Here is a 50,994-nt window from a genome sequence, read left to right on the forward strand (position 1 = left end):
CGCCCTTCGATCTGGTCTTTCTGGACCCGCCCTTTCGCCTGGGCCTCGCCGAGCAGAGCTGTCGCCGGCTTGCCGATGGCGGCCTGCTGGCCGCCGGCGCCTGGGTTTATCTGGAAGTCGAGACAGAGCTCACCCCCTGCGTACCCGAGGACTGGATGCTGCATCGGGAAGTGCGTGCCGGCGACAGCAGCGGGCGGCTCTACCGTCTGCCCTAGACGACGCTTGCCGAGCCGCGCCACCCGTCGTACGCTGCGCCCTGACCACCACCCGTCTGCCAGTGAAGGCAGACTGTCATCAGGAGAAACAGGATGAGCATCGAACTCTTCAATCAGCTCGAGCAGCAAGTCAACAATGCCGTCGAAGCGATCGAAATGCTGAAGATGGAAGCCGAGGAGCTGCGCGAGGAGAATGCCCGCCTCAAGCAGGAACACGATGAGTGGGAGCAGCGCCTGAGCGGGCTGGTAACCAAGTTCCAGGCCCTGGAGACCGGTGACAGCAGCGATACCGACGCGTCCTGATCGCACGCGATTTCAAGCCAGGCGTCACATTAGTGGCGCCTGGGCTTGAGATATCGGCAGTGCCACGAGGCGCCTTGCCACGGTTCAGCATTGTTTAGAGACATAGATTCAGCAACATCTCGTAAGCGGCACGTACCGAGATAACGCCTGCACGCTACCTAGAGCGTTAGCGCCATCAGTAACGCATCCTCACGTGGCGCCGATACCGCTAGCGCAGGGTAATAGCCGCGCCGCCGCCCTTCTGCTACGAAACCAAGCCCCCGATAGAGCGCCAGTGCCGGCGCGTTGCTTTCGCGCACCTCAAGCAACAGCCGCTCGCTCCCCCAATGGCTCGCCGTCGCGATCAGCCGCTCGAGTAGTGCCCGCGCCACGCCCTGGCGTCTTGCCGAGGCAGCCACGGTAATCGCCTGCAGCTCGGCCTCGAACGGCAAGCGAGCAAGCACGGCGAAGCCGACAAGCGAGCCAGCTTCACCGTCAGGGCGTTGCATGCCTACGACCTCATGGTCGTCGGCCTCGAGCGCTTTGGCGAGTTGATCCACCGACCAGGGGTGAGGCTGACCGGCCTCTTCCACCGATACAACGGCGTCATGCCAGTCGGGCGTCAGCACGACCACCTGTGACATAGCGCTCATGGCACACTCACGCCGTCATCACCGGGCACATCATCGCGTGCCCCGTCCTTAAGCGCCCCACTCTGCCAAGCCTCACCCCAGTGGCGCAGCGACGGCCAAAGGTCGCGCTTGGCCGCGGCATCGGCTGCCAGGACCTCCAATGACGGCCCTTGCCAGGCGGGAATATCCAGCAGGGGGCAGATCCCATCTTCGATAGCCAGCACCCGGGAAAGCGTCGTATCTTCGCCGAACACCAGCAGCCGCTCGGGCTGCCAGCCCTGACGACGGCGGCCATCGATAAAGGCACGCAGGCCATCGCGCGCCTCCTCCAGGGGAGCCGAGACCGGCAGTTCGTCCATCATCGGCCAGCGGAAGTGCTGAAACGCCGGCATCTCGGCCGGCCGGATGCCGGCGGCGCGCAGCAGGTTAGCCAGCAGACGCCGTGGCATCTCGCCCGGGGGCGACGCGGAAGGCAGCACCAATAACCAACGACCCTCGAGGGCAGCGACCTGCAGCGAGAAACGCAGCGCCTCGCCGGGGGGCGATGCATGCCCCTCGCCGTAGATGGCCTTCGTCGCTGTGGCGGATGCATCGGCCTGGGGTTCTTGTGGCAAGCGCTCTTGCGTCTGCCCTTCATGAGGCTTGGCGTCCTGGAACGTACGTTCGTGAGACTTCCCTTCTTGGGGCTTAGCGTTCTGCCCCTGAGCCTCGTGAGGCGACCGCTCTTGAGCGGACGAGGCTTGCGCCTCTGGATCCTCTCCCCTCAGCAGCGCCCGCACCCGGCCAACGCCCTTTCCAGAAGGCTTGTCTGCCTGTCTATCAGCCCCTCTAGCAGGCCCTCTGTCAGCCCCTCTATCGGCGGCGTCTTGAGAAGCGCCTGAATCGGCAGGCCGCGCGTCCTGTCGCCCGTTGACCCCGGTCGAGGGCGAAGGGCGAGATTCAGCCACGTCTTCCATCAGGGCCTGTAATCGCGCGGCCGGAGCCTTGGCCGCAGGCGCCGCCGGCTCTTCCCAGGCACAGACCTCGGTAGCCGCGGCATTGGGCAGGCGATAGCGCCCGACCCAGGCGGTCAGGCCCATCGCCTCAAGATACTGCAGGCGCTGCGGTTCGTTCACGAGCGGCCGCCACCCCGGCAGTTAGGCGAGTCCGGACGCGCCTCTCCACGGACCTGCCACTCATCGGGCGTATAGAGGTGCAACGCCAGGGCATGCACCGGACCTGCCAGCTCGTCGGCCAGCAGCGCATACACCTTCTGGTGGCGCTTGACCGGCATCAGGCCGGCAAAATGCTCGGACACCAGCGTGACCTTGAAGTGAGTCTCGGAATTGGCTGGCACATTGTGCATATGACTCTCGTTCTCGACCGTCACATGGGACGGCTCAAGAGTTTCCAGCGTGTCTTCGATGCGCGCCTGAACGCTCATGACGGGGCCTCGCACTGATGGGTGGGAAAATGAAAACACCATTGTACTCGCCTAATCGGGCCGCGGCGATGCGGCCTGTAACGGTTCGGCCGCCAACGGAATACGGCGCTGGCTGACCGCAAGCGACAGCGCACAGGCCAGGCAGGCGAGGCCAACGAGCAGGATGGCAAGCCCCAGTGTCGACAAGACGGCAGGGCGATATTGATCATGGTGGCATCGATGACCGCCATGCTGGTGCCGGTAATCAGCGCCAGCACCGCCAGTCGTCGCTCGCGACCAGGAAGGCCGTCGTCCTCGGGGCGGGTTTCGAACAATCGACTCATAAACTACTGGCCGGGCAGGCGAGATGAGGCTGGCCAGGACACGCTGCGCCGCCGCATGGGGCCAACATGAAAAAACCGGCCGCAGCCGGTCTTTTCCGAGACGAGAAGCTAGAGATCAGGCCTCGCCGGACGTACCCGCTATCGCGGCCTGGTCATCGCCGGCTAGTCCTGCTCGTGCTCGAGCAGCAGTTCGTCATCGATCTCGGCGACTTCAAGCGGAGCCTCGTCATCAAGGTCGACCGCCAGGTAGCTGTGCTCGACGCGCACGAAGCGCTGGAACAGCGCCCAGTCGAGGGACTCGGGCCACTGGCGTCGATCCTCTTCCCAGGCCTGTAGCTCGGACTCAAGGATTTCCAGATAGCGTTCACGCACGAAGCCTTCGAGGGCCTCCGGTGAGTCCATCTCGGGAATCAGGTAGACGGTATTCTCGCGATCGACGTCCTCAAGGGTCAGGTCATCGTCGCCCACCGTGGGTTCCAGCGAGTTGATCCAGTCCACGAACAGCTGGGTCGGCTTGACGCTCAGAGCGGAGCGGTTGAGCAGTTTCATTGGACTCTCCTCGACTTGCATGCCACGACGGCGAAACGACGACTATTATGGGTGCTGTGACCGCGCGTTACCAACAGTTCCCCGCCCTCTCGGCGAAATACACGCCGGAAAGCCGCCTCATCGGCAACGACAAAGGCGGCGAGCAAGGGTCAGCTCCCTTTAATCGACTTCCGGGCGCATCGCCGGGAACAGCAATACATCGCGGATCGACGGGCTATCGGTGAACAGCATCACCAGCCGGTCGATGCCGATGCCTTCGCCGGCGGTCGGCGGCAGGCCGTACTCGAGCGCGCGCACATAGTCGGCGTCGTAGTACATGGCCTCGAGGTCGCCGGCTTCCTTCTCGGCCACCTGGGCCTTGAAGCGCTCGGCCTGATCCTCGGCGTCGTTGAGCTCCGAGAAGCCGTTGGCGATCTCGCGACCGCCGATGAAGAACTCGAAGCGGTCGGTGACGAAGGGATCTTCGTCATTGCGACGCGCCAGCGGGCTGACCTCGGCCGGGTAGGCGGTGATGAAGGTCGGCTGCTCGAGTTTTTCCTCGGCGACTTCCTCGAATATCTCGGTGTGCAGCTTGCCGAGCCCCCAGCCTTCCTTGACCTCGATGCCGAGCCGCTTGGAAAGCGCACGGGCGGCCTCGAGGCTATCAAGCTCGGCATCCTGGATGCCCTCGCCGTGCTCGAGAATCGCCTGGCGCATGGTCAGGCGCTTGAACGGCTTGTCCAGCTCGAAGGTGGTGCCCTGGTACTCGACCGTGGTGGTGCCGAGCACTTCCTTGGCGGCATTGCGAATCATCTCCTCGGTCAGGTCGAGCAGATCGAGATAGTCCGCGTAGGCCCAATAGAACTCGAGCATGGTGAACTCGGGGTTGTGCCGGGTGGACAGCCCCTCGTTACGGAAGTTGCGATTGATCTCGAAGACCCGCTCGAAGCCACCGACCACCAAACGCTTGAGGTACAGCTCCGGGGCGATGCGCAGGAACATGTCGATGTCCAGCGCATTGTGGTGGGTCTTGAAGGGCCGTGCCGTGGCGCCGCCGGGGATCGCCTGCAGCATCGGCGTCTCGACTTCCATGAAGCCGCGAGTCTCGAAGAAACGCCGGATCGAGGAGATCACGCCGGCCCGCACCTCGAAGGTACGCCGCGAGTCCTGATTCATGATCAGGTCGACATAACGCTGACGGTAGCGCGCTTCCTGATCGGTAAGGCCGTGGAACTTGTCAGGCAGCGGGCGCAGGCTCTTGGTCAGGAGCCTGGCCTCGTCCATCTTGACGTACAGATCGCCCTTGCCGGACTTATGCACCGGGCCGCGACCGGCGACGATATCGCCGATGTCCCAGCCCTTGATGTCGTCGAGCACCTCTGCGGGCAGCCCTTTCTTGTCGACGTAGAGCTGGATCTGGGCAGATGAATCCTGGATGACGATAAAGGGACCGCGCTTGCGCATGATGCGCCCGGCCACGGCCGCCTGACGGTCCAGGGCCTCGAGCTCGGCCTTGTCCTTGTCGCCAAGCTCGGCGTCGAGCTCAAGGGCCAGGCTGTCGCGGCGGAAATCGTTGGGGAAGGCGCTTGAGCCAGTGCGCTGCGCAAGCTCGCGACGCTCGGCCAGCTTGGCACGGCGCTCGGCGATCAGATGATTTTCATCGGGCGAAGTGGGATCTTGATGGGCCATTACGCTACCTGAAATGTGATGGGGCGACGGGTGTGTGAAACGGGCAGCGTGGCGCTGCCCGTGTCGCTCACAGCCCTTGCTTGAGACTGGCTTCGATGAACTGATCCAGGTCCCCGTCGAGGACCTTCTCGCAGTTGCTGGACTGTACGCCGGTGCGCAGGTCCTTGATCCGCTGGTCATCGAGGACATAGGAACGGATCTGACTGCCCCAGCCGATGTCGGCCTTGGCTTCCTCGGCCTGCTGCTTGGCCGCGTTGCGTTCCTGCATCTCCCGTTCGTAGATCCGGGCCTTGAGCATCTTCATGGCCTGGTCACGGTTGGCATGCTGGCTGCGCTGGTTCTGGCAGGCCACCACGATGCCGGTCGGTTCGTGGGTGATACGCACGGCCGAATCGGTGGTGTTGACGTGCTGGCCACCGGCGCCGCTGGAGCGATAGGTATCGGTGCGCAGGTCCGAGGGGTTGATGTCGACCTCGAAGCTGTCATCGATCTCGGGGGACACGAACACCGAGGCGAAGGACGTATGACGGCGGCCGCCGGAGTCGAAGGGACTCTTGCGCACCAGGCGATGCACGCCGGTCTCGGTGCGCAACCAGCCGAAGGCATGGTCGCCCTGAACGTGGATGGTCGCCGACTTGATGCCAGCCACGTCTCCCGCCGAAATTTCGATGATATCGGCCTTGAAGCCGTGATGCTCGACCCAGCGCAGATACATCCGCAGCAGGATGTTGCCCCAGTCCTGGGCCTCGGTGCCACCGGAGCCGGCCTGGATATCGAGATAGGCATTATTCTCGTCAAGATCACCGGAAAACATGCGCCGGAACTCGAGCTTGGCGAGGCTCGCCTGGAGTCCATCGAGCTCACGACTGACCTCATCGACGGTGTCCTGATCCTCTTCCATCTCGGCCAGTTCGAGCAGATCACCATTATCGGCCAGGCCCTGTTCGAGGGTCTCGATCGTCTCGACAACGGCTTCCAGCGACGCCCGCTCCTTGCCGAGCTTCTGGGCATAGTCCGGATCGCTCCAGACGCTGGGGTCCTCGAGTTCGCGGGTCACTTCCTCTAGCCGGTCTTTCTTCTCGGCATAGTCAAAGATACCCCCTCAGGACGTCTGTCCGTTCGGACAGGTCCTTGATCTGGGTATGAATCGGGTTGGTCTCTAGCATGAATTCGCTGCCTGAGTTCTCTAGCAAGTAAAGATCCCGAGACGTCAAAACGTCTCGGGTGAAAAAGCGCCCCATTGTAGCGAACCCCGCGGCACCCGGCCATCCCGCTCGCAAGGAGCGCAACGCAACGACCCCGGCCCATGGGCCGGGGTCGCTGGGGTGAGGATCAGGCATTATCTCGTGTAATCAGAAGCGGTAGTCCATCGACAGGGCAAAGACATTCGCCGACACATCGTATTCGCCGGACAGATTGCCCTTGCTTGCGTTTTCGTTGGTGGCCGTCGCCTCCTGGTCGATCTTGCCACCATCACCGAAGACGCGCATGTAGCCGGCGGTCACGCCGAGGTTCTCGGTTGCCTGGTAGGTCGCGCCCAGCGTTGCCCAGGTACGATCGGCGTCCGGTACCCGCGGTGTGCGGAACTCGGCACTCGGCACCGGTGTCTCGTCGTAGCCAAGACCGGTGCGCAGCAGCCACTTGTCGGTCAGCGCGTAGTTGGCGCCCACCGAGTAGGCCCAGGAATCCTCCCAATTCTCGGTAGTGGTGCTGTCGCCCCCACTATCAAATTCTACCTTCAGTTCCTCGAAGGAGCTCCAGTCGGTCCAGCTGGCATTGGCCATCAGGGCAAGCCTTGGGGTCAGCTGATGGAAGACACCGATATTGGCATTGGCGGGCGTCGAGATATCGGCCGTGCCGCCGCCGTCAACAATACGAGGATCGGACTCAGCCGCGACGGCTCCATCTGAATAAGGGGTAGTGCCTTCATAAGACACGCCGCCCTCGAGCTTAAGATCAATTTCAGAGCGGTAGCTAAGGCCCAGGCGCGTCTTGTCGGTGACCTGGAAGAGTGTGCCCAGGGTAAAGCCGTAGCCCCAATCATCCCCCGTGACGGTGCCAATAACATCATCCCCCCCTGGAGTTGCTCTAGGGTCACCCTTCAAGCGAGCAGCTGAGCCAAAGTCGACTGCATTGGAGATAGTCGCATCGCCATATTCGGCGATCAGGCCTGTCGCCACCGACCAGCGGTCATTGACGCGGAAGTTGATGGTGGGCTGGATATCGATGGTGGTGAGCTCGGTCTCGATGGCGTGATAGCGCCCGATCCAGTCCTCGTCATACTTGGTCGCGAGCCCGTAGGGCGAGTAGATCGCCAGGCCCAGGTCGATACGCTCGCTGGCACGGGTCTTGACGGCGAAACTCGGCACCACCGCGCTCTCGCCGCCCTGACGGGAACCACCCCGATCATAGTTGGTTCCGGTGAGGCTAGTGGCTTCGGCATCCTTGAGTTCGAAGTTGGCATCGATATAGGCGACCCCTACAGCCACCTGGTCGCCATCGATATTGCCGATGGCGGCCGGGTTATAGGCCATGAAGCTTACATCTTCCGCGCCGGCGGCGGCGTTCGACAGGGCGTTGGCCAGGGTCTTGGCGCTCTGTTCGCGCACCTGGAAGCCGGCGGCAAAGGCCTGGCTGGCCATCAGGCCGGCAGAGGCAAGGGCAACGGCGATGGCGAGCTTGTTGGTCTTGTAATGCATCGTTTGGTGTCCTGTTTCAGGAAGGGCTGGCGTTCCTCACCCGCACCAGGCGAGCGGATACCTTCCTTTTGGCGGAAAACGTCGCCCGGATCAAGAACAAACGATCGTTTTAATGCCAAATTTGCTCATACTTTAGCATCAGGCATCCATTCTCTCTGAACTTTCATAGACTTACTCAACCCACCTGCCGACGCTGGCGGCGGCGCCAAGCAGCGCTTGACCTTTGTGTAACCCAAAGGTTTTACACTTGAAGCATCAAAGGCCGCGAGCGTCAGGAGAGACCCATGAAAGTCAGCGATCTGGCCAAAGCCGCCGGGGTAACGTCCGAGACGGTGCGCCACTATACCCGCGAGGGGTTGCTGGCCCCCGCCAAGGATCCCCATAACGGCTATCACCGCTTCGATAGCCAGGATCTCGAACGACTGGCTTTCATCCAGCGTGCGCGCACCCTGGGGTTCAGCATCAAGGAGATTCACGAGATTCTTGACCATGCCGACCACGGCGATTCGCCTTGCCCCCTGGTCCGCGACCTGCTGGCGAGCCGCCTGCCACAAATCCGCGAGCGCATCCAGGAATTAGAGGCGCTGGCGACGCGTATGGAGCAAGCGCTGGACGCCTGGGCCGACATGCCCGACGGCACGCCAGATGGCCACAGCCTGTGCAGGCTGATCGAGAGCCTGCCCGCCCCATCGACCGACAAGGCGGCCTCCAACACCGCCAAGGAGGAGGCATGAAGCCACCTAATGACGAGACAAGGCAGCCCTTGTCGACGCTTGAACGCCATATCCCCGGCATGAGCTGCCAGGGCTGCGTGTCACGCATGCGCAAGGCCATCCAGGCCGAAGACCCGGACGCTGACGTAACCGGCAAGCCAGGTGAGAAGCGTCTCGACGTCACCACTAGCCTCGATGGCGAGCGAGTCGATGCCCTGCTCAAGGACGCAGGCTATCCGGCCGACGAGGCAGCCACATCTGGCGCTGTGGCGACCGACAGCGCAGCGGGCGCCCCGGCGCCAGGCTCAGAACAGGCATCGGCCCCAGAGCCGCAAGCTGCCGCATCGAATGAACAGCCGGCGCACGACCGGGCGAAGAGCGTGCGTCTATCGCTCTCCGGCATGACCTGTGCAAGTTGCGTGAAGAGCATTAAGCAGGCCCTTGAGCGCACCTCGGGTGTCACTGAGGCCGAGGTCAATTTCGCCAGTCAAACGGCTCAGGTACGGGGTAGCGCCAGCACTCAGACTCTCATTGAGGCCGTCGAAAGCGCCGGTTATGGCGCCTCCCCCATCGAGGACCTGCGCCAGGCCGAGGCGCGGCGCGCCGAAAACGATCAGCTGGCCTACCGTCAGCGCCGGCGCGGCAGCCTGATGGCGCTGGCGCTGGCCGTGCCACTGATGATCGCCATGTTCTTTCATCATCCCGACCCGACCGGAGCAGAACGGGGTGTCTGGGGGGTGATCGGTCTGCTGACACTGGGGGTGCTGGCAGGTCCGGGCAGACATTTCTTCGTCAACGCCGCCAAGGCGCTGCGCCACCACGAGGCCAACATGGACACCCTGGTGGCCATGGGCACCGGCACCGCCTGGCTGTATTCCATGGCCGTGGTCATCTTCGCGCCCTGGCTACCCGAGGCAGCCCACAGCCTGTACTTCGAGGCATCAACCATGATCATCGGGCTGATCCTTGCCGGCAACGCCCTGGAGCTCAAGGCCCGAGGTCGCACCAGCGAGGCCCTTGGCCGTCTGCTCGACCTGCAGTCAAGCACCGCGCGGGTGATCCGCGACGGCAAGGAGCAGGATATCGAGATCGATGCCGTACGCACGGGTGATCGCATTCGGGTGCGCCCCGGCGAGCGCCTGCCGGTGGATGGTGAGGTCGAGGACGGCGAGAGTCATGTCGATGAATCCATGCTCACCGGCGAGCCGCAGGCGGTCGCCAAGGGCACGGGCGACGAGGTCAGCGCCGGCACGGTCAACGGCCGGGGTAGCCTGATCTATCGCGCGACCCGCGTCGGCGCCGATACACGACTTGGCCGCATCACCGACCAGGTCGCCCAGGCTCAAGGCTCGCGCCCACCGATCGGCGCCCTGGCCGACCGGGTCGCCGGCGTTTTCGTGCCCACGGTGATGATCATCGCCGTTGCCACGGCGCTGGTCTGGTTCAACGTCGGCCCCGAGCCCCGGGTGCTGCACATGCTGATCACCGCCACGGCGGTACTGATCATTGCCTGCCCCTGCGCCCTGGGGCTCGCCACGCCACTCTCGACCATGATCGGAGTCGGCAAGGCCGCCGAGCATGGCGTGCTGATCCGAAACGGTGAGGCCCTGCAGATGGCAAGCAGCCTGACCACGCTGGTGGTGGACAAGACCGGCACTCTCACCGAGGGCAAGCCGCGTGTCACCGAAACGCAGTTCCTCGATGAGCAGGCCGATGCAACGCAGACGCTTGGCTTTATTGCAGGGCTCGAGCAGGGATCGGAACACCCGCTGGCCGCGGCTTTGCTGTCGCATGCCGAGCAGGAGGGAGCAACGCCAGCCACCGTCAGGGACTTCACCAGCGTGACCGGTGGCGGCGTCAAGGCCACCACCGAGCAAGGACAGTCGCTGCTGCTCGGCAACGCCAGACTGCTCAAGGACCAGGGCGTGGACCTGACCCCGGGCGAGGCCATCGTCGAGCGGCTCGAGGGCAAGGCGCGCACCGTGGTGCAGCTGGCCGTCGATGGCCGACTCGCGGCCGTCTTCGGCATCAGTGACCCGCTACGCGAGGACAGCCGCGCAGCCGTGCAACGCCTGCAGAAAGATGGCCTCAAGGTGGTGATGCTGACCGGCGACAACGCCCATACCGCCGCTGCCATCGGCCAGGAGGTGGGCATCGACGAGGTGCGCGCCGGGCTGCTGCCCGAGGACAAGCACGCCGAGATCGAACGTCTTCAGGCCAATGGCGAGGTCGTGGGGATGGTCGGCGATGGCATCAACGACGCCCCGGCACTGGCTCAAGCCAACGTCGGTTTCGCGATCGGTCAAGGCACCGACGTGGCCATCGAGAGTGCCGGCATCACCCTGATGAGAAGCTCGCTGCATGGCGTGGCCGATGCCATCGAAATCAGTCGCGCGACCCTTGCCAACATCAAGCAGAACCTGTGGGGCGCCTTTGGCTATAACACCCTCTGCATCCCCATCGCAGCGGGTGTGCTCTACCCCGCTACCGGCTGGCTGCTGTCGCCGATGATCGCCGCGGCGGCCATGTCGCTGTCATCGGTCACGGTGGTCACCAATGCCAGCCGGCTGCGCCGCTTCCGGCCCTTGTCCGGGGCCTCGCCGCAGGCCGCAAGCGCTTCCGTCCACACCGATAAGCAGGAGGCTCACTCATGACGCTACTGATCAACCTCGGTGGTATCGCGCTGATCGGCGCCATCGTCTGGTGGTTCTGGCTCGGTTCCTAAGCGGGCCCGTAACCGCCCGGTTCCTGAGCAGTCCCGAAGTCGCTCGGGCGGCTCAGCTGACACCGATATAGCGGCCGGGTTTGTGATTGAGGGCGATGATCAGGTTCATGGTCACCGCTCCCAGCACCGATAGCGCGATACTGTCGGGGTCGAGCACCAAAAAAGACAGGCCCAGGATCAGCATATCGACACCGAGCTGCACATAGCCTGCCCGCCAGCCATAACGCTCCTGCAGATAAAGCGCCAGGATGTTGATGCCGCCAAGGCTGGTGCGATGACGAATCAGCACCAGCAGGCCGATCCCCAGGAGACTGCCACCGATCACCGCCGCATAGACCGGGTTTAGCGCGGCGATATCGATCCAGCGCGGCGTCAGGGTCGCGAAGATCGACAGCAGAGCGGTGGCGATGAAGGTGCGCAGGGTAAAGGACCAGCCCATGCGCTTGATCGCCAGATAGTAGAACGGCAGGTTGATGAGAAAGAACATGCCGCCAAAACCGATGCCGGTGACGTACTGCGCGAGCAGTGCCAGGCCAGCGGTACTGCCGGCAAGGAGCATCGCCTGGGAGTAGAAGGTCACCCCCAGCGCGACCAGCAGGGTCCCCAGCAGCATCGCCAGCGCGTCCTCGTGGAGACGATGCGGGTCCTGAGGCACGTCTTCGGGCTCGACGTCTTCAAGCTCCGGGCGCTCGCCCTGATCAATGCCCCCCTCCTGCCCCTCATCCCGCGGCGACGCGGCGACATCCTGGCCGTTCTTCAAAGGGGTAGACTCACTATGTTCCTTGCTCATCGACAGCCTCCACTGGCAGCTCGTTCATACGCATTCACACAGGATCACGCAAAGGGATAAGGCCCACGGCTCAAGGCGTTGTCAGCGGCTCGGCATGCTCGATCATCAACTGCAGAGACTCGCGTCCCTTCCAGCGGTTGCGATTGAGCTTGAAGGCACAACGCAGCCGGTCGCCGAGCCCGAAGGCCGGCACCTCGCCAGGTGTCAGGGCGCGGAACCAGATCGCGCGCACCGTGCTATGCCCATGGCCGAGTTCCAGCATCAGATGGCTGCCATCGGCCCCCACCGGGCGCAGTGACTCGACCAGGAAGTCGCCTTCGAATAACGGCGCCTCGAATTCGCGACCGAAGGGCGCCAGCCGCGCCAACTCATCGAGGGTGGCAAGCGACAGCTGCTCCGGCGTCAGAGTCCCGTCGGTAAAGACACAGGGGTAAAGCTCACGTCCGCCGAGCTGCTCGCCTGCCGCCTGCCAGATCGCCCGACGAAAGTCATCGAGCCGTTCACGTGGCAGGCCGATGCCGGCCGCCCCGCGATGGCCGCCGAAGCGTGGCAACGCCTCCGGCGCCAGGTCATGGGCCCGCTGCAGGGCATCACGCAGATGAAGGCCTTCAATAGAGCGCCCGGAGCCGGTCAGCATCCCGGCAGTCGCCGCCGGGGTCAGCACCAGTGCCGGGCGGCCGAAGGCCTGCACCAGGCGTGAGGCGACGATACCCTGCACGCCGGCATGCCCGGTCTCCAGAAAGATCACCAATGCCGGCACGTCATCGGCGAGCTGGTCGGCGGCCAGGGCCTTGGCCTCCTCGGCCATGTCGGCTTCGATGGCCTTGCGCGACTGGTTATCCTGATCCAGCACCTCGAGATGGCGCGCCGCCGTGCCGTCGTCGGCGGCCAGCATGAAGTGCAGCGCCGCATAGGGGTCATCGAGGCGCGAGCGGGCATTGATGCGCGGCCCCATCTGAAAAGCCAGGGTCTCGGCGTCGAAGGGAACGCTGTCCGGGCCCAGCCGCGCCGCCATGGTCCGCCAGCAAGCGGCCTCCATGCGATTGATCAGGGTCAGGCCGTGATTGACCACGGCACGGTTGGCGGCGCTGCCGCCAAGCGACACGCAGTCGGCGACGGTACCCAGCGCCACATAGGAGAGCCAGGGCGAGAGCTTGGGCGTCGAGGATGACAGAACGCCCCAATCGATCAGCACCTGGCGAGCCAGCGACATGGTCAGCCAGGCGACCATGCAACCGGCAATGGTCGGGTCCGGGTAATCGCAGTCGTCCCGCGTCGGGTTGACGGTGGCGTAGGCCGAGGCCGGCGGCCCCTCCTGCGGCAAGGCGTGGTGGTCGGTGACCACGACATCGAGTCCTGCCTCCTTGAGCCTGGCGATGCGCGGTTCATCAGAGCTGCCACAGTCGGCGGTGATCACAAGCCTGGGGCCCGGCGACAGCTGCAGGGTGCGCTCGACCAGCGGCAGGCTAATGCCGTAGCCATCATTGATGCGATGGCCGATCAGGCTGTGCAGGCGTGACTCAGGTACGCCGAACAGCTCGTTGAGGGTGCGCCGGATCACCACGTGCGAGGTGATGCCGTCGACGTCGTAGTCGGTGAGGATACCGATATGCTCCCCTTCGACCACCGCCTGGGCAATGCGCTCGGCGGCGCGGCGGGCGTCCTTCAGCCGTTCGGGATGCGCCAGGTGGCGAAGGCTTGGCGACACCAGGGACGCAATCTCGCCTTGATAGCCGGCCAGCCGCCCGGCCAGCACCCGTGCCTGCAGTTCGGACAGCCCCTCGGACTGGGCACGGGCATAGAGCGCCTCGTCACGCGGGCGCGGGGCGAGGCGCGGCTTGAGCGAGGTGGCAGGCGGTGTCGAAAGCGAGGCGGGTTCCACGGCGGCTCCTCAAGGGGACACGGGAAGAGAATGACGAAAAACGCCCGGCGGACCGGGCGTCATGACGACTCGAGAAGTAAAGCCTCGAGGGGTGACGGCTCAGCGGCGCTGCTCGGCAACGAAGCGCTGTACCGCGTCGAGCTCGGCGGGCAGCACCGTGTAGCGCTCCTCGCGCTCGAGCAGGTCATCCATGTGCGGCGGCAGCGGTACCCCCGGGAAACCGGCCTTGACCACTGCTTCAGCGAACTTGGCCGGGTGGGCGGTGGCGAGCGTAATCATCGGCGTTGCCGCATCGGCTCGCGCACGCTCGGCGGCCCGGTAACCGGTCGCGGTGTGCGGATCAAGCACCTCCTGGGTGCGATGATGCGCCTCGCGGATCACCTCGAGGATGGTGGCATCGTCGACGCTGTGGCTTGCAAATTTCTCACGCAACTTGGCGACTGGCGCCTCGGCAAGCGCCGTAGGCTCCTCCTGGAAGCGCTCGAGCAGGGCCGCCACGGCATGGCCGTCACGCTCGTAGGCATCGAACAGCAGGCGTTCGAAGTTCGACGACACCACGATATCCATCGACGGCGCCAGGGTCGCAGCGAGCTCCTGCTTGGAGAAGTCGTTGGCGGCCAGGGTGCGGTGCAGAATATCGTTGGCGTTGGTGGCGATGATGAACTGCTTGACCGGCAACCCCATCTGATACGCCATGTAGCCGGCGAAGACATTGCCGAAGTTCGCCGACGGTACGCTGAAGCTGACCTCACGGTGCGGCGCACCAACCGCCACGGCGGAGGCCACGTAGTAGACGATCTGGGCCATGATGCGCGCCCAGTTGATCGAATTGACCGCCACCAGCCGGGTGCCGTTCAGGAAGTCCTGATTGGCAAAGCTGGCCTTGACCATGGCCTGGGCGTCGTCGAAGTTGCCTTCGATGGCAACGTTGAAGACGTTATCGGCCAGCACCGTGGTCATCTGGCGACGCTGCACCTCCGAGACCCGGTTGTGCGGGTGGAGGATGAAGATATCCAGGTTGTCGCAGTGGCGGCAGCCCTCGATAGCCGCCGAGCCGGTGTCGCCGGAGGTCGCCCCCATGATCACCGCGCGCTCGCCGCGCTTGTTCAGGAAGTGGTCGAGCACGCGACCCAGCAGCTGAAGCGCCACGTCCTTGAAGGCAAGCGTCGGGCCATGGAACAGCTCGAGCAGGAAGTGGTTGGCGTCGAGCTGATTGAGCGGCACCACGGCATCGTGGCTGAAGGTCGCGTAGGCGTCCTTGACCAGGCCACGGAAGGTATCATCATCGATCTCGCCGTTGACGAACGGCTTCATCACCCGAAAGGCGATCTCGGCATAGGAGCAGCCGGCCATGTCGGCCAGTTCTTCCTTTGACAACTGAGGGACGGTTTCAGGCACATAGAGGCCGCCGTCGCTGGCCATACCGGTCAGCACGACCTCCTCGAAGGACAATGCGGGCGCCTGCCCGCGGGTACTGATATAACGCATCGTTCGATCCTGTGTTCGCGTCCCGCCCTCACTAGGCGAGACACGTTGTCCAGCGCACGATCGGCCCCGCTGCTTGAGGCGCTAAGCTCAGGGCCGCCGATTGTCGTTGTTAGGCGTCTTCGTCGAGGGTCTCGACACGGATGCGAGTCACGGAGCCTGCGATGTCGGCCAACGACTCGAGCTGACGAATGACCTCGTTCATATGCTTCTCGCGGGTGCGATGCGTCAACAGGATGATCGGCACCAGCTCGCCTTCGATGGCTTCCTTCTGCATGATCGCCTCGATGGAGATGCCCTGCTCGGAGAGGATCGTCGCCACTCGCGCCAGCACGCCGGGGCGGTCGACCGCCAGCAGCCGCAGATAATAGGCGGTGGTGATCTCTTCCATGGGCAGGATCGGCAGATCGTTATCGCCATCGCCGATGCCACTGAAGGCGAGATAGGGAACCCGGTAGTTATGCTCGGTGCTGATGTCGCGGGCAACATCCAGTAGGTCGGCGACCACCGCCGAGGCGGTCGGCTCAGCACCGGCACCCGCACCGTAATAAAGCGTCGGCCCCACGGCGTCGCCCATGACCTCAATGGCATTCTTGACGCCGTTGACACTGGCCATCAGGCATTCCTTGGGTACCAGCGCCGGATGCACGCGCAGCTCGAAGCCGGCCTCGGTGCGCTTGGAGATGCCCAGGTGCTTGATGACGTAGCCGAGGTTGTCGGCCTGCTCTACGTCATCGAAGGTGATCCGCGAGATGCCTTCGGTATAGGCTTTATCGAACTGCAGCGGCACGCCATAGGCGATGGACGCCAGTATGGTCAGCTTGTGCGCGGCATCGATGCCTTCGACGTCGAAGGTCGGATCGGCTTCGGCATACCCCAGCGCCTGCGCCTCGGCCAACACGTCTTCGAAGGTGCGACCTTCGTCACGCATGTGGGTGAGGATATAGTTGCCGGTGCCGTTGATGATGCCGGCCAGCCACTCGATGCGGTTGGCGCCCAGGCCCTCGCGCAGTGACTTGATCACCGGGATACCGCCGGCCACCGCCGCCTCGAAGGCCACGATGACACCCTTCTCGTGGGCGGCCTGGAAGATCTCATTACCGTGAACCGCGATCAGCGCCTTGTTGGCCGTGACCACGTGCTTGCCGTTTTCGATGGCGGTCAGTACCAGTTCGCGGGCCACTTCGTAGCCGCCGATCAGTTCGACCAGCACATCGATGTCGGGATTGCGGGCCACGTCGAATACATCGCTGGTGGTCTTGACGCCAGTGGTATCGCAGTGGGGATTCTCGCGACGCATCGCCACCTGCTCGATGACGATCGGACGCCCGGCCCGACGCGCGATATCATCGGCGTTGCGCATCAGCACATTGAAGGTACCGCCACCCACAGTACCCAGACCACAGATTCCCACTCTGACCGATTTCAACGTTTTGCTCCCTTTACACAGGTGTTCGATTGTTCGTCTTGTCGACGACCGTGGTGCAAGGACGGCAGGACGAATCGCCGCCATAACACCCAGTCGATCGGCTGTTATCCATTCACGCCCAGCATTTCCGCCAGCCGCTCGGCCGGCACGTAGCCCGGCACCAGGCGCCCGTCAGGCAACACAATGGCCGGTGTGCCCTGTACGCCAAGCTCCATGCCCAGATGATACTGTGACTCGACCGGATTGTCGCAGTCTGGAGCGACATCCAGCGACTCGCCGCGTTTGCTGGCGGTCATGGCTTCGGCCGGATTGGCCGCGCACCACACCTGGCTCAGCAGCCGGGCCCCCTCGGAACCCGCGCCGGCTCGCGGAAAGGCCAGGTAATTCACGGCGATGTCCATGTCATTGAGCGCTGGCACTTCTTCATGCAGACGCTGGCAATAGGGGCAGGTCGTATCGGTAAAGACATGGATCGTCGCCTTTGGCGGTTCGTCACCGCGAAAGATCACCTGCTCACTCTCTGGAACGGAGGCAATACGCGCGGCGCGCTGGGCGTTGCGCGATTGCTCGCTGAGATTCACCAGGCCGTCCGCGTCATTCTTGTAGATATCACCGACGATGAAGTGCTCACCGGCGGCATCACTGTAGAAGATTTCACCATTGGCCAGATGCACTTCCCAAAGGCCCTCGACGGGGGTGTCGCGCACCTGCTCGACAGGCATGACCTCACCATTGACGGTAAGGTCATCGGTCAGCGCCTTTGGCGGCGCCGCCATGACCTGGACGGAAAGCAGGCCAGCCAAGAGGCCGGTGGCGGTAAGCAGCAGTCGATTCATGGTCAACCTCGAGGATGATGGTCAGCATGCAGCGTTTCCAGGCGAGCCTGGGCCACATGGGTATAGATTTGGGTCGTCGACAGGTCGCTGTGACCCAACAACAGCTGTACGACACGCAAATTGGCCCCATGATTCAATAAATGCGTGGCGAAAGCATGCCGCAAGGTATGCGGTGACAGTGGCTTGCTGATGCACGCGGTACGCGCATGCGCGCGCACGCGATGCCAGAAGGTCTGGCGGGTCATGAAGCCATCGCTGCGCCCGGGGAACAAGGGGGGGCGCGTGATATCGCGCATCAGCACGCTTCGCCCGGCGCGCAAGTAACGCTGAAGCCAGGCGATGGCTTCTTCACCAAGCGGCACCAGCCGCTCCTTGTCGCCCTTGCCACGCACTCGCACCACCCCCTGACGCAGGTTGATCGCATCGGTGGTCAGTCCCACCAGTTCCGAGACCCGCAGGCCACCGGCATAGAGCACTTCGAGCATGGCTCGGTCGCGAAGCCCAAGGGCGGTATCGGTATCCGGCGCCTCGAGGAGTCGTTCGACCTCTTCCTCGTCGAGCGTTCGAGGCAGACTCGGCCGCACCGGCGGCAGGCGCACCTCAGCCAGCGGGTCGGTATCGATCAGGCCCTCGATAAGCGCCCAGCGATAGAAGCGCCGCAGGCTCGACAGTAGACGCGCGTTGGAGCGTAGCTGATAGCCGGCAGCGCGGCGCGCATCAAGCCAGTCAGGCAACGCCACGGGGGCGGGACAGAGCAGGGAGTCATCATGTTCTGCCAGTCGCGCCGTCCAGGCGGCCAGGTCATGACGGTAGGCGGCCAGGGTATTATCGCTTGCCCCCTGCTCAAGCCACAGCGCATCCAGGAAGCGCTCAAGCAGGGTATGGGTCTGATCGCTCATCCAGCCCCCTCATGACATCTCCCCCAGACACAACGAAACCCCGCCCCGCGCAAGCGGTGACGGGGTTTCGTCCTGAGCATCTCCTGACTTAGGAGAGCTTTTCCTTGATGCGTGCGGACTTGCCGCTGAGCTCGCGGAGATAGTACAGCTTGGCCTGGCGTACATCACCGCGACGCTTGACCGCGATGGAATCGACCAGCGGGCTGTAGGTCTGGAAGGTACGCTCGACGCCAACACCGTGGGACACCTTGCGCACGGTGAAGGCGGAGTTCAGGCCGCGGTTACGCTTGCCGATGACAACGCCTTCGAAGGCCTGCAGACGCTCGCGGGTACCTTCCTTGACCTTGACCTGGACGACAACAGTGTCGCCCGGTGCAAAGGCCGGAACTTCCTTGGCCATCTGCTCGGATTCGATCGCCTGGATCACGGAATTCTTGCTGCTCATTGCTAGCTCCTCAATAACTTGTATCGCCTTCGGCTATCGCCGTCGGCGGTGATCCCGGCGCGAATCCATGAGGGATGGCGCGGGAATCGCTCTGTGTATGACGCAGGGGCACGATGCTCATGCCTAAGCCTTGTTCAGGAAGGCTCCTGCACCTCCGCCTTGCTGGCGTATTCCTCGATGAATTCATCGAGCAGTGCCTGCTGTTCAGCCGCCAAGGTCCTGCCATCGAGCAGGTCCGGGCGCCTGAGCCAGGTGCGGCCCAATGACTGCTTCAGCCGCCAACGGCGAATCGCCGCGTGGTTGCCGCTCAGCAGCACATCCGGCACCCGCCGCCCATCGACATCGTCGGGGCGCGTATAGTGCGGGCAATCCAGCAGGCCATCGTTGAAGGAATCTTCCTCCGCCGAGGCCTGGTGGCCCAGCACACCGGGCACCAGTCGGGCCAACGCATCGACCATCACCATGGCGGGCAGTTCGCCGCCACTCAGCACATAGTCACCAATCGAGACTTCCTCATCGATATCGGCTTCCACCACGCGCTCGTCGATGCCTTCGTAGCGTCCAGCTACCACCACCAGGGGGCCGCTTTCGGCCAGCGCCTTCACGCCCGCTTGATCAAGAGGTCGCCCCTGTGGCGACAGGTAGATCACTCGGGCCGGCTGGCCTGCACTGCTCTCGGCCGTCGCCCGCGCTTCATGGATGGCATGGCGCAGGGTATCGACCTTCATCAACATGCCTGGTCCGCCCCCATAGGGACGATCATCCACCGTGCGATGGTTGTCGGTTGCGTAATCACGGGGGTTCCAGAACTCGAGTTCCAGTAGTCCATGCCTGACCGCCCGGCCGGTCACCCCATACTGGGTGATGGCATCAAACATCTCAGGGAACAGCGATACGACCCCAATCCACACAGCGTTTCTTCCAGGCCTAGCTCCCCAATATAACCGGGGAGGGCGTCACCAGGACGTCTTAAAATTCGGGATCCCAGTCCACCTTCATCCCGCCGGCGGTAAGGTCCACCTCGAGCACCACCTCGTCGGGCAAAAAGGGCAGCAGCCGCTCCTTGCCGTCGGCGTCCTTGACGACCATCACGTCATTGGCGCCGGTCTCGAACAGGTAAGCCACATGACCCAGGCTGTCGCCGTCGTCCGTGGTGACCTGGAGACCCTCCAGTTGGTGCCAGTAATACTCGCCCGCGTTAAGCGGCGGCAGCGACTGTTTAGGCAACAGGATCTCTGCGCCTGCCAGCTGCTCTGCCTGCTCACGCGACGCCACCCCATCTAGCTGGGCCACCAGGCCCTTGCCTTGTTGACGTCCCTGAACCAGCTTTCGGTCGACGAGCTTGCCGTCGAGCCGCAACTGCCACTCGGGATAGTCGAGGATGCCGTCCATCGGGCTGGTGTACGAATACACCTTCAGCCAGCCCTTCACACCGTAGGGACTGGTCAGCTTTCCCAGCACCACATGCTGGTCGCTGCCGGTGCCTGTCGTTGCGCTCTGGGCCATGGCTATTACCACCTAGATGCCGTATCTAGTTGACCGCAATTCAGGCTCAGGCCTGCTTGCGGGCTTCCTTGACCAGCTCGGCGACGCGCGCAGAGACCTGGGCACCATGCTCTTGCCACTGAGCGATGCGGTCCAGATCGATACGCAGGCGCTCTTCCTGGCCGCGGGCGACCGGGTTGAAGAAGCCGACGCGCTCGATGAAGCGGCCGTCACGAGACTTGCGAGAATCGCTTACGGTCAGGTGGTAGAAGGGACGCTTCTTGGCGCCACCACGTGCCAGACGAATGGTAACCATTGCGTTATCTGTCCTTCGGTTGGAGTTACTAAAAATTGGTCTTCGGCCGCACGCTGTCGCGCGGTCCTGCCACGAAGACGCGACATTCTACGGAAATCGAGCCCGCTTGGGAACCTTTTGTGCGCTCGGCGGCCATCACCGCCGCGGCAGACCGCCAGGACCGCCCATACCGCCCATGCCTCCGGGGCCGCCCGGGCCGCCGGGACCACCGCCGCCCATCATGCCGGACATGCCGCGCATCATCTTTTCCATGCCGCCCTTCTTGCCGGCCTTCTTCATCATCTTCTGCATCTGCTTGTGCTGCTTGAGAAGACGATTGAGGTCGGGCACCTGAAGGCCAGCACCGGCCGCGATGCGGCGCTTGCGTGAGCCATTGATGATTTCAGGACGACGGCGCTCCTTGGGCGTCATCGAGTTGATCAGCGACTCGAGCTTGCCAAATTCCTTCTCGGGCCCGGGGCCCTGAGCCATCTCGGCCATCTGCCCCATGCCCGGCAGCTTGCCCATCAGCCCCCCCATACCGCCCATCTTCTTGAGCTGCTGGAGCTGGTCGCGGAAATCCTCGAGATCGAAGCCATCGCCCTTCTTGACCTTCTTGGCGAGCTTATCGGCCTTGCCCTTGTCGACGGTGCGCTCGGCTTCCTCGATCAGCGACAGCACATCGCCCATGCCGAGGATCCGCGAAGCGACACGATCCGGGTGGAAGGGTTCGAGGGCATCGACCTTCTCGCCCATGCCCATGAACTTGATCGGCTTGCCGGTGATGTGGCGCACCGACAGCGCGGCCCCCCCACGGGCATCACCATCGGCCTTGGTCAGGATCACGCCGGTGAGCGGCAAGGCTTCGTGGAAGGCCTTGGCGGTATTGGCGGCGTCCTGACCGGTCATCGCATCGACGACGAACAGTGTCTCCTGCGGCGCGCAGACACGGTGCAGGGACTGAATCTCGTCCATCATGTCGGCATCGACATGCAGGCGACCGGCGGTATCGACGATCACCACATCATGGAACTGGATCTTGGCGTGCTTGAGGGCCGCTTCGGCAATGGCCACCGGCTTCTGAGAAGAGTCCGAGGGGAAGAAGTCGACCTGGACCTCACCGGCCAGCGTCTCGAGCTGGTCGATAGCCGCCGGACGATAGACGTCAGCGGAGACCACCAGCACCTTCTTCTTCTCGCGCTCACGCAGGTAGCGGGCTAGCTTGGCTACCGAGGTGGTCTTACCCGCCCCCTGCAGGCCGGCCATCAGGATCACCGAAGGCGTGCCCTTGAGCGAAAGCCCTTCGGCCCCTTCGCCCATGATCGCCTCGAGCTCCTGCTGGACGATCTTGACGAACTGCTGGCCCGGCGAGAGGCTCTTGGAAACCTCCTGGCCAACGGCACGCTCGCGCACCCGGTCGATGAACGCCTTGACCACCGGCAGGGCCACATCGGCCTCCAGTAGCGCACGGCGCACCTCGCGCAGCGTGTCCTTGATATTGTCTTCGGTCAGTCTGGCCTGACCACTGATGGACTTCAGCGTCTTCGATAGACGCTCTGTCAAACTGTCGAACATGGGGCCCTCCGGCAGGGATGCCTGGCTTTGGGCAAAGATTATACGCCTTCCCGGCGCCAGTCTCCATGCACCAGCCCCGTGATTGGGGCGCGTGTTGCGTCATCGCGCCCAGCCGCTTGCGAGCCGCCCGGCTGGGCGCGACCGAGGGGATTCGGTATAGTGATCACTCATGGATTTTTTCACTCGCGAGACGCCGCCGTCGACGGCGATGGACAGCAACCGATGCAGGCGCTTCCCTTTGCCCTTCTGGCCATAGCCTTCTACATGGGCGCTGCCTCATGGCAGGCACTCACCCTCTTGCGGCGCGTTCCCCAGCGCCCGCTGCTGGTGCGCGGCCTCGGCACCCTGGCGCTGGCCTTCCATGGGCTGGTGATCGCCGGGGTCATTCATGAGACCGGCGGCCTATGGCTTGGCCTGTCACCGAGCCTTGTGATGGTCAGCGCACTGGTGACCGGACTCTTGATACTGGGCAGCCTGGCCAAGCCAGTACTCAATATCGCGGTAGGCGTTTTCCCGGTCGCGGCGGTGACCCTGGTGACCGCCGTGGCCTGGCCCGGCGGCGAACATCAGGGTCACCTGACGCCCGGCATCGCCGTGCATGCCATCAGTTCGGCGCTGGCCTTCGCGCTGCTGGCGATTGCGGCCGTTCAGGCCATGCTGCTGGCCTGGCAGAATCAGGCCCTGCGCCATCACCACATTCGTGGCATCGTCCAGACCCTGCCACCCCTGACCACGATGGAACGGGTGCTGTTCGAGCTGATCTGGGCCGGCATGATCCTGCTGACCCTGGCCATCGCCAGTGGCTTCCTGTTCCTCGACAACCTCTTTGCCCAGCACCTGATGCACAAGACGGTGCTGTCATTGGCTGCCTGGGTCATCTTTGCCGCCCTCTTGATCGGCCATCACTGGCTGGGCTGGCGAGGGCTCAAGGCAGTACGCTGGACACTGGGCGGCGGCGTATTGCTGCTGCTGGCCTACTTCGGCACCAAGTTTGCCGTCGAGGTCATCTTCTCCTGAAACCGACCCCCGAGGGCGCCAGCCGTACCTTGACAGCCCTCGGGGGAACTCCTACAAACAAGCCTGACCTGTCATCGAGGACCTTCTCATCTTGAGTGACGATTTCCCGCTGGGACTGCTGTTCGGCCTACTGTTCCTACTCGTCTGTCTGTCGGCGTTTTTCTCGAGCTCCGAGACCGGCATGATGTCCATCAACCGCTACCGCGTGAGCCATCAGGCCAACAGTGGCGATCGTCCCGCCCAGCGCGTGCTGCGCCTGCTGGCCAGGCCAGACCGGCTGATCGGCGTGATCCTGATCGGCAATAATCTGGTCAACAACCTGGCAGCGGCTCTGGCCACGGTACTGGCCATCCACTTTTTCGGCGAGGTCACCGGCCCGGCCATCGCCCCGCTGATCCTGACCATCGTGATCCTGATATTTGCCGAGGTCGGTCCCAAGACCTATGCGGCGATCAAGCCCGAGCGTATCGCCTACCCGGCATCCGTGGCGCTGGAGCCGCTGCTCAAGGTGCTCTATCCGCTGGTATGGCTGGTGAATGCGGTCTCCAACGGCCTGCTGAAGATGATTGGCGTCAAGAACCTGACCGGTAACGGTGACCACCTGACGCGGGACGAGCTGCGTACCGTGGTGCATGAAGCAGGCACCATGATTCCGCGTCGCCACCAGTCGATGCTGTTGTCGATCCTCGATCTTGAAAACGTCACCGTTAACGACATCATGGTGCCGCGTCACGAGGTAGTAGGCATCGATCTCGAAGACGACCTGGACAACATCCTCGCGCAGATCCGTACCAGCCAGCACACACGGGTGCCGGTCTTCAAAGGCGACATCAACAACATCATCGGCATGTTGCACCTGCGCAACGCGGCACGCTTCCTGTCCAAGGACGAGGTCACCAAGGCCGCCATCGTGCAGGAGGCTCGGGAGCCCTACTTCATCCCTGAGTCGACGCCGCTGCATACGCAGCTACTCAACTTCCAGCAGCAGAAACGCCGCACCGGCATCGTGGTCGACGAGTACGGCGACGTGGAAGGACTGGTCACGCTGGAAGATATCCTCGAAGAGATTGTCGGCGAGTTCACCACCGACATGGCGGGCATGCATCAGGAGATGCACCTGCAAGACGATGGCAGCTACGTGATCGAGGGTACCGCCAACATCCGCGAGCTCAACAAGTCGCTGGGCTGGCAGCTCCCGACCGATGGACCCAAGACCCTCAACGGCCTGATCCTTGAGCACCTTGAGGCTTTCCCCGAAGGCCCCACCTGCCTGCAGGTCGGCAATGTGCGCCTGGAAATCGTCGAAGTAAAAGACAAGGTGATCACCTCGGCGCGCTGCTGGCAGCATGTTCGCCGCGCCGCCCGCCAGGAATGACGCCAGCGGTCTGGCGGATAGGCACTGGAAGCCGGCATTCAGCCTTCCATCCTGATATGCCGACCAGATGCCGCTAATCACGGGCGCCTCTGAGGCCTCTCAGACGTCACCTAAGCAAAGAGCCGCGCTGACACAGACAGCGCGGGCTCTTTGCGTTATGTCATTCAAAGGGCAAGGTGTCATCCGAAGGGTAGCGAAAGCCCCATGGGGCAAGGCATCACCTAGCGGGGTTGTCGCGAGAGATATCCTGCTTGCCCGCCGCGATCACGGCGTCGGCCTCTCGCTTCAGCGCCTTTACCTGGGCCGCCAACCCCGCGCGACTGGCCTTTGCGGCAGGCACCGGCTCACCGAACACCAGTGCCACCTTTGCCTGAAAGCGTCGCGGCAGCCGAGTCAGCGCCGGGCCGTGACGGTTGGAGGTCCAGGAGCCCCAGAGCCCCGCCAGCCCCACCGGCACCACCGGCACCGGATTGCGGGCGAGAATCAGATCGAGGCCACGTCGAAAAGCCTGAACCTCACCGTCCCGCGTCAGCCGCCCTTCGGGAAACAGCATCACCACCTCGCCATGGCGCAGCGCTTGACTGACCTGATCCAGGGTCCGCCGCAGGCCACCCGGGTCACTGCGCTCTGAATCCACCGGAATGGCGCCCACCAGCCGGAACAGCCAGTTCAGCCGCGGCGACTCATAGATAGGCCTGTCCATCAGGAAACGCAGTGGCCGCGGGCAGGCACCACCGATGACCAGGGCATCCATGAAACTGACGTGATTGCAGACCACCAGGGCGGCACCGCGCGCCGGCACATGGTGGCGGCCGCGAAGGCGCAGCCGGTAGATCAGCGCGACCAGCACAAACACCAGCAAGCGCAACACCGGCCGTGGTCGGCGCACGATCATCGCCACCCCCACCGCCAGGGCGATGCCCCCAAGACTTGCCACGAAGCTCTGCAGATCAAGCCCCAGCCCCGACAGCATCAACCCGCCATAGCCCGCGGCGACCACCATCAGCAGGGCATTGCAGATGTTGTTGGCGGCGATGATCCGCCCGAGTCGAGCCTCGTGACTGCCGAGCTGCAGGAGGGTATAGAGTGGCACGATGTAGATGCCGCCGCCGACGCCGACCAGCGCCAAGCCCGCCAGCATGCGCCAGACCTCAGGCTGCTCGATCAACATGCCAAGCGAGCGCCCCATCTCGGCCGCGCTGTCCACGCCGGCCAACAGCAGGCTGGCTGCCCCGATAATGAGCGCGCCAAGCGGCACCAGCCCCAGCTCAAGACGCCCGCCGGAGAGCCTTGCACACACCAGCGCCCCGGCACCGAAACCAAAGGCGAAGGCCGCCATCAGCATGCTCATCATCGCCTCGTCGCCACCCGCCACGACGCGTGCCCAGGCGGGAAGCTGGGTCAGGAAGCTCGCGCCCAGGAACCAGAACACGCTGATAGCGAGAATCGCCGACCACAACACCGGCGAATGCACCCCACCACGTAGCACGTCGACCAGGCTCGCCAGGGGACGAAAGCGAAGACGGCTGTGTGCTGCAGCGGATGAGGATGACGGCGCGTCATCCTCATCTGCATGGGCAGGCAATGGCAACGCCAGACTCGCCCCCCACCCCAACAGGGCGACGCCGACCAGGGTGGCCATGATGGCAGGACGCGACCATGGCGCCGGCAATGCCGCGAGGACACCGGCGAGCAAGGCACCAGCGAGGATGGCAGCGAAGGTGCCCACATGGATCCAGGCATTGCCGCGTCCCAATTCATAGGAGGGCAGATGCTGAGGCAGGATGGCGAACTTGACCGCACCGAACAGCGCCGATTGCGTGCCCATCAGCACCAGCAACACGAACAGCGCGATCACGCTCTGGTACCAGACGGCCATGGCCGCCAATGCCATCAGCATGCATTCGGCGAGTTTCAGCACGCGAACCAGACGCCGTTTATCGACGTGGTCGGCCAATTCGCCGCCCCAGGCGGAGAAGAGCAGAAACGGCAGTATGAATAACCCCGCGGCGAGATTGATGGCCAACCCCATATCCCAGCCATGACGCGGCACGGCGAAGAAGGTCAGCATCAACAGCAGGGTGTTACGAAAGAGATTGTCGTTGAACGCCCCCAGCGCCTGCACCCAGAAAAATGGAGCGAAGCGACGCTGGGTCAGCAACCCCCGGCTCACATCTTGTCCGGCTGGTGCCGTAGGCCGTTCAGCAGCGTCGATAGCAGTTGGTCGAGCAATTCCTCGACTTCCAGCTGCTGCCCCTGCCAATAGCCCAGGCGCTCGTTGAGGCCAAGCTGAACCAGGCCATGCACGCTGCCCCACAGGGTGCGAGCTAGGCGGCGGGCCTCCAGGTCATCGATCGCTGGCTGGAATTCCTTGAGGGTCGCCTCGACCCGCACGAACAGCGCCTCGATCATGTCGTTCTGGCGCTGGTCGAGCTCGCCTTCCTGCGCCAGGGGGTAATCGAACAGCAACTGCCAGCGAAAGGGAGCGGCCTTGGCGAAATACCAGTAGGCCTTGGCAAGGCCGGTCAGCCGCGTCTCGGGGCCACCGCTCTCGAGTCCCTCGATGGCACCGCGAAGATGGGCCAGCGTCTCGATATTGACGTGCTGCAGCAGGTTATTGAAGCTGCCATAGAGTTTCAGCAGCGTGCTGGGGGCACAGCCGACCTCTCTGGCCAGCGCGCGTAGCGATAGCGTATGGACGGGGTGCTCCTTTAGCCAGGCATCACAAGCTGCCATGACCTGAGCATGCAACGCCTCGGGCGCGTGCTGTCTGGGACGTGCCATTGCATCCTCGCAGGTACGCTATACGGCTAGGGGCGGAAATGACATTATCGCATGTCTCGAACAGCGTTTTATATCAGCATACCGCCCCTTCATACAATCACAACGTCGTCAACGGCTCGCCCGGCGGCGCTTTGCAGCGCCAAAGCTCTTGGTTACCCTGAGCCACCGCGCTTAAGTGCCCAATACGCGCCAAGAAAACCTACTGGAGAGCCCATGGCCGGTCGCTTGCACATCGCGCCGCTTGACCTGCCCCGCCTGCTGCCTGAGCTCGTGATCAACGAGCCGTTGCTGACCGGTGCCAACCTGGCGCCCCGCCAGGGCCTGTCGATGATCCGACTCGACGCCGGCAGAGCGCATCTGCGCCGCGCCTTCTGGGGGCTGACGCCACCGTGGCTCAAGGTGCTCGACCACGCTCCTCACTGCGCTCGGGCGGAAAGTCTCGATGAGCGCAAGATGTTTACCGAGGCCTTCGCCGCTCGCCGATGCCTGATCCCGGTCAGCGGCATCTACGTGTGGCGCGCCATGCCCCGCGGCAAGCAACCCTACCTGGTGACCCGCGCCGATCGCGGCCCGTTGCTGCTCGCCGGCCTATGGGCGCGTTACCACACCACCCTGAGCGCCTTTTACGATTCCATGGCACTGATCACCGTGGCAGCACCGTCGCTACTGACACCTCTCACCGACCGGCTGCCCGCGGTCATCGGTGCCGATCAGGCAGCGGCCTGGCTCGACCCGGCCACCTCGCTCGACAAGGCTCGCGCCATGCTCAAGCCGGCCTCAAGGGAACTGTTAGGCGCTTTTCCGGTATCAAGACGAGTGAATAACCCGCTGAATCAGGAATGGGCCTGTGGGCATCCCACCGGCCCCATGCTGCGCAGCCAGCCCGAACAGGAATCATGATGACCCTCACGCCCCGCTTTGGCCCCAAAGGCCGCTATCTCAACGTTCTGGCGCGCCTGACCGTTAGCAGCGTTTTGCTGATGCCACTCCTCGCGCCGACGCTTGCCAGTGCCGCGACCACGCCTGATGCAACGCCGCAGGCCTCACAAGAGGCAACATCCGAGACCGAGACGACCGCGCTGCGCACCAGCCCCAACGATAACCGCGACTACCGCCTGCTGACGCTCGATAACGGGTTGACCGTGTTGCTGGTCAGCGATAGTGAGGCCGACAAGGCCGCCGCTTCGATGAACATCGATGTGGGCAGCGCAAGCGACCCCGAGGACCTTTCAGGCCTTGCCCACTTCCTTGAACACATGCTGTTCCTGGGCACCGACGGCTACCCGGCCCCCGACGCCTACCAGAGCTACATCAATCAGCACGGCGGCAAGCACAACGCCTTCACGGCAAGCCAGGACACCAACTACTTCTTCGATATCGAACCCGGTGCCCTGCCCGGCGCCCTGGACCGCTTCAGCCAGTTCTTCATCGCGCCACGCTTCAACGCCGACAAACTGGAGAGCGAGCGCAATGTCGTCCATTCTGAGTATCAGGCACGACTGCGCGATGATGGACGCCGAGAGAATGATGCACTCGATCAGGTGCTCAACCCCGACAACCCGACCACCGGTTTTTCGGTGGGCAGTCGTGCCACCCTGACCTTGCCCGATGACGCCGAGACACCGCTGCGCCAGCGAGTCATCGACTTCTTCAATGCACACTATGGTGCCAGTGTCATGCACCTGGCCCTGGTCGCTCCCCAGCCGCTGGATGAGCTCGAGGCCATGGTCCGCGAGCGCTTCGCGGCGATAGATAACCGTGGCCTGAGCCGCCCTGAGGTCGAAGCCCCGCTGGTGCGCCCCGACAGCCTGCCGCTGTCACTCGAGGTCGCCTCGCTGCGCGATGAGCGAAAGCTGCGCTTTATCTTTCCGGTGCCCGACCCCGAGTCCTTCTATGCCACTAAACCGGCTTCCTTCATCGCTAACCTTCTAGGGCATGAAGGCAAGGGCAGCCTGCTCGAGCAACTGCGCAAGGCCGGCCTCGCCGATGGCCTGTCGGCAGGCGTTGGTCGTGGCGATGGAAAACACGCCCTCTTTACCGTCGGCATCAGCCTGACGCCTGAAGGCGCGCAGCAGATACCGCAGATTCAAGCCAGCCTGTTCGAGGCCATCGACAAGATACGCGCGCAAGGACTCGAGCCGTGGCGTTATCAGGAGCAGGCTAGTCTTGCCGAGCAGGAGTTCCGTTTCCAGCAGCACGGTTCGCCTCAGCATGACGCCACGCGCCTGGCCATGAACCTGGCGCATTATCCGAGCCATGACGCCCAGTACGCTCCCTACCGCATGGATGGCTTCGACAAGGCACTCATCGAGGCGTATCTGGCAGCGCTGACGCCAGACAACCTGTTGAGGGTTTACCGCGCCCCCGAGGTCGAAGGCAACAACACCTCGCCCTGGTTCGATGCGGCCTATCGCATCGACACGATACCGGATTGGGCGAATGCCTCGCCCCTCGGCGGGCTGGCACTGCCCGAGCCCAACCCCTATATTGCCAAGGACCTGAGCCTTGGCGATGGTCAGAACTCATCGCCCGAACGCTTGCTGAAGGCTCAGGGGGCCGAGCTATGGCATCAGGCCAATACCGACTTCGACACGCCCAAGGTGGAGTGGCGCTTCAGCCTGCAGCACCCGGCAGCGGCAGCCAATGCCCGCGATGCTGCCCTGACACGGCTACTCGCCGGCTGGCTCAACGATAGCCTCAACGAGACCCTCTACCCGGCACGGCTTGCCGGCCACCAGTTCAATGCCTATGCCCATGCTCGCGGCATCACGCTTGCCTTCTCTGGTTGGCGCGACCGCCAGCCTCGGCTGATCGAGCGGGTGCTCACGCAGCTGACCGAGGGCGAGATCACTGCCGACAGCGTCGAACGGGTCCGCCACCAGCTTGAGCGCGAATGGCGTAACGCGCCCGAATCCGCGCTTTACCAGCAAGCCAACCGCACGCTGGGCGAAGCGCTGTTACGCCCCCAATGGCCGGCGGCTGTCATGCTCGACGCCATCGAAAATCTGGATACGGCGGCCCTTCGCGACTATCGCGAGACCTTCCTCGGTTCGCTGCGCCTCGAGGCCATGGCGGTCGGCGATCTATCCAAAGCGGTGGCCCGCACCACCGGTGAATCGGTCATCACCACCCTGGCGCCGAACCTGAATGCCCAGGCAGTACCTGACCTCGAGCCGCTGGATATCTCGAGCACCCTGCCCGACCTGACTCCCCACAGTACTCGCCAGGACTCGCTGGTGCTGCGCTACCTGCAAGGCAAGGCTCGTACGCTGGACGAGCAGGCACGCCTGGCCGTCCTCGGCCAGATGATCGCCACGCCCTTCTACACCCGGCTGCGTACCGAACAGCAGCTTGGCTATATCGTCAATGCCAGCTACATGCCGCTACTCGACGCCCCGGGTCTCAGCCTGCTGGTGCAATCGCCGGACACCGACAGCGAGATGATCGGCCAGCGCATCACCGACTTCCTCGACGAGTTCGACCAGACCCTCGCCGAGCTCGACGACGCCAGCCTGGCGCCCTACCGCCAAGCCGTGCATGACCGCCTGCTGGAGCGTGACACCTCGCTTGGCGAGCTCGCCAACCGGCATTGGCAAGCCCTGGCGCGTGACGATACCGGCTTCGATCATCGCGAGCGCCTGGCCAAACGGGTATCGACGATCACCCCGGCGGCATTGCGTGACACCTGGGCGGAGCTTCGCGAGGCACCAGCCGCCGACATCACCTTCGATCCCGGCGATAGCCCAAGCGATGTGCTGGCGCTGACCGCTGAGCTCACGCCACTTCCCGAGGCCAACTGATCGCCGCTTCCGTCGTGTCATGGGCCGTGTCATGCGCGCCGTTTTTCTCCGACGCGGCGGGAGCCCCCAGATAACAGGATGCCCCGACACGACGACGCCCAAACCTTGTCACAAGGGTCGGGCGTCGTCGTATTGATAGCGTGTCGAAGGCGCCATTGACGCGCCAGGGGTCAGGCGCCGAAGGCCTGAGCAGGCATGATCGCCTCGACGTGCATCACCAGCTCCTCCAACACCTGACGTTCGCCGTCCTCGAGGCTTACCTGATTCAGGCGCTCGATCTCCCGAGCGAAGCCCTGCAGGGTCAATCCACCCAGGCTCGCATCGTTCATGCGCGACCAGCGATAGGCGTCCCATTGGACCTGCTCATCGCCTTCCAAGGTGTCGGGATAATTGCGTGCCCGAAAGCGGAACAGCATTTCCTCGAGGCGCGGGTCCTGAAAGGCAAAGCTGGCCCCCACCAGGTCCCAGGGGTCCGACTCACGCACCCGCTGCATCTGCTGGCGGTCGGCCGGCGAGAAGAAACCACCGGAATAAAGCATCAGGTCTGGGTCCTGCGGCCCCTCGGGGGGTGGTTCGGCGAACACACCAGCGGCGCGGCTCGCCGCCTCGGGAGACGCCGACAACTGCTTCCAGTGCTGGCGACAGGTTGGCAGATCAAGCCCCAGGCGCTCGACGATATCGCCATACTCTCCCTTGCGCTCACCACTCGTATCCTTCAAGTAACTCACCGGCATGAGCACGGGGCTCTTGTTGAGGTGAATCACCTTGAGGGGGATGCGGGTTTCGCCCTCGGCGAGATCATCGGCGCCGACGAATACCCGGGCACGGATCTCCTCGACGGACAACTCGAACAACGGCGTCGGGTCCACCGCCAGGTCATAGACAATCACCCCGTTGGGGTTACTGGGATGCTCGGCCAGGGGCATGACCAGAGCACTGCAGGCACGACTCGCCGGATAACGGCGCGAGATATGCAGAAGCGGCTTGCGCGAGGCGATGTCCAGGCGCTTGGCGACCTCTCGCTTGCTGCGCAGTGCCAGCAGGTAGTCGAAGAGCCCCGGATTGCAGGACTTGAGGAGCCGCCCCAGGGCGATAGTCGCGCGCACATCGGCAAGGGCATCGTGAGCGCCGGCATGCTCAATGCCATTGGCGGCGGTCAGGTGCTCGAGCTTGAAACTCGGCGCCCCGTCCTCGCGCTTGGGCCACGCGATGCCTTCGGGACGCAGGGCATGGAAGGCTCTCACCACATCGATCAAATCCCAGCGCGAGTTGCCGTTCTGCCATTCCCGCGCATAGGGATCGAGGAAGTTGCGATAAAAGAGATGGCGACTGACCTCATCATCGAAGCGCAGGCTGTTGTACCCCAGCGCACAGGTACCGGGCTCACTCATGGCGTCGTTGATGATACCGGCGAACTCGGCCTCAGGGACGCCCCGGCGTTGCGCCTTCTGCGGCGTGATGCCGGTAATCAGGCAGGCCTGGGGATGTGGCAGGTAATCATCGGCTGGCTTGCAGTAGACGTCGATCGGCGCGCCGATCTCGTTGAAGTCGGCGTCGGTACGGATCGCGGCAAACTGCGAAGGTCGATCGCGACGAGGATCGGCCCCGAAGGTTTCGTAGTCATGCCACAGGAAGGTCCGTGGTGCGGCGGGGGACGGCGCCATGAAAGGCTCTCCTGGCAGGCTAAATGACACCTAGCCTAGCACAGTCCCCCGCTCGACTCAGCCGCCTCACCGACGGCCCAGATAACACCCTCAAACACTCTCAGCTGCGCGGCAGCGTCACATTGAGCTCGAGTACCGAGCAATCATCATCGCGATCAAGGCTAATGTTGATGGCGTCCTGGTCAACCTTCACGTAGCGGCGGATCACCTCCAGCAGTTCACGCTCCAGCATCGGCATATAGTCCGGCTGGTCACGTTGCCCTCGCTGGTGAGCGACAATAATCTGTAGGCGCTCCTTGGCGACGGAGGCGCTCTTCTTGCGCTCGCCTTTTAAGAAATCCAGCAGTTTCACCGACGACCTCCCCCGAACACGCGGCTCAGCAGCCCTTTCTTTTGATACTCATGGAAACGCAGCGGCACGGTCTCACCGAGCAACCGCGAGACGGTGTCGGTGTAGGCCTGTCCGGCATCACTTTTCTGGTCGTGGGTGACCGGTATCCCCTGGTTCGACGCTCGCAGCACCGCCTCCGACTCGGGAATCAGGCCAATCAGGTTAATGGCCAGAATCTCGCAGATATCATCGAGGTTGAGCATATCGCCGCCATCAACGCGGGACGGATTGTAGCGAGTGATCAGCAGGTGTTCCTTGATCGGTTCGCGACTCTGCTCAGCACGACGGGTCTTCGATGACAGCAGGCCGAGAATACGGTCTGAGTCACGCACCGACGACACCTCGGGGTTGGTCACCACCACCGCCTCATCGGCGAAGTACATGGCCAACTGGGCGCCACGCTCGATGCCTGCAGGTGAGTCACAGATGATGTAGTCGAAGTCTTCGACCAAGGCATCGAGAATCTTCTCGACGCCTTCACTGGTCAAGGCATCCTTGTCGCGGGTCTGTGAGGCCGGGAGGATGTGCAGGTTTTCGACCCGCTTGTCGCGGATCATCGCCTGATTGATCCCGGCATCCCCTTGGATGACGTTCACCAGGTCGTAGACCACGCGGCGCTCGCAGCCCATGATCAAATCGAGGTTACGCAGGCCAACGTCGAAATCGATCACTACGGTCTTGTTGCCACGCAGCGCCAGCCCAGTGGCGATGGCCGCTGCACTGGTCGTCTTGCCGACCCCGCCCTTGCCGGAGGTCACTACAATGATCTTGGCCAAGATAAGCTTCCTGTTGCTAATGAGATAACGGATCGCTGCCCGACTTTCAGGTCAGGGCGGCGATCGCCAGCTGGTCTTCGCTCAGGCTGACCTGGACGGTACTGCCCAGCAGTCGCGGATCAATGTCTTCCAGCCGCTTGTAGTTGCCGGCCACCGACAGCAGCTCGGCGTCCAGCTCACGACAAAAGATAGCGGCTTCATGATCGCCATGGATACCGGCCAGGGCCCGTCCTCGCAAGGCACCATAAACGTGAATGTTGCCAGCCGCCAGCACCTCGGCGCCGGCATTGACCGCACCTACCACCACTAGGTCACCTTCCTGGGCGCTGACCTGTTGGCCCGAACGGACGGTACCACGAAAGATGCGTCCCGTCGGCGTGGCCAAGGCAGCCGCCGGGGTGTCGTCCTGTTCGACCGGCTCCTCGGAGGGCGGCGTGACGCTCTCAAGCGATCGCGACCGCAGCTCCTGTGGCGGGAACCAACCTAGCCCCAGCGCCCAGGCTGATTGCTTGACCGGGTCCCCTCCCCCGCGTACCGCTACTGGCAAAAGCTTGTTGGCGCGGCAGACGGCACAGATCCGCTCCAGCGACAGATGTGGCTCGTCGAGCTTCTCCACACTCAGCACGACAGGGGTGTGCTGGAAGAAGGCGGGTGATTGGCTAAGTTTGCCGGCCAGCTGGTCCCGGATGCGCTCGGGATCGCCGCTGGTCAACTCCATGACCGTCATGGGTAACATGCCACCCTTGAAGGTAAATGCCATGCTGGCCCTGTCCATCTTGAGACTCATTGCCGGACTCCGCAGCGGGTGATTAAGATTAAAGCTAAGCGAGGGATAGCGACCCTGCAACTGATCATAAGACCAAGAGGCCAAGCTGTCAGCGATTGTCTTGCTCGGGTTTTGTTTATGATCCCCAAATTGGCCCCCGGCGGCACAGCTTCCACGTGGCAGGGAAGCGCTGTCCTCCATGGCGGCAGGACTTTTCCGGCTCTTCGTCACATGCTTAGATGGACAGTCATCGCCATGGTGCGGTGCAGGCCCCGCCCATACAGGAACACCACATCATCATGTCAGGAAAGACACCCATAGCATGGCTCCGTCGTCTGCTGTCGCCCCGCTGGCAGCACCCCGATGCCTTGAAACGTCGTGATGCCGTCGAACGGCTTGATGCCGAACGCCCCGACGATCACCGCCAGCTTGAGACGCTGGCCAGGGACCCGGATGCCGAGGTCCGTGAGGCGGCATTGGCGAGACTTGGCGATCCCGAGACACTGCTGGCCATGCTGGATGACGACGCTTCCCCGGAATTGACGACGCGGCTGGTCGACTTGCTGGTCGGCCGTGACCCCAGTGTGAGCCTTGATCGCCGCTTGGTGTTGGTCGAGCGCCTCGATACGCATCATCTATTGAATGAGATTGCCTTACAAGGCGATAACCAACATCTGCGATTGACGGCACTTGCCCGGATAGTCGATGAAAAGACGCTGATCCATCAAGCCTGCGAGAATGGCATCGCCGCCGTGCGTCGTGCGGCAGCCGAACGCATCAAGAGCGAAGACGGGCTGCGCGAGCTGTCACGCCGCGCCCGGCGAGACAAGCAGATCCACCGACTGGCTCGGGAGGCGCTCAACCGGCGGCGCGCCGATGCGGCCCAGGCTGTCGCGAGTCACGAGAAGCGTGAGCGAGTGCTCAGTGCCCTGGAGGCACATGTCACTCACACCTGGGAGCCGCAGTACGCGAGTCGATATCGCCACCTGAAGCGCGAGTGGGAATCGCTGAAGGACCTGCCCAGCGCCGAACAGGAGCGACGCTATCAGGATGCCATCCTGGCGTGCCGAAAAGTCATCAGCGACCACGAGGCCCATCTGCAGGCCGCCGAAAGCGCGCATCAGCAGCGCGAGAGCGACGACGAAATGCGCCTTGGCCTGATCGAAGCATTGGAGGAAAGCCTCGAAGGCCTCCTCCAGAACGGCCGTCTTACCGGGCAGGACATGGCCAGCCTGCGTGCCCAGAAACATCTCCTCGATCAACGCTGGGAAGAACTTTCCGACCGTCACCCGCCTCAGGACTCGCTACGCGAACGCCACGACCGGGCCCTTGCCGACTATCATCACCTCGACGCCGCCTGGGCGCGCCTCGAGCAGCATGCCGACTCCCTTGAGCGTGCACTGAATGATCATGATCACGACGACCTGGTCGCACTGCTCGAGACCATTGACTGGCCGGCCGAGCTGCCACCCGCCGACGTCGTCGAACGAGCGCGTGCCAAGCTCGGCCAAGCCCGTGAGGCAGCTTCATCAACCAATCGAGATGAAATCAAGCGCGACCTCGCCACGCTCGAGGAGCAGCTCAATCGCGGCGCCTTCAAGGCCGCCAGCCGCCTGCATCAGCAGCTACGCCAACACCTCGAGGCGCGCCCAGCAGACGAGCGTCAGGCAGTTGAGGGCCAACTCAAGCGCCTGGGCGCCCAGCTGGCCGAACTGCGTGACTGGCGTGGCTTCGTCGCCGCCCCCAAGCGTGAGCAGCTGTGTCAGAGCATCGAGACGCTGGCCGAGGATGACACCCAATCCGCAGAGGTGATGGACCGCCGTCACCGCCGATTGCTTTCAGAGTGGAAGGCGCTTGGCGATGCCGCCGCCACTCGCGAGCTTTCCCAACGATTTCGCCAAGTCTCCGAGCAGATCCATGAACGACTGGCGCCGTGGCGGGAGCAGCAGCAGGCTCAACGCGTCCAGAATCTCGAGACCCGTCGAGCACTCTGTGAACAGCTCGAGGCGCTGCTCGAGAGCCCCGACCCCGACGCCGACCCGGACGCCTTGCGCGATATCCGTGACAAGGCCCGCGAGCAGTGGCGTCGCTGCGCCCCAGTGCCTCGCCAACAGTCGCAAACCATTGGCCGGCGCTTCGCCAAGCTCTGCCATGATCTCCAGGCGCTGATTGATCGTCGTGCTCAACAGATTGCCGATGCCAAGCGCGAACTGATCGCCGAGGCCCGAACACTCAGCGCATCCTCGCAACCCGCTACCCAGCGTGCACGAGACGCCAAGCACCTGCAGCGTCGCTGGCGCGAGCTGGGACGAGCGCCCAAAGGGGAAGAACAGGCACTTTGGCGAGAATTTCGTAACCTTTGCGACGAGATCTTCGCCAGTCGCGAAGCCGAGTACGATGACCAAGCAGCCCGCGCCAAGAAACGTCTGGAGACCATGCAGGCCATCATCGACCGCATCGATGCCTGGCAACCCTCTTCAAGCGACGAAGAGTCGACTCTCGATGATGCCATCGCCGAAGTCGACGCGCTCAAGCCATTGCCACCCGGGCGGCGAACCGAAGGCATGACCAAGCGCTGGACCGGCATCGTGCGCGCTCGCCGCGAACGGCTCGCCCGACTGGCAGTCAACGAAGAGGTTGTTGCCTGGCAGTCCTTGCAGGCGTTACTCACCGCCCATCTCGATGCGGATCATCGGGCGCTGGATGGCCTGCCCGCCGAGGAGGTGCCTGCCACTGAGGAGCTCACCGGCGACATGCTGGAGGCCCATCAGGCTCGCAATGCGGCTCGTCGTGATCCGCCCTCCCCTGAAACGGTCAAGGACACCCTGACTCGCCTGCGGGTTCACCTGGCGCTATTGGCCGGCAGCAGCCTCGCCCATCAGGACGAGCCGCTGCGCCTGGCCATTCAGGTTGAGCGCCTCAACGAAAGTCTGGGGCATGAGCCAACTCGTGCCGAAGAGCTTCACAGCGTTTTATGGTCGCTGCTGGCCACCGGCCCCATGCCGGTGGACCACTGGGAACGTGAAGCACCAGAGCTCGATGCGCTGCTGCACAAAATGCTGCCCCTGCCACCGCCCTGACAGAGGTCGTCAAACAACGCCGACAGAACATCATGGCCCAGTGACGCCGCCAGCGGCAAAGGCAACCAAAAAGCCCCGAGGCTTGGCCTCGGGGCTTTTTTAGGCGTGCATTCTAGCTAACGTTTAATCGTTCACTAAAAACCTATGTCTATCCTTCAAGCATGGATGAGCCTCAGCCCATGAACTGACCACCGTTGATATCGAGGTTGGCGCCGGTAATGAAGCCGGACTCCTTGTCGGCCAGGAAGACGACTGCCCGTGCGATCTCTTCCGGGGTCCCGTAACGCTTGACCGGAATGCCTTCACGAATTGTCTCGCGCACTTTTTCCGGAATTTTCATGATCATGTCGGTGGCGATATAGCCCGGTGACAGCGTATTGACGGTGATGCCCTTGGTCGCCGTTTCCTGAGCCAGAGACATGGTCAGGCCATGCATGCCGGCCTTGGCAGCTGCGTAGTTAGCCTGGCCGAACTGGCCCTTGCGCCCATTGATCGAGGAGATATTCACGATACGGCCATAGCCTTGTTCGAGCATATCCTCGATGACGCCACGACAGGTGTTGAAGACACTGTTGAGGTTGGTATCGATGACCTCATGCCATTGATCGGAGGTCATCTTCTTCATGGTGCCGTCCCGGGTGATACCGGCACAGTTGACCAGCACACTGATCGGACCGAACTGATTGCGGATTTCCTTCACGCCCGCAACGCAGTCGTCATAATCGGTCAGGTCGATGCCGGATAACGCGATGTTATCGAAGCCCTCAGCCTGTTGAGAGGCAAGCCAGTCCTTGGCCTTTTCCGGATTATGATAGCCGGCAACAACCTGATAGCCCTCCTTGGCCAGGGCGCGGCAGATCGCTGAACCGATGCCGCCAGTTCCCCCGGTAACCCATGCGACGGGTGCTTCATTAGCCATATAATATATCTCCCTATGAATGACAGTGGGTGCTACGACGTTCCCCGGTCAGTATGGACCATTCCCGCGTCGATACCCCCGAGCATCGCAATCCCTAATGTCACTTTCAATTCATACGGCCTACATTCTGTTGTCTTCGATTCAACTCTTGACCATGCGCAAATAACCTGTATTATACGTCTCACGTTGATGCGGGGTGGAGCAGTCTGGTAGCTCGTCGGGCTCATAACCCGAAGGTCATCGGTTCAAATCCGGTCCCCGCTACCAAATATAGAGAAAGCCGATACTCACTCGAGTGTCGGCTTTTTTGTGTCTGTCGTGGTGCCAGACCATACCCAACGGTCACCGGTTCGCCCTGGTGTCAACGTCGGCGGTCCCCGCTACCAAATATAGAGAAAGCCGATACTCACTCGAGTGTCGGCTTTTTTGTGTCTGTCGTGGTGCCAGACCATACCCAACGGTCACCGGTTCGCCCTGGTGTCAACGTCGGCGGTCCCCGCTACCCAATACAGAGAAAGCCGATACGCATTCGAGTGTCGGCTTTTTTGTGTCTGGCACCACGACAGACGCCGGACCATACCCAACGGCCATCGGTTCGCCCTGGTGTCAACGTCGGCGGTCCCCGTTACCCAATACAGAGAAAGCCGATACGCATTCGCGTGTCGGTTTTTTTGTGTCTGTCGTGGTGCCAGACCATACCCAACGGTCACCGGTTCGCCCTGGTCTCAACGTCGGCGGTCCTAGCCGGGGTTGCGATTGCCTTGTACCGGCTCCGCGGGGCCCAGGCGTCCGATACCGGGCAGTTTGAGCGCGAGCGGAGAAAGATCAATACCAAGCGTCAGGCCCAGAACATTGATTTCCAGTCCTTCTTCCCGAGCCAACAGCACCCCTACCAGACCTCCTAGCGCCACTTGATAGCCGCTACCGCTGGGCGCATCGGCCAGCACCTCCTCGAGCAGGTAATCCTTGCCGAGCGCATTGGCCGGTAACGCCACATCGAGTCCGGGCACTTGGCGAATGATCCAGGCGATAAAGGTATTGCTATTGGGGCCCGGCCAGGCGCGATAACGGTCGGGGTGCGGGTAGCGCGCCACGGCGGCTTCGATACGCGGAATCAGCTCCGCGGCGACGGCGCCGCGATAGTCGGCCAGCAGGCGAGGCGGATTACCGTACCAGGCGCGATCCGGCGGCCCCCACTGACTGACCACGGCTGGTCGACGCCAACTCAGCACATGATGGCGCCGATAACGCTCGGCGCCGGCAGCCTTGGTGGCGATCCACGTATGCTCGGCAAAGGCGCCACGCCAGTCATAGGCTCTCGCCGCGTAGACCTGAACAACCGCGTCAGGCGTTACGCTGGGCTGCGGTGCCAGACCAGCAGGCTGTCGATCAGCATCCGACCAATGGGTATCGAGGTCGATTCGATCACCGGCCAGCATCCAGACCGGACCAGCCAGCAGCAGGGCTACCGCGGCCAACACGCCCAGCAACCCTTTCATTATCGGGCCCATCCCCGCCCTCCCGACGCTCAGCTGCTATTCCGCTTATGTGCCATGCCGCACGCCTTCAGCCGCGGACACCTTGAATCCAGGCACCACCACCCGCATCTAACGGGTAAATTCCCCAACACACAAGGTAGCCAGCATGCCGATCGTCGACCCGCGTAGTGGCGAGCCACTGACCCCAGAAACAGGCGCCGGTAACGCGGCCGATGCCGATTCCGCCGCCTACATCGTCGACCTCGACATGAGCAACTTCCAGCAGGTGGTGCTGGAAGGCTCTGTGAATACGCCGGTGGTGCTTGACTGCTGGGTGCCCGGGAACGAGGCCTGCCAGAACCTGATGCCGGTGCTCGAGAAGCTGGCACGTGAGTACAACGGTGCCTTCGTGCTGGGTAAACTCAACGTTGACGAGCATCGACAGATTGCCGCACAGCTGGGCATCCAATCCGTGCCCGACGTCAAGCTGGTCATGCAGGGCCAGCTCTATGATGAGTTCCAGGGCGAACTGCCGGAAAGCCAGATCCGCGAATGGCTCGGCAAGCACATCACCGCCTCGGCAGCCCCGGAAGCCTCACCCGAGGAACAGGCTCAAGCGGCGCTTGAAGCCGGTGACCCATCGACCGCACGATCGATCTACCAACAACTGGTGCAGGACAATCCAGGCCATCACGACTACCAGGTCGACCTGGCAAGTGCCGTGCTGGCCGAGGGCCACCCCGAAGATGCCAGGGCGATCCTCGACAACCTGCCCCCCGAGCACCGCGACGCACCGCGTGCCCGCGGCGTAAGGGCACGGCTCGAGTTTGGCGAAGAAGCCCCGAATGCCGAGACACTCGCAGCACTGGGTGATCGCGACGACAGCGAGGCACAGTTCCTGCGCTCCCTGCGCCGGGTCGCCGACGGCGACTACGAAGCCGGGCTTGACGGCCTGCTGACGGTGGTGAAACGCGACCGCGCCTACGGTGACGATGCCGCCAAGAATACCCTGCTACGGGTCTTCGACGCCCTCGGCGCCGACCACCCGCTAACGGTCAGCTACCGTCGCAAGCTATTCACTCTACTCTACTGAGCCAGCACCTGGTCGAGACGCTGCAGCGCCTCGGCCAGTTGGGAGCGGGTGGTCCCGAAATTGAGCCGAGCAAAACCCGGCCAGCCAAAATCGGCACCGTCGGACAGCGCCACCCGCGCCTCATTCAGCAGTACCCGCTGGGGTGAATCACCAAGTCCTGCATGACGCAGGTCGAGCCAGGCGAGATAGGTGGATTGTGGTGCACTCATCGACACCCCCGGCCAGCCGGCCACCGCTTCGGCCAAGCGAATACGATGCCCGCGCAGTGTCTCGAGCAGTGCCTGGCGCCAGGGTTCGCCGTGACGGTAGGCGGCTTCAGCCGCGACCAGGCCCATCACGTTGACATCCGGCAGCAGACCGCGCCCTGCAGCAATGAACTGACGCCGCAGAGTGGCATCCGGGATTACCGCGCAGGCCGCGGTCAGCCCCGCCAGGTTGAAGGTCTTGGAAGGTGCCCAGAGCGTGATGATGCGGCTGGCCAACATCGGAAAGAGCGCCGCTAACGGCCGGTGGCCGGCGCCTTCATCCAACAAAAGGTCGCAGTGCAGCTCATCGGATACCACCAGCAGGTCGTGGCGTTCGACCAGCTCGGCGAGGCCCTCGAGCTCCTCGTGGCGCCAGACCCGTCCAGTGGGGTTGTGCGGCTGGCACCACAGCAGCAGGCGCGTCTCGGGGGTGATAGCGGCCTCCAATGCCGCCAGGTCGAGCTGCCAGGGCTCACCCGATGCCTCGGGTTCGGCAAGTGCGGCAAACTGCGCTACCCGTCCGGTGCGCTCGGCCACCTGAAGAAACGGCGGGTAGATCGGTGTCACCGTCAGAATACCGTCGCCCGGTGCGGTGAAGGCAAGACTCGCCAGGTGCAATGCAGGTACCACACCCGGCAACCAGTGCTGCCACTCCGGCTTGATTGGCCAGGCGTAATGGTCGCGACTCCAGTCGCATAGCGCCTCGCGTAGACTGTCCGGCACGACGCCGTAGCCGAAGACGCCATGGGCCACTCGCGCATCGAGTGCGTCGATCACTGCCGGCGGCGAACGAAAGTCCATGTCGGCGACCCACAGCGGCGCCACGTCTTCGTCATAACGCTGCCACTTCTGTGACGGCCAGTCGGGATGTCGCCGGGCCACCGGCGTGGCAAAATCGAACTGCATGCTGCCTCCTGTCTCGTTCATCATCCTTGGGAATTCATCGAACATGCCCGAAACCCTCTTCTATGCCAAGGCCATGCGCGGCACGTCACGCCTGGTGGGACACTGGCTGCTGATCGGCCAGTCCAGCCCGGAGCGCCTGGCCATGATCCTCGCCGACACCGCCCGCGTGGCCAAGCTCGGTGAACCGAAAGACACGCCGAGTGGCGCCACTGTCGAGGCCTGGAGTGGTGACGTCCAGCCACCATTATGGGCCGCCCGCGCAGCGAGCTTTCTGCTCATGCAGATGCCAACCAAACCGGCACCCCGTGACGAAACAGAAGCCTGTGCCTGGGCCTATTGCTGGCTACGCAACCGTGACTTCGAGCGCTTTGAAGACGCACAGGCCGCACTGCCCGAGCACCTGCGCGAGGCGCTGGCCCAGGCGCTGCCCGACGCCTGGGCAGACCGGACCAGCCAGCGGCTGATCTAGCCCGCTGAGCGATCCGCTAATCAACAGCACATTGTCCCGGCTACATCGCGGGACAACGCTGACCTCAATCCTCTTGCCTGCTGCCTCTGGAGCCTTTGATGTTTGTCACCACCCTTGAGCCCGCCTTTCACGACACCGATGCCCTTGGCCACATCAACAATACCCGCTTGCCCGCCTGGTTCGAGCAGGGACGCACCGAGCTGTTCCGGTTCTTCACACCGGACCTTGACCCGCGTAAATGGCGATTGATTCTGGCCCGCTTTGACGTGGAGTTCATGGCCGAATTGCACTACGGCACGAGCGTGGAGATCTGCACTTACCTGACCCGGCTCGGCAATAGCTCCTTCACGGTGACGCAGGAAGCCCACCAACACGGCAAGCTTTGTGCCCGCGGCAATACCGTGATGGTGCACTATGATCATGACAAGAAATGCGCCCAGCCTCTCGAAGGCGAGCTGCGCGCAGCGCTAGAAGCGCATCTGTCTACGCCCCAGGAGACTCAGGCATGACGCCTGCGGTCCGCGCCCTGGAAGCGGCGGGAACCGACTTCCACCTCACCGAGTACGCCCATGACCCACGGGCCGAAGCCTTCGGCGAAGAAGCCGCCAAGGCACTCGCCCTGCCAGCGGAGACGGTCTTCAAGACGCTCTTGGCCCGTCTCGACGACGGCCGCCTGGTGGTCGCAATGGTACCGGTAAATGCACGGCTTGACCTCAAGGCACTGGCCCGGGCAGCCGGCGCGCGCAAGGCGACGCTTGCCGAACCGGCGCTGGCCGAACGCACCACCGGCTATGTAGTCGGCGGTATCAGCCCGCTCGGCCAGAAAAAACGCCTGCCGGCCTTTCTCGATGAGAGCGCCAGTGCGCTTGCGACGCTGCATGTTAGCGGTGGTCGTCGCGGCCTCGAGATCAGCCTCGCCCCAGAGGACCTGGTCGCGCTCACCGGCGCTCGACTCGTGGGGCTTTCACGCAGCTGAGCCGACTCCGCCGCGTCCTGCGCTATCCTGAGGGCACCTAACTAAGTATTCCCAGGGCCGTGAGCCGAATAGCAATGCCCGCGGTCTTACCAGCATCCATTGCCTGATCAGGAGACCTCATGGCCATTCGCTACACGCTCTGGCTCGACCCGGGCGACGTGGACCGCCATCGCGCCGTAGAGGCCGATCTCGAGCATTACTTCGTCGAGCGCTTCGCCGACTACCCCCATATCCGCTTGTTCGGGCATGACCCTTACGATTATGATGCGCCGTTCAATCGTCTCTACGACGCACTCCTGGCGCGGGCCAACGACTACTGCGAACGCCACTGGCATTATGTGCCGACGCCGGTGCAGCTCAATACCGCCTTCTTTCGTGCCGTGGGCCGCTCGAACAAATTTCTGCGAGACCCCCAAGATGGTGATCCAAACCGATCAGACCCCTGATGAGCGCCAATTGGCCATCATCACCGAACAGCTCGGTCGCGCGCCTCGCGGCACCATGGCGATAGCCGCCACCGACGGAGAAGACACACCCCTGGTGCTGCGCATGGCGCCCATCGTCGAGGGCAAGCCTTTCCCGACGCTCTACTGGCTCAGCAGCGAGCGTCTCAAGGTGGAGCTGTCGCATCTCGAGGCTCGCGGCGTGATAAAGGAGCTCGAGGCCCGCCTGCAGCAGGAACCCGAGCTCATGGCCACCTACCACCAAAGCCATCAAGACTACGTGGATCGCCGCTGGCGCTTCATGGACGAGGCGCAGCGTGCCGACGTCGAGCGTCTGGGCTATGCCAAGGTACTCACGGAGCGCGGCGTCGGTGGCATCAGCAACTGGAATCAGGTGCGCTGCCTGCACACCCAGTATGCTCACCATCTTTGCGGTAACAACGTTATCGGCCAATGGCTGGACGCCGAGTACGGCGTGATCGACTGTCTGCCCTGAACCAGACATGCATGCAGATGACTGGCCGTAAACGACTCACTGACAATGGAAGGGGCGCCTATCGGGCGCCCCTTTTGCATCATGCTGAATCAATCCATACACCAAGGCTGCGCGGCCTCTAGGGGACGCGCTAGGATGATCGCCTCATCAAGGAGCATCGCATGCCAAACATCTGTGTTTATCTGGGCTCCCGGGAAGGGAGCGATTCCTGCTTTCGCGAGGCCACCACGGCCTTGGGCCGCGAGCTTGGGAGACGCGGCCATCGCCTGGTCTATGGCGGGGCACGTGTAGGGCTGATGGGGACGCTTGCCGACGCCGTGCTCGAGGTCGGTGGCGAGGTGGTCGGCGTGATGCCGCACCACCTGGTGGATCGCGAACAGGCTCACCAAGGCCTGACGCAGCTGATCCGCGTCGCCGACATGCATGAGCGCAAGGCCGCCATGGCGGAAAGAGCCGATGCCTTCGTCGCCCTGCCTGGCGGCATCGGCACCCTTGAGGAGCTGTTCGAGTCCTGGACGTGGCAATACCTGGGCCTGCATGACAAGCCGATTGCCTTACTCGATACCCGTGGTTTTTTTGCCCCCTTGCTGACCTTTCTCGACAGCCTGGTCAGCAAGGGCTTCCTCGATGCGCATACCCGCGATGCTCTGAGCATGGCACCGACCCCACCGGCATTGCTGGATCAGCTGGAACGGCAGTTGGGCGACAAGACGCCACAATCAGTCGGCGGAAACGCCTGAGCTGCAGCCAACGACTGCCCAGTGCACGCCAGATGTTATAGGGGAAAGCGAGTGCCTGCCGTTCGCAACCGGGAAAGGCAGGCAGGGCCAAACAGTCGGGACAAACAATCAGGGCATCGACAGCACAGAATGGGGGCGGCAAGAAAGGCTAGTGGCCGCTCTCGGCACGAGACAGCGCCAATGTGTGTTCGTAGGTCAGCTGCAAGAGGCGTGCATCTTCACCGGCACGATGACGCTGGATACCCCACTCGCTGATCAGTGCTTCCTTGGCCGTGCTCCACAGTTCCAGTTGGCGCTCGTCGAGCAATCGGCGCAGGGCCTCGAGCCGAAAGCGCGGCAACATGCCGGCATGGTGGAAAAGCAGTGACAGCCAGGTGTTGTCGTAGCCCCAGCTATCGCTATAGGCGATGCCGAGCTCAGCCAGTTCATCGTTGAGCCAGCGTGCCACTTCAATGACCGGGTGCCCTTCGCGCTGAAGGCGTGCACGGGAAATCCCATGCAGGAGTTCAGCCTTGGGATCCCAGTGCACCCATTCCTCCAGAGGCTGGATCAGGAAGGCGCAGGATGAGCCATCGGGCCGTGCCAGTCCGATCTCGATCGGATAGCTGCCGCGCCCAAAGCCGGACGCTTCGATATCCAACAGGGTAGGCAGCGTCACGGCATGAACATCCTTTTTGGATCTGACAAAGACGGCGGCTCTTCTAAGCCGCCACTGGCCCTAGCCTATCGGTTCAGGGCGCAAGGGTCGACTCAGTGGCAGACAGTCGCCGCGGGCGCGGCTTCCTCGGCGATGGATTCATCCGCCAGTGCTTGCCAATGGGCGGCGCGCAACGGATCCACGGCGAGGCCCAGCATGCCGCTGCGATAAGCATCGGCCAGACGCTCGGCCGCCAGGGGATGACCGGCTTCGCCGGCGCGGGCGTACCAGGTGACAGCCTTGTCATCACGCCTCGGATACTGGGCACAGCCGTATTCGAAGATGTAGCCGGCTTGATACTGGGCGCGAACGTCTCCCTGGCGCGCGGCTTCCATCACGTAACGGGCCCCTTTGGCCTTGTCCTGTGGCCTGATCGCCCGGTGAAACAGCATATGTCCATAGACCGACAGCGCGGTAGTGTGTCCCGCTTCTGCGCAGCGCTGATAGAGGTGCATCGTCAATCGCTGGGTCCGCGGCGAGCGCGGCAACCAGCGATTGTGGAAGAGCTGTTCCGCCAGTCGATATTCGAGGCGGGTAACCAAAGAAGATGCCTGATGCATGGCAAACAACCTAGCGTCCTGTGTAACAAGGAAATGCGCTCGCCGGAAACAGACGACCGTCATCGTGTCACCGTACTATAAACTAGTGGCCATCGGGCAGTACCCGGGCAACGGGGTGGCAAGCATACGCCCCCCATGCAGGGGACTCAACCCCCGTATTTGCCGCCGGCAAAGGCCGCCGCTACCATGCTGATTCACCCGAGTTTTTCTCTGATTGGAGCGAGACATGCAAACGCGACCGCTTGGCGACACCGACATTGATGTTAGCCGGCTGTGCCTTGGCACCATGACCTTCGGCGAGCAGAACAGCGAAGCCGAAGCGCACGAGCAGCTCGATCGCGCCACGGCCTTCGGCATCAACTTCATCGATACCGCCGAGATGTACCCGGTGCCGCCCAAGGCCGAGACTCAGGGCCTGACGGAAGCCTATGTGGGCAGCTGGCTAAAGGCGCGTGGTACCCGCGATGACGTGGTACTGGCCACCAAGGTGACCGGCCCCGGCCTTGGCCATATTCGCGGCGGCCCGCGGCTGACCCGCGAGCATATCCACCAGGCGATCGATGCAAGCCTCAAGCGGCTTAATACCGATTATGTGGACCTTTATCAGCTGCACTGGCCCGAGCGTAACGCCAACTTCTTTGGCAAGCTCGGCTATGCGGCCAAGGAAGATGAGGACGCCACCTCCCTGGAGGAGAGCCTCTCGGCATTCAAGGAACTGGTCGATGCCGGCAAGGTGCGTGCCGTCGGCCTTTCAAACGAGACGCCCTGGGGCGTGATGCATGCCCTCTCGCTGTCCGACCGCCTCGGGCTACCAAGGGTCGCCAGCGTGCAGAACCCCTACAGCCTGCTCAACCGCAGCTATGAAGTCGGCCTTGCCGAGATCAGCCATCGCGAACGGGCCGGCCTGCTGGCCTATTCACCGCTGGCCTTCGGGGTGCTCTCCGGCAAGTATCTGGATGGCGCCAAGCCGCCCAAGAGCCGCCTGACGCTCTTCGAGCGCTTCAAGCGCTATACCTCTCCGCTCGCCGAAGAGGCGACCCGCGCCTATGTGGCGATCGCTCGCGAACACGGCCTCGACCCGGCCCAGATGGCGCTGGCCTACGTCAACTCACGGCCCTTCCTGACCAGCAATATCATCGGTGCCACCACCATGGAGCAACTCGAGAGCAACCTGGCGAGCGAGTCGCTCAAGCTCAGTGACGAGGTACTGGAGGCCATCGAGGCCGTGCACGCCCGATTGCCCAATCCTAGCCCCTGAGCCTCTGAACGCGTGAGTACTGCGCAACCTCCTATTCCCCGGCGACAATGCCGGGGACTGCCCCTAGTGTGAGGCCATCGGGGCACCAGGGTGTCCCGTTCTACTCCCCCTCACGACTATCGCTGCCATAGCGACGCGACCATCTCCGCGCCCCGGGTCAGCTTGGTATACTGCCCGGTCAACGACGGACCCCGCTGCCCATGCCGACTGTTCACAGGAGTGCCCCATGCTGAGCGTGATTTCCCCCGCCAAGACACTGGATTTCGAGACCCCGCCGAGCACCGATACCTATAGCCAGCCCGACTATCTCGAGCAAAGCCGCGAACTGATCGGCGTATTACGGGATTACTCGCCGCAGCAGCTAAGCGAGCTGATGGGCATCAGTGACAAACTGGCCGGCCTAAACGCCGCTCGCTTCACCGAGTGGCAGACGCCCTTCACGCCTGAGAACGCCAAGCCAGCGGTACAGGCCTTCCAGGGCGATGTCTATGTGGGTCTCGATGCCGCCAGCTTCGACGAAGACGACAACGCCTTCGCACAAGATCACCTGCGCATTCTGTCCGGCCTCTACGGTATGCTGCGCCCGCTCGACCTGATCCTGCCCTATCGCCTGGAGATGGGCACCAAGCTTGCCAATCCCGCGGGCAAGGACCTTTATGCCTATTGGCGAGACACCCTGACGCAGGACCTGGATCGCGCTATCAAGGCAAGTGGCAGCCCCGTGCTGGTCAACCTGGCCTCCAACGAATACTTCAAGGCCATCGACACCAAGAAGCTCTCGTCGCGGGTCATCACCCCGGTGTTCAAGGACGAGAAGAACGGCCAATACAAGATCATCAGCTTCTATGCCAAGAAGGCCCGTGGCCTGATGAGCGCCTGGATGATTCGCGAGCGTCTTGACGACCCCGAGGGGCTCAAGAACTTTGACGTGGCGGGCTATCGCTACAATGCAGCCATGTCTGAGGGCAATACGCTGGTTTTCACCCGCGCAGAAGGCGCGTCCTGAGCCTCATATCTCTGATCTGGGCCGCGGGCCTCTGTCGCTTTAGAAGCGCAGAACACGCGTCGCACGGGGTTTGAGGAAGTGACGGTGAGCCGCCTTGAAGCGCTCGTCATCGCAACGCTCAAGCCATTCATAAGCGGCCATGTCAGCGCTGATCACGACCCCACCGGCAGCCACGACTCGCTCTCTTGCCAGCCGCGCTTCCTCCGGGCGTCGGCTGGCACAGGCTTCCGTGAGCCAATACACGTCGTAGCCCAACGCCAGAAGACCCAACGCCGTCTGCAGCACACAGATGTGCGCCTCGCTGCCACAGATCACCACCTGCCTTCGACCAAGCTCAGCAAGCGCATCAGCGAAGGCCGGTTCCCGGTCAGCCCCGAAGTGCACCTTCTCCCAGCGCACCGCTTCAGGCACCGCCGCAAGCAGCCGGGCGTCGGTCTCTCCCAGCCCTGCCGGGTATTGCTCGGTCAGCCACACCGGGATCTCCAATAGTCCTGACAGCCCAGCGAGCCAGGCCGCCTCCGCGACAGCCTGCTCGCCTCCGTCAATCACGGGTAACAGGCCAGTCTGTAGGTCCACGATCAACAATAGGCTGGTCTCGCGGTCGAGTCGCATCCTGAGATTCCTTACCTTTGACGTTATCGATTCAGCATAGGCGCCGAAGCGGGTATTCTGTCAGGGAATCGAATCATCCCTTAGGAGTCTTCTCTCCCCATGCGCAATATCTTCGTACTCATACTGGCTACCTTCATGAGCCTGGGCCTGGCCGTCGATCATGCCGAGGCCAAGCGACTGGGCGGCGGCAAGAGCTTCGGGTCCTACTCCCGCTCAGCAGACTCGACTGCTGCCACTCCCAATCGAAGCGCCTCTGCAGGCACCGGCGCACGTCAGCCCTCACGGGGCCTGTCACGGTTCGCCGGTCCCTTCGCTGGCATGCTCGCCGGTGGCCTTTTGGCCTCGCTATTCTTCGGCGGCGCGTTCGATGAGCTGCGTCTGATGGATCTCCTGCTGGTGGCTGGAGCGGCCTTCTTGCTGTTTCGTCTCTTTGCCAAGCGTCGCCAGCCGGCCACCGCTGGCGCCGATACGATGGCTCGCCGCGAACAGACGGCCTCTCAGCCCTTCACAGCACCGGGACCCCTCGGCGGCGGCCTTGGAGAAGCAGCCAGCACGCCGAGCTGGTTCGACAAGGAGCGCTTCCTGGGAGGAGCCAAAGAGCATTTCATGACCCTGCAGCGTGCCTGGGACAACAACGACTTCGCCGGCATCCAGGAATTCGTCACGCCTGAGTTTTACAACACGCTACGTGAAGAGCGCGCCCATCAGCCGGCCAATAACCGTACCGAGATCGTCAGGTTGTTTGCAGAGCTTGGTGATGTCCGCGAGATAGGCAACCAGGCCGAGGCTACGGTCATCTTCCATGGCATCATGGATGAGAACGGCGAGCGCAACGAGTTCAACGAGACGTGGCATCTGATTCGCGAGATGCGCGACGACGCGCCGTGGTACCTGCAAGGCATCGAGCAAAACCCCGGCACCTGACGCCCTCGTTATCATGCGCATAAAAAGGCCGGGCGATTGCCCTAATGCCAGTCAGTTAAGCCTACCTTCAATAAGCTGATCATGAGACCTTTCCCTGTCAGGTACACTGACACGGGAAGGTCCATGCATTTCAGCAACGCCATCGATGCCATTGCCAAGGCGGTGCCCG

49 protein-coding genes, 1 tRNA gene and 1 pseudogene (1 of these 51 running past the window's edge) are annotated in these 50,994 nt (G+C 63.2%); 20 read left to right on the top strand and 31 right to left on the bottom strand.

The genetic code is table 11. From position 1 onward, the window contains the following. Together rsmD and HF027_RS06520 are read left to right on the top strand one after the other, a co-directional pair. On the top strand, window positions 1-215 hold the final stretch of the coding sequence (gene rsmD / locus HF027_RS06515) for a 16S rRNA (guanine(966)-N(2))-methyltransferase RsmD (protein WP_168014032.1). The gene continues 421 nt to the left of window position 1, outside the view; only the last 215 of its 636 coding nucleotides appear in the window; its start codon lies beyond the left edge, outside the window; the stop codon is at window positions 213-215. A gap of 93 nt (window positions 216-308) precedes the next feature. After that, window positions 309-518 (top strand): cell division protein ZapB, encoded by a 210-nt coding sequence (locus tag HF027_RS06520; protein ID WP_168014034.1) that lies wholly within the window; start codon window positions 309-311, stop codon window positions 516-518. A 158-nt stretch (window positions 519-676) separates the two neighbouring features. Here the strand turns inward: HF027_RS06520 and rimI are convergent, their stop codons facing one another. From rimI to HF027_RS06560, 8 genes and pseudogenes are all read right to left on the bottom strand, one after another. Beyond that, entirely contained in the window at window positions 677-1,150 is a 474-nt protein-coding gene (gene rimI / locus HF027_RS06525) for a ribosomal protein S18-alanine N-acetyltransferase (protein ID WP_245184557.1), read from the bottom strand. Beyond that, the gene (locus HF027_RS06530) at window positions 1,147-2,244 is read right to left on the bottom strand and encodes a hypothetical protein (RefSeq protein ID WP_168014036.1); all 1,098 of its coding nucleotides are present in this window, start codon (window positions 2,242-2,244) and stop codon (window positions 1,147-1,149) included. The genes rimI and HF027_RS06530 overlap by 4 nt, the downstream gene beginning before the upstream one ends. Next, window positions 2,241-2,552 (bottom strand): BolA family protein, encoded by a 312-nt coding sequence (locus HF027_RS06535; RefSeq protein ID WP_168014038.1) that lies wholly within the window; start codon window positions 2,550-2,552, stop codon window positions 2,241-2,243. The genes HF027_RS06530 and HF027_RS06535 overlap by 4 nt, the downstream gene beginning before the upstream one ends. A 185-nt stretch (window positions 2,553-2,737) precedes the next feature. After that, window positions 2,738-2,875 (bottom strand): annotated as a pseudogene (locus tag HF027_RS15585) (MFS transporter); the annotation flags it as partial. A 162-nt stretch (window positions 2,876-3,037) separates the two neighbouring features. Further along, window positions 3,038-3,424, bottom strand: coding sequence for a hypothetical protein (locus HF027_RS06545; RefSeq protein WP_136255512.1), 387 nt, complete (start codon window positions 3,422-3,424; stop codon window positions 3,038-3,040). A 159-nt stretch (window positions 3,425-3,583) separates the two neighbouring features. Further along, window positions 3,584-5,092 (bottom strand): lysine--tRNA ligase, encoded by a 1,509-nt coding sequence (gene lysS / locus HF027_RS06550; protein WP_168014040.1) that lies wholly within the window; start codon window positions 5,090-5,092, stop codon window positions 3,584-3,586. Window positions 5,093-5,159: 67 nt separating this feature from the next. Further along, a protein-coding gene (gene prfB, locus HF027_RS06555; RefSeq protein WP_168014042.1) for a peptide chain release factor 2 occupies window positions 5,160-6,258 on the bottom strand; the annotation gives its coding sequence in 2 pieces (ribosomal slippage) (window positions 5,160-6,182 and window positions 6,184-6,258; 1,098 coding nt in all). A 186-nt stretch (window positions 6,259-6,444) separates the two neighbouring features. After that, window positions 6,445-7,791, bottom strand: coding sequence for an OmpP1/FadL family transporter (locus HF027_RS06560; protein WP_168014044.1), 1,347 nt, complete (start codon window positions 7,789-7,791; stop codon window positions 6,445-6,447). A gap of 284 nt (window positions 7,792-8,075) precedes the next feature. Here HF027_RS06560 and HF027_RS06565 point away from each other — a divergent pair, with 284 nt between their 5' ends. Together HF027_RS06565 and HF027_RS06570 are read left to right on the top strand one after the other, a co-directional pair. Next, window positions 8,076-8,525, top strand: a complete 450-nt coding sequence (locus HF027_RS06565; protein ID WP_136255504.1) for a MerR family transcriptional regulator — start codon at window positions 8,076-8,078, stop codon at window positions 8,523-8,525. Next, on the top strand, window positions 8,522-11,158 hold the full coding sequence (locus HF027_RS06570; protein WP_245184558.1) for a heavy metal translocating P-type ATPase: 2,637 nt from the start codon (window positions 8,522-8,524) through the stop codon (window positions 11,156-11,158). The genes HF027_RS06565 and HF027_RS06570 overlap by 4 nt, the downstream gene beginning before the upstream one ends. 123 nt (window positions 11,159-11,281) lie before the next feature. Here the strand turns inward: HF027_RS06570 and HF027_RS06575 are convergent, their stop codons facing one another. From HF027_RS06575 to ffh, 11 genes are all read right to left on the bottom strand, one after another. Further along, window positions 11,282-11,842 (bottom strand): YitT family protein, encoded by a 561-nt coding sequence (locus HF027_RS06575; RefSeq protein ID WP_245184567.1) that lies wholly within the window; start codon window positions 11,840-11,842, stop codon window positions 11,282-11,284. 247 nt (window positions 11,843-12,089) lie between these two features. Beyond that, the gene (gene recJ / locus HF027_RS06580; protein WP_168014048.1) at window positions 12,090-13,901 is read right to left on the bottom strand and encodes a single-stranded-DNA-specific exonuclease RecJ; all 1,812 of its coding nucleotides are present in this window, start codon (window positions 13,899-13,901) and stop codon (window positions 12,090-12,092) included. A 99-nt stretch (window positions 13,902-14,000) separates the two neighbouring features. Further along, a complete protein-coding gene (thrC, locus tag HF027_RS06585; protein ID WP_168014050.1) occupies window positions 14,001-15,389 on the bottom strand; it encodes a threonine synthase in 1,389 nt (462 codons plus the stop codon). 109 nt (window positions 15,390-15,498) lie between these two features. Continuing rightward, window positions 15,499-16,815 carry a homoserine dehydrogenase gene (locus HF027_RS06590; protein WP_168014052.1) on the bottom strand — a complete coding sequence of 439 codons (1,317 nt, stop codon included), beginning with the start codon at window positions 16,813-16,815 and terminating at the stop codon, window positions 15,499-15,501. 104 nt (window positions 16,816-16,919) lie between these two features. Then, entirely contained in the window at window positions 16,920-17,651 is a 732-nt protein-coding gene (locus tag HF027_RS06595) for a DsbC family protein (protein WP_168014054.1), read from the bottom strand. 2 nt (window positions 17,652-17,653) lie between these two features. Next, the gene (gene xerD / locus HF027_RS06600) at window positions 17,654-18,550 is read right to left on the bottom strand and encodes a site-specific tyrosine recombinase XerD (RefSeq protein WP_168014056.1); all 897 of its coding nucleotides are present in this window, start codon (window positions 18,548-18,550) and stop codon (window positions 17,654-17,656) included. Window positions 18,551-18,638: 88 nt separating this feature from the next. Then, window positions 18,639-18,995: a 50S ribosomal protein L19 gene (gene rplS / locus HF027_RS06605; protein WP_136255498.1), complete on the bottom strand. Its 357-nt coding sequence runs from the start codon at window positions 18,993-18,995 to the stop codon at window positions 18,639-18,641. Window positions 18,996-19,129: 134 nt separating this feature from the next. Beyond that, entirely contained in the window at window positions 19,130-19,906 is a 777-nt protein-coding gene (gene trmD, locus HF027_RS06610; RefSeq protein ID WP_168014058.1) for a tRNA (guanosine(37)-N1)-methyltransferase TrmD, read from the bottom strand. Between the two features lie 58 nt (window positions 19,907-19,964). Then, window positions 19,965-20,501 (bottom strand): ribosome maturation factor RimM, encoded by a 537-nt coding sequence (rimM, locus tag HF027_RS06615; RefSeq protein ID WP_168014060.1) that lies wholly within the window; start codon window positions 20,499-20,501, stop codon window positions 19,965-19,967. A gap of 46 nt (window positions 20,502-20,547) precedes the next feature. Further along, window positions 20,548-20,796: a 30S ribosomal protein S16 gene (gene rpsP, locus HF027_RS06620; RefSeq protein ID WP_168014062.1), complete on the bottom strand. Its 249-nt coding sequence runs from the start codon at window positions 20,794-20,796 to the stop codon at window positions 20,548-20,550. Window positions 20,797-20,931: 135 nt separating this feature from the next. After that, window positions 20,932-22,350, bottom strand: coding sequence for a signal recognition particle protein (gene ffh / locus HF027_RS06625; protein WP_168014064.1), 1,419 nt, complete (start codon window positions 22,348-22,350; stop codon window positions 20,932-20,934). A 222-nt stretch (window positions 22,351-22,572) separates the two neighbouring features. On the opposite strand from ffh, the gene HF027_RS06630 reads away from it, so the two are divergent. Beyond that, window positions 22,573-23,367 (top strand): cytochrome C assembly family protein, encoded by a 795-nt coding sequence (locus HF027_RS06630; protein ID WP_168014066.1) that lies wholly within the window; start codon window positions 22,573-22,575, stop codon window positions 23,365-23,367. A gap of 91 nt (window positions 23,368-23,458) precedes the next feature. After that, the gene (locus HF027_RS06635) at window positions 23,459-24,742 is read left to right on the top strand and encodes an HlyC/CorC family transporter (protein ID WP_136255493.1); all 1,284 of its coding nucleotides are present in this window, start codon (window positions 23,459-23,461) and stop codon (window positions 24,740-24,742) included. A 217-nt stretch (window positions 24,743-24,959) separates the two neighbouring features. Here the strand turns inward: HF027_RS06635 and HF027_RS06640 are convergent, their stop codons facing one another. Next, window positions 24,960-26,915: an MFS transporter gene (locus HF027_RS06640; RefSeq protein ID WP_245184560.1), complete on the bottom strand. Its 1,956-nt coding sequence runs from the start codon at window positions 26,913-26,915 to the stop codon at window positions 24,960-24,962. Continuing rightward, window positions 26,912-27,526 (bottom strand): TetR/AcrR family transcriptional regulator, encoded by a 615-nt coding sequence (locus HF027_RS06645; protein WP_136255492.1) that lies wholly within the window; start codon window positions 27,524-27,526, stop codon window positions 26,912-26,914. The genes HF027_RS06640 and HF027_RS06645 overlap by 4 nt, the downstream gene beginning before the upstream one ends. Window positions 27,527-27,739: 213 nt before the next feature. On the opposite strand from HF027_RS06645, the gene HF027_RS06650 reads away from it, so the two are divergent. Together HF027_RS06650 and HF027_RS06655 are read left to right on the top strand one after the other, a co-directional pair. Then, window positions 27,740-28,426, top strand: coding sequence for an SOS response-associated peptidase (locus HF027_RS06650; RefSeq protein ID WP_168014068.1), 687 nt, complete (start codon window positions 27,740-27,742; stop codon window positions 28,424-28,426). Then, the gene (locus HF027_RS06655) at window positions 28,426-31,326 is read left to right on the top strand and encodes an insulinase family protein (protein ID WP_245184563.1); all 2,901 of its coding nucleotides are present in this window, start codon (window positions 28,426-28,428) and stop codon (window positions 31,324-31,326) included. Before HF027_RS06650 ends, HF027_RS06655 begins: the two co-directional genes overlap by 1 nt. Window positions 31,327-31,496: 170 nt before the next feature. On the opposite strand, the gene sbcB is transcribed toward HF027_RS06655, so the two are convergent. From sbcB to minC, 4 genes are all read right to left on the bottom strand, one after another. Beyond that, the gene (gene sbcB / locus HF027_RS06660) at window positions 31,497-32,990 is read right to left on the bottom strand and encodes an exodeoxyribonuclease I (RefSeq protein WP_168014070.1); all 1,494 of its coding nucleotides are present in this window, start codon (window positions 32,988-32,990) and stop codon (window positions 31,497-31,499) included. Between the two features lie 100 nt (window positions 32,991-33,090). Continuing rightward, window positions 33,091-33,342: a cell division topological specificity factor MinE gene (gene minE, locus HF027_RS06665; RefSeq protein WP_136255488.1), complete on the bottom strand. Its 252-nt coding sequence runs from the start codon at window positions 33,340-33,342 to the stop codon at window positions 33,091-33,093. Beyond that, window positions 33,339-34,157 (bottom strand): septum site-determining protein MinD, encoded by an 819-nt coding sequence (gene minD / locus HF027_RS06670; RefSeq protein WP_168014072.1) that lies wholly within the window; start codon window positions 34,155-34,157, stop codon window positions 33,339-33,341. Before minD ends, minE begins: the two co-directional genes overlap by 4 nt. Before the next feature lie 46 nt (window positions 34,158-34,203). After that, window positions 34,204-34,944 carry a septum site-determining protein MinC gene (minC, locus tag HF027_RS06675; protein WP_168014074.1) on the bottom strand — a complete coding sequence of 247 codons (741 nt, stop codon included), beginning with the start codon at window positions 34,942-34,944 and terminating at the stop codon, window positions 34,204-34,206. A 278-nt stretch (window positions 34,945-35,222) separates the two neighbouring features. Here minC and HF027_RS06680 point away from each other — a divergent pair, with 278 nt between their 5' ends. Continuing rightward, entirely contained in the window at window positions 35,223-38,003 is a 2,781-nt protein-coding gene (locus tag HF027_RS06680; RefSeq protein WP_168014076.1) for a DUF349 domain-containing protein, read from the top strand. Between the two features lie 172 nt (window positions 38,004-38,175). On the opposite strand, the gene phbB is transcribed toward HF027_RS06680, so the two are convergent. Then, window positions 38,176-38,922 (bottom strand): acetoacetyl-CoA reductase, encoded by a 747-nt coding sequence (gene phbB / locus HF027_RS06685; RefSeq protein WP_168014078.1) that lies wholly within the window; start codon window positions 38,920-38,922, stop codon window positions 38,176-38,178. Window positions 38,923-39,112: 190 nt separating this feature from the next. Here phbB and HF027_RS06690 point away from each other — a divergent pair. Continuing rightward, window positions 39,113-39,189 (top strand) — tRNA-Met (locus HF027_RS06690). Window positions 39,190-39,662: 473 nt separating this feature from the next. On the opposite strand, the gene HF027_RS06695 is transcribed toward HF027_RS06690, so the two are convergent. Next, the gene (locus HF027_RS06695; protein WP_168014080.1) at window positions 39,663-40,433 is read right to left on the bottom strand and encodes a DUF3750 domain-containing protein; all 771 of its coding nucleotides are present in this window, start codon (window positions 40,431-40,433) and stop codon (window positions 39,663-39,665) included. Window positions 40,434-40,566: 133 nt separating this feature from the next. Here HF027_RS06695 and HF027_RS06700 point away from each other — a divergent pair, with 133 nt between their 5' ends. Then, window positions 40,567-41,493: a tetratricopeptide repeat protein gene (locus HF027_RS06700; protein ID WP_168014082.1), complete on the top strand. Its 927-nt coding sequence runs from the start codon at window positions 40,567-40,569 to the stop codon at window positions 41,491-41,493. On the opposite strand, the gene HF027_RS06705 is transcribed toward HF027_RS06700, so the two are convergent. Continuing rightward, the gene (locus HF027_RS06705) at window positions 41,487-42,644 is read right to left on the bottom strand and encodes a MalY/PatB family protein (protein WP_168014084.1); all 1,158 of its coding nucleotides are present in this window, start codon (window positions 42,642-42,644) and stop codon (window positions 41,487-41,489) included. The two genes, HF027_RS06700 and HF027_RS06705, sit on opposite strands and share 7 nt — an antisense overlap. Before the next feature lie 43 nt (window positions 42,645-42,687). Between HF027_RS06705 and HF027_RS06710 the strand changes: the two genes are divergently transcribed. The 6 genes from HF027_RS06710 (at window position 42,688) to HF027_RS06735 (ending at window position 45,768) form a co-directional block, all read left to right on the top strand. Continuing rightward, complete coding sequence (locus tag HF027_RS06710) at window positions 42,688-43,113, top strand: hypothetical protein (protein WP_168014086.1); 426 nt, start codon at window positions 42,688-42,690, stop codon at window positions 43,111-43,113. Window positions 43,114-43,211: 98 nt separating this feature from the next. Continuing rightward, window positions 43,212-43,622, top strand: a complete 411-nt coding sequence (locus HF027_RS06715) for an acyl-CoA thioesterase (RefSeq protein WP_168014088.1) — start codon at window positions 43,212-43,214, stop codon at window positions 43,620-43,622. Then, the gene (gene ybaK / locus HF027_RS06720; RefSeq protein WP_168014090.1) at window positions 43,619-44,089 is read left to right on the top strand and encodes a Cys-tRNA(Pro) deacylase; all 471 of its coding nucleotides are present in this window, start codon (window positions 43,619-43,621) and stop codon (window positions 44,087-44,089) included. Before HF027_RS06715 ends, ybaK begins: the two co-directional genes overlap by 4 nt. A 119-nt stretch (window positions 44,090-44,208) precedes the next feature. Then, a complete protein-coding gene (locus HF027_RS06725) occupies window positions 44,209-44,535 on the top strand; it encodes a hypothetical protein (RefSeq protein ID WP_168014092.1) in 327 nt (108 codons plus the stop codon). After that, window positions 44,507-45,028, top strand: a complete 522-nt coding sequence (locus tag HF027_RS06730) for a DUF501 domain-containing protein (RefSeq protein WP_168014094.1) — start codon at window positions 44,507-44,509, stop codon at window positions 45,026-45,028. Before HF027_RS06725 ends, HF027_RS06730 begins: the two co-directional genes overlap by 29 nt. A gap of 161 nt (window positions 45,029-45,189) precedes the next feature. Further along, window positions 45,190-45,768 (top strand): LOG family protein, encoded by a 579-nt coding sequence (locus tag HF027_RS06735; protein ID WP_168014096.1) that lies wholly within the window; start codon window positions 45,190-45,192, stop codon window positions 45,766-45,768. Between the two features lie 148 nt (window positions 45,769-45,916). On the opposite strand, the gene HF027_RS06740 is transcribed toward HF027_RS06735, so the two are convergent. Continuing rightward, window positions 45,917-46,426 carry a 3'-5' exonuclease family protein gene (locus tag HF027_RS06740; protein ID WP_136255474.1) on the bottom strand — a complete coding sequence of 170 codons (510 nt, stop codon included), beginning with the start codon at window positions 46,424-46,426 and terminating at the stop codon, window positions 45,917-45,919. Between the two features lie 92 nt (window positions 46,427-46,518). After that, window positions 46,519-47,025 carry a tetratricopeptide repeat protein gene (locus tag HF027_RS06745; RefSeq protein WP_136255473.1) on the bottom strand — a complete coding sequence of 169 codons (507 nt, stop codon included), beginning with the start codon at window positions 47,023-47,025 and terminating at the stop codon, window positions 46,519-46,521. A gap of 226 nt (window positions 47,026-47,251) precedes the next feature. Between HF027_RS06745 and HF027_RS06750 the strand changes: the two genes are divergently transcribed. Continuing rightward, entirely contained in the window at window positions 47,252-48,283 is a 1,032-nt protein-coding gene (locus HF027_RS06750; protein WP_168014098.1) for an NADP(H)-dependent aldo-keto reductase, read from the top strand. A 226-nt stretch (window positions 48,284-48,509) separates the two neighbouring features. Then, window positions 48,510-49,289, top strand: coding sequence for a peroxide stress protein YaaA (gene yaaA, locus HF027_RS06755; protein ID WP_168014100.1), 780 nt, complete (start codon window positions 48,510-48,512; stop codon window positions 49,287-49,289). Window positions 49,290-49,328: 39 nt separating this feature from the next. Here the strand turns inward: yaaA and HF027_RS06760 are convergent, their stop codons facing one another. Continuing rightward, window positions 49,329-49,901: an isochorismatase family protein gene (locus HF027_RS06760; protein ID WP_168014102.1), complete on the bottom strand. Its 573-nt coding sequence runs from the start codon at window positions 49,899-49,901 to the stop codon at window positions 49,329-49,331. A gap of 99 nt (window positions 49,902-50,000) precedes the next feature. Here HF027_RS06760 and HF027_RS06765 point away from each other — a divergent pair, with 99 nt between their 5' ends. Beyond that, window positions 50,001-50,825: a Tim44 domain-containing protein gene (locus HF027_RS06765; protein WP_168014104.1), complete on the top strand. Its 825-nt coding sequence runs from the start codon at window positions 50,001-50,003 to the stop codon at window positions 50,823-50,825. Window positions 50,826-50,994 lie beyond the last annotated feature (169 nt).

The organism is Halomonas salinarum (genome assembly GCF_012062845.1).
GTDB classification, from domain to species: Bacteria; Pseudomonadota; Gammaproteobacteria; order Pseudomonadales; family Halomonadaceae; genus Onishia; species Onishia salinarum.

Bases quoted from the DNA above. Each gene is read 5' to 3' on its own strand.
- HF027_RS06535 (WP_168014038.1), bottom strand. From the start codon at position 2,552: ATGAGCGTTCAGGCGCGCATCGAAGACACGCTGGAAACTCTTGAGCCG.
- HF027_RS06520 (WP_168014034.1), top strand. From the start codon at position 309: ATGAGCATCGAACTCTTCAATCAGCTCGAGCAGCAAGTCAACAATGCC.
- HF027_RS06575 (WP_245184567.1), bottom strand. From the start codon at position 11,842: ATGCTGCTGGGGACCCTGCTGGTCGCGCTGGGGGTGACCTTCTACTCC.
- HF027_RS06595 (WP_168014054.1), bottom strand. From the start codon at position 17,651: ATGAATCGACTGCTGCTTACCGCCACCGGCCTCTTGGCTGGCCTGCTT.
- sbcB (WP_168014070.1), bottom strand. From the start codon at position 32,990: ATGGCGCCGTCCCCCGCCGCACCACGGACCTTCCTGTGGCATGACTAC.
- HF027_RS06545 (WP_136255512.1), bottom strand. From the start codon at position 3,424: ATGAAACTGCTCAACCGCTCCGCTCTGAGCGTCAAGCCGACCCAGCTG.
- HF027_RS06680 (WP_168014076.1), top strand. From the start codon at position 35,223: ATGTCAGGAAAGACACCCATAGCATGGCTCCGTCGTCTGCTGTCGCCC.
- HF027_RS06705 (WP_168014084.1), bottom strand. From the start codon at position 42,644: ATGCAGTTCGATTTTGCCACGCCGGTGGCCCGGCGACATCCCGACTGG.
- rimI (WP_245184557.1), bottom strand. From the start codon at position 1,150: ATGAGCGCTATGTCACAGGTGGTCGTGCTGACGCCCGACTGGCATGAC.
- HF027_RS06645 (WP_136255492.1), bottom strand. From the start codon at position 27,526: ATGGCACGTCCCAGACAGCACGCGCCCGAGGCGTTGCATGCTCAGGTC.
- HF027_RS06765 (WP_168014104.1), top strand. From the start codon at position 50,001: ATGCGCAATATCTTCGTACTCATACTGGCTACCTTCATGAGCCTGGGC.
- HF027_RS06750 (WP_168014098.1), top strand. From the start codon at position 47,252: ATGCAAACGCGACCGCTTGGCGACACCGACATTGATGTTAGCCGGCTG.
- HF027_RS06735 (WP_168014096.1), top strand. From the start codon at position 45,190: ATGCCAAACATCTGTGTTTATCTGGGCTCCCGGGAAGGGAGCGATTCC.
- rplS (WP_136255498.1), bottom strand. From the start codon at position 18,995: ATGAGCAGCAAGAATTCCGTGATCCAGGCGATCGAATCCGAGCAGATG.
- HF027_RS06700 (WP_168014082.1), top strand. From the start codon at position 40,567: ATGCCGATCGTCGACCCGCGTAGTGGCGAGCCACTGACCCCAGAAACA.
- lysS (WP_168014040.1), bottom strand. From the start codon at position 5,092: ATGGCCCATCAAGATCCCACTTCGCCCGATGAAAATCATCTGATCGCC.
- thrC (WP_168014050.1), bottom strand. From the start codon at position 15,389: ATGCGTTATATCAGTACCCGCGGGCAGGCGCCCGCATTGTCCTTCGAG.
- ybaK (WP_168014090.1), top strand. From the start codon at position 43,619: ATGACGCCTGCGGTCCGCGCCCTGGAAGCGGCGGGAACCGACTTCCAC.
- HF027_RS06730 (WP_168014094.1), top strand. From the start codon at position 44,507: ATGGTGATCCAAACCGATCAGACCCCTGATGAGCGCCAATTGGCCATC.
- rimM (WP_168014060.1), bottom strand. From the start codon at position 20,501: ATGGCCCAGAGCGCAACGACAGGCACCGGCAGCGACCAGCATGTGGTG.
- HF027_RS06725 (WP_168014092.1), top strand. From the start codon at position 44,209: ATGGCCATTCGCTACACGCTCTGGCTCGACCCGGGCGACGTGGACCGC.
- HF027_RS06745 (WP_136255473.1), bottom strand. From the start codon at position 47,025: ATGCATCAGGCATCTTCTTTGGTTACCCGCCTCGAATATCGACTGGCG.
- HF027_RS06710 (WP_168014086.1), top strand. From the start codon at position 42,688: ATGCCCGAAACCCTCTTCTATGCCAAGGCCATGCGCGGCACGTCACGC.
- minC (WP_168014074.1), bottom strand. From the start codon at position 34,944: ATGAGTCTCAAGATGGACAGGGCCAGCATGGCATTTACCTTCAAGGGT.
- yaaA (WP_168014100.1), top strand. From the start codon at position 48,510: ATGCTGAGCGTGATTTCCCCCGCCAAGACACTGGATTTCGAGACCCCG.
- HF027_RS06695 (WP_168014080.1), bottom strand. From the start codon at position 40,433: ATGGGCCCGATAATGAAAGGGTTGCTGGGCGTGTTGGCCGCGGTAGCC.
- HF027_RS06560 (WP_168014044.1), bottom strand. From the start codon at position 7,791: ATGCATTACAAGACCAACAAGCTCGCCATCGCCGTTGCCCTTGCCTCT.
- HF027_RS06565 (WP_136255504.1), top strand. From the start codon at position 8,076: ATGAAAGTCAGCGATCTGGCCAAAGCCGCCGGGGTAACGTCCGAGACG.
- phbB (WP_168014078.1), bottom strand. From the start codon at position 38,922: ATGGCTAATGAAGCACCCGTCGCATGGGTTACCGGGGGAACTGGCGGC.
- HF027_RS06570 (WP_245184558.1), top strand. From the start codon at position 8,522: ATGAAGCCACCTAATGACGAGACAAGGCAGCCCTTGTCGACGCTTGAA.
- HF027_RS06715 (WP_168014088.1), top strand. From the start codon at position 43,212: ATGTTTGTCACCACCCTTGAGCCCGCCTTTCACGACACCGATGCCCTT.
- HF027_RS06630 (WP_168014066.1), top strand. From the start codon at position 22,573: ATGCAGGCGCTTCCCTTTGCCCTTCTGGCCATAGCCTTCTACATGGGC.
- xerD (WP_168014056.1), bottom strand. From the start codon at position 18,550: ATGAGCGATCAGACCCATACCCTGCTTGAGCGCTTCCTGGATGCGCTG.
- ffh (WP_168014064.1), bottom strand. From the start codon at position 22,350: ATGTTCGACAGTTTGACAGAGCGTCTATCGAAGACGCTGAAGTCCATC.
- HF027_RS06760 (WP_168014102.1), bottom strand. From the start codon at position 49,901: ATGCGACTCGACCGCGAGACCAGCCTATTGTTGATCGTGGACCTACAG.
- HF027_RS06655 (WP_245184563.1), top strand. From the start codon at position 28,426: ATGACCCTCACGCCCCGCTTTGGCCCCAAAGGCCGCTATCTCAACGTT.
- HF027_RS06650 (WP_168014068.1), top strand. From the start codon at position 27,740: ATGGCCGGTCGCTTGCACATCGCGCCGCTTGACCTGCCCCGCCTGCTG.
- rpsP (WP_168014062.1), bottom strand. From the start codon at position 20,796: ATGGTTACCATTCGTCTGGCACGTGGTGGCGCCAAGAAGCGTCCCTTC.